This is a genomic window from Kitasatospora sp. NPDC054939, assembly GCF_053610105.1.
On sequence record NZ_JBSGXP010000051.1, the window covers coordinates 1 to 50,718 of the forward strand.

General features: G+C 74.7%; 41 protein-coding genes. 21 read left to right on the forward strand and 20 right to left on the reverse strand.

Translation table 11 applies throughout. The annotated features are described in order from the left end of the window. Positions 1-160: 160 nt before the first annotated feature. Both ACWGB8_RS16750 and ACWGB8_RS16755 read right to left on the reverse strand, forming a co-directional pair. Complete coding sequence (locus ACWGB8_RS16750; RefSeq protein ID WP_452214228.1) at positions 161-2,593, reverse strand: endonuclease/exonuclease/phosphatase family protein; 2,433 nt, start codon at positions 2,591-2,593, stop codon at positions 161-163. A gap of 593 nt (positions 2,594-3,186) precedes the next feature. Continuing rightward, a complete protein-coding gene (locus tag ACWGB8_RS16755) occupies positions 3,187-4,317 on the reverse strand; it encodes a HoxN/HupN/NixA family nickel/cobalt transporter (protein ID WP_452214229.1) in 1,131 nt (376 codons plus the stop codon). Between the two features lie 219 nt (positions 4,318-4,536). On the opposite strand from ACWGB8_RS16755, the gene ACWGB8_RS16760 reads away from it, so the two are divergent. Genes ACWGB8_RS16760 through ACWGB8_RS16770 form a run of 3 tightly spaced genes read left to right on the forward strand, consistent with a single transcriptional unit; the run spans position 4,537 to position 7,272 of the window. Beyond that, positions 4,537-6,405 carry a CocE/NonD family hydrolase gene (locus ACWGB8_RS16760; protein ID WP_452214230.1) on the forward strand — a complete coding sequence of 623 codons (1,869 nt, stop codon included), beginning with the start codon at positions 4,537-4,539 and terminating at the stop codon, positions 6,403-6,405. 43 nt (positions 6,406-6,448) lie between these two features. Beyond that, positions 6,449-6,922, forward strand: a complete 474-nt coding sequence (locus tag ACWGB8_RS16765) for a hypothetical protein (protein WP_452214231.1) — start codon at positions 6,449-6,451, stop codon at positions 6,920-6,922. Further along, on the forward strand, positions 6,919-7,272 hold the full coding sequence (locus ACWGB8_RS16770; protein WP_452214232.1) for a hypothetical protein: 354 nt from the start codon (positions 6,919-6,921) through the stop codon (positions 7,270-7,272). Before ACWGB8_RS16765 ends, ACWGB8_RS16770 begins: the two co-directional genes overlap by 4 nt. Before the next feature lie 55 nt (positions 7,273-7,327). Here the strand turns inward: ACWGB8_RS16770 and ACWGB8_RS16775 are convergent, their stop codons facing one another. Together ACWGB8_RS16775 and ACWGB8_RS16780 are read right to left on the reverse strand one after the other, a co-directional pair. Continuing rightward, the gene (locus tag ACWGB8_RS16775; protein WP_452214233.1) at positions 7,328-8,872 is read right to left on the reverse strand and encodes a putative Ig domain-containing protein; all 1,545 of its coding nucleotides are present in this window, start codon (positions 8,870-8,872) and stop codon (positions 7,328-7,330) included. Between the two features lie 259 nt (positions 8,873-9,131). After that, the gene (locus tag ACWGB8_RS16780) at positions 9,132-10,073 is read right to left on the reverse strand and encodes a hypothetical protein (protein WP_452214234.1); all 942 of its coding nucleotides are present in this window, start codon (positions 10,071-10,073) and stop codon (positions 9,132-9,134) included. A gap of 214 nt (positions 10,074-10,287) precedes the next feature. Between ACWGB8_RS16780 and ACWGB8_RS16785 the strand changes: the two genes are divergently transcribed. Continuing rightward, the gene (locus tag ACWGB8_RS16785) at positions 10,288-11,409 is read left to right on the forward strand and encodes an alpha/beta hydrolase (RefSeq protein WP_452214235.1); all 1,122 of its coding nucleotides are present in this window, start codon (positions 10,288-10,290) and stop codon (positions 11,407-11,409) included. 79 nt (positions 11,410-11,488) lie between these two features. Then, positions 11,489-13,864, forward strand: a complete 2,376-nt coding sequence (locus ACWGB8_RS16790; RefSeq protein ID WP_452214236.1) for a glycosyltransferase family 39 protein — start codon at positions 11,489-11,491, stop codon at positions 13,862-13,864. An 89-nt stretch (positions 13,865-13,953) separates the two neighbouring features. On the opposite strand, the gene ACWGB8_RS16795 is transcribed toward ACWGB8_RS16790, so the two are convergent. Then, positions 13,954-15,555, reverse strand: a complete 1,602-nt coding sequence (locus ACWGB8_RS16795) for an alpha/beta hydrolase (protein ID WP_452214237.1) — start codon at positions 15,553-15,555, stop codon at positions 13,954-13,956. Positions 15,556-15,664: 109 nt separating this feature from the next. Continuing rightward, complete coding sequence (gene moaA, locus ACWGB8_RS16800; RefSeq protein WP_452214238.1) at positions 15,665-16,660, reverse strand: GTP 3',8-cyclase MoaA; 996 nt, start codon at positions 16,658-16,660, stop codon at positions 15,665-15,667. Positions 16,661-16,801: 141 nt separating this feature from the next. On the opposite strand from moaA, the gene ACWGB8_RS16805 reads away from it, so the two are divergent. The 5 genes from ACWGB8_RS16805 (at position 16,802) to ACWGB8_RS16825 (ending at position 21,859) form a co-directional block, all read left to right on the forward strand. Beyond that, positions 16,802-17,404 (forward strand): nucleotidyltransferase family protein, encoded by a 603-nt coding sequence (locus tag ACWGB8_RS16805; RefSeq protein WP_452214239.1) that lies wholly within the window; start codon positions 16,802-16,804, stop codon positions 17,402-17,404. Positions 17,405-17,558: 154 nt separating this feature from the next. Continuing rightward, complete coding sequence (locus tag ACWGB8_RS16810) at positions 17,559-18,461, forward strand: hypothetical protein (RefSeq protein WP_452214240.1); 903 nt, start codon at positions 17,559-17,561, stop codon at positions 18,459-18,461. A 168-nt stretch (positions 18,462-18,629) separates the two neighbouring features. Beyond that, positions 18,630-19,595, forward strand: a complete 966-nt coding sequence (locus ACWGB8_RS16815; RefSeq protein ID WP_452214241.1) for a hypothetical protein — start codon at positions 18,630-18,632, stop codon at positions 19,593-19,595. Positions 19,596-19,766: 171 nt separating this feature from the next. Beyond that, on the forward strand, positions 19,767-20,630 hold the full coding sequence (locus ACWGB8_RS16820) for a (2Fe-2S)-binding protein (protein WP_452214242.1): 864 nt from the start codon (positions 19,767-19,769) through the stop codon (positions 20,628-20,630). A gap of 200 nt (positions 20,631-20,830) precedes the next feature. Further along, positions 20,831-21,859, forward strand: a complete 1,029-nt coding sequence (locus ACWGB8_RS16825) for a DUF2637 domain-containing protein (RefSeq protein WP_452214243.1) — start codon at positions 20,831-20,833, stop codon at positions 21,857-21,859. Positions 21,860-22,017: 158 nt separating this feature from the next. Here the strand turns inward: ACWGB8_RS16825 and ACWGB8_RS16830 are convergent, their stop codons facing one another. Together ACWGB8_RS16830 and ACWGB8_RS16835 are read right to left on the reverse strand one after the other, a co-directional pair. Next, positions 22,018-24,321 carry a SpoIIE family protein phosphatase gene (locus tag ACWGB8_RS16830; protein WP_452214244.1) on the reverse strand — a complete coding sequence of 768 codons (2,304 nt, stop codon included), beginning with the start codon at positions 24,319-24,321 and terminating at the stop codon, positions 22,018-22,020. 307 nt (positions 24,322-24,628) lie between these two features. Then, positions 24,629-25,126 carry an ATP-binding protein gene (locus tag ACWGB8_RS16835; protein WP_452214245.1) on the reverse strand — a complete coding sequence of 166 codons (498 nt, stop codon included), beginning with the start codon at positions 25,124-25,126 and terminating at the stop codon, positions 24,629-24,631. Between the two features lie 594 nt (positions 25,127-25,720). Here ACWGB8_RS16835 and ureA point away from each other — a divergent pair. From ureA to ACWGB8_RS16850, 3 genes are read left to right on the forward strand one after another with little or no spacing between them, the layout of a single operon-like run. Continuing rightward, positions 25,721-26,431, forward strand: coding sequence for an urease subunit gamma (ureA, locus tag ACWGB8_RS16840; protein ID WP_452214246.1), 711 nt, complete (start codon positions 25,721-25,723; stop codon positions 26,429-26,431). Then, positions 26,428-28,149 carry an urease subunit alpha gene (locus ACWGB8_RS16845; RefSeq protein WP_452214247.1) on the forward strand — a complete coding sequence of 574 codons (1,722 nt, stop codon included), beginning with the start codon at positions 26,428-26,430 and terminating at the stop codon, positions 28,147-28,149. The genes ureA and ACWGB8_RS16845 overlap by 4 nt, the downstream gene beginning before the upstream one ends. Positions 28,150-28,182: 33 nt before the next feature. After that, complete coding sequence (locus ACWGB8_RS16850) at positions 28,183-29,232, forward strand: agmatine deiminase family protein (RefSeq protein WP_452214248.1); 1,050 nt, start codon at positions 28,183-28,185, stop codon at positions 29,230-29,232. A 181-nt stretch (positions 29,233-29,413) separates the two neighbouring features. On the opposite strand, the gene ACWGB8_RS16855 is transcribed toward ACWGB8_RS16850, so the two are convergent. Next, positions 29,414-29,965 carry a hypothetical protein gene (locus tag ACWGB8_RS16855; protein ID WP_452214249.1) on the reverse strand — a complete coding sequence of 184 codons (552 nt, stop codon included), beginning with the start codon at positions 29,963-29,965 and terminating at the stop codon, positions 29,414-29,416. Positions 29,966-30,111: 146 nt separating this feature from the next. Here ACWGB8_RS16855 and ACWGB8_RS16860 point away from each other — a divergent pair, with 146 nt between their 5' ends. The 3 genes from ACWGB8_RS16860 (at position 30,112) to ACWGB8_RS16870 (ending at position 32,032) form a co-directional block, all read left to right on the forward strand. Further along, positions 30,112-30,963, forward strand: coding sequence for a helix-turn-helix domain-containing protein (locus tag ACWGB8_RS16860; RefSeq protein ID WP_452214250.1), 852 nt, complete (start codon positions 30,112-30,114; stop codon positions 30,961-30,963). A 13-nt stretch (positions 30,964-30,976) separates the two neighbouring features. Then, on the forward strand, positions 30,977-31,540 hold the full coding sequence (locus ACWGB8_RS16865) for a class IV adenylate cyclase (protein WP_452214251.1): 564 nt from the start codon (positions 30,977-30,979) through the stop codon (positions 31,538-31,540). A 198-nt stretch (positions 31,541-31,738) separates the two neighbouring features. Next, positions 31,739-32,032: a hypothetical protein gene (locus tag ACWGB8_RS16870; protein ID WP_452214252.1), complete on the forward strand. Its 294-nt coding sequence runs from the start codon at positions 31,739-31,741 to the stop codon at positions 32,030-32,032. Here ACWGB8_RS16870 and ACWGB8_RS16875 read toward each other — a convergent pair. Beyond that, complete coding sequence (locus tag ACWGB8_RS16875) at positions 32,013-32,237, reverse strand: hypothetical protein (RefSeq protein ID WP_452214253.1); 225 nt, start codon at positions 32,235-32,237, stop codon at positions 32,013-32,015. The genes ACWGB8_RS16870 and ACWGB8_RS16875 overlap by 20 nt on opposite strands. Before the next feature lie 129 nt (positions 32,238-32,366). On the opposite strand from ACWGB8_RS16875, the gene ACWGB8_RS16880 reads away from it, so the two are divergent. Further along, a complete protein-coding gene (locus ACWGB8_RS16880; RefSeq protein WP_452214254.1) occupies positions 32,367-32,993 on the forward strand; it encodes a TetR/AcrR family transcriptional regulator in 627 nt (208 codons plus the stop codon). 13 nt (positions 32,994-33,006) lie between these two features. On the opposite strand, the gene ACWGB8_RS16885 is transcribed toward ACWGB8_RS16880, so the two are convergent. The 4 genes from ACWGB8_RS16885 to ACWGB8_RS16900 all read right to left on the reverse strand — a co-directional run bounded on the left by ACWGB8_RS16885 (position 33,007) and on the right by ACWGB8_RS16900 (position 38,422). After that, the gene (locus ACWGB8_RS16885; protein WP_452214255.1) at positions 33,007-34,596 is read right to left on the reverse strand and encodes a protein phosphatase 2C domain-containing protein; all 1,590 of its coding nucleotides are present in this window, start codon (positions 34,594-34,596) and stop codon (positions 33,007-33,009) included. Positions 34,597-34,875: 279 nt separating this feature from the next. Continuing rightward, positions 34,876-35,586, reverse strand: a complete 711-nt coding sequence (locus tag ACWGB8_RS16890; RefSeq protein ID WP_452214256.1) for a hypothetical protein — start codon at positions 35,584-35,586, stop codon at positions 34,876-34,878. Between the two features lie 101 nt (positions 35,587-35,687). Next, on the reverse strand, positions 35,688-36,323 hold the full coding sequence (locus ACWGB8_RS16895; protein WP_452214257.1) for a PadR family transcriptional regulator: 636 nt from the start codon (positions 36,321-36,323) through the stop codon (positions 35,688-35,690). 44 nt (positions 36,324-36,367) lie between these two features. Then, positions 36,368-38,422 carry an oxidoreductase gene (locus ACWGB8_RS16900; protein WP_452214258.1) on the reverse strand — a complete coding sequence of 685 codons (2,055 nt, stop codon included), beginning with the start codon at positions 38,420-38,422 and terminating at the stop codon, positions 36,368-36,370. 608 nt (positions 38,423-39,030) lie between these two features. On the opposite strand from ACWGB8_RS16900, the gene ACWGB8_RS16905 reads away from it, so the two are divergent. After that, positions 39,031-40,959 (forward strand): stealth conserved region 3 domain-containing protein, encoded by a 1,929-nt coding sequence (locus ACWGB8_RS16905; RefSeq protein ID WP_452214259.1) that lies wholly within the window; start codon positions 39,031-39,033, stop codon positions 40,957-40,959. Between the two features lie 88 nt (positions 40,960-41,047). On the opposite strand, the gene ACWGB8_RS16910 is transcribed toward ACWGB8_RS16905, so the two are convergent. After that, positions 41,048-41,623, reverse strand: a complete 576-nt coding sequence (locus ACWGB8_RS16910; RefSeq protein WP_452214260.1) for a TerD family protein — start codon at positions 41,621-41,623, stop codon at positions 41,048-41,050. A gap of 179 nt (positions 41,624-41,802) precedes the next feature. Here ACWGB8_RS16910 and ACWGB8_RS16915 point away from each other — a divergent pair, with 179 nt between their 5' ends. Then, a complete protein-coding gene (locus ACWGB8_RS16915) occupies positions 41,803-42,096 on the forward strand; it encodes a hypothetical protein (RefSeq protein ID WP_452214261.1) in 294 nt (97 codons plus the stop codon). Between the two features lie 30 nt (positions 42,097-42,126). Here ACWGB8_RS16915 and ACWGB8_RS16920 read toward each other — a convergent pair whose 3' ends face one another. Continuing rightward, positions 42,127-43,683, reverse strand: a complete 1,557-nt coding sequence (locus ACWGB8_RS16920) for a glycerol-3-phosphate dehydrogenase/oxidase (protein WP_452214262.1) — start codon at positions 43,681-43,683, stop codon at positions 42,127-42,129. Then, positions 43,680-44,291 carry a TetR/AcrR family transcriptional regulator gene (locus ACWGB8_RS16925; RefSeq protein ID WP_452214263.1) on the reverse strand — a complete coding sequence of 204 codons (612 nt, stop codon included), beginning with the start codon at positions 44,289-44,291 and terminating at the stop codon, positions 43,680-43,682. The genes ACWGB8_RS16920 and ACWGB8_RS16925 overlap by 4 nt, the downstream gene beginning before the upstream one ends. A gap of 95 nt (positions 44,292-44,386) precedes the next feature. Between ACWGB8_RS16925 and ACWGB8_RS16930 the strand changes: the two genes are divergently transcribed. Further along, positions 44,387-45,955, forward strand: a complete 1,569-nt coding sequence (locus ACWGB8_RS16930; RefSeq protein WP_452214268.1) for an FAD-binding oxidoreductase — start codon at positions 44,387-44,389, stop codon at positions 45,953-45,955. Further along, a complete protein-coding gene (locus tag ACWGB8_RS16935; RefSeq protein WP_452214264.1) occupies positions 45,952-46,884 on the forward strand; it encodes a diacylglycerol kinase in 933 nt (310 codons plus the stop codon). The genes ACWGB8_RS16930 and ACWGB8_RS16935 overlap by 4 nt, the downstream gene beginning before the upstream one ends. A gap of 13 nt (positions 46,885-46,897) precedes the next feature. Here ACWGB8_RS16935 and ACWGB8_RS16940 read toward each other — a convergent pair whose 3' ends face one another. The 3 genes from ACWGB8_RS16940 to ACWGB8_RS16950 form a co-directional block, all read right to left on the reverse strand. After that, positions 46,898-48,259, reverse strand: a complete 1,362-nt coding sequence (locus ACWGB8_RS16940; protein ID WP_452214265.1) for a DUF2252 domain-containing protein — start codon at positions 48,257-48,259, stop codon at positions 46,898-46,900. Positions 48,260-48,427: 168 nt separating this feature from the next. Continuing rightward, positions 48,428-49,996 carry a multicopper oxidase family protein gene (locus tag ACWGB8_RS16945; protein ID WP_452214266.1) on the reverse strand — a complete coding sequence of 523 codons (1,569 nt, stop codon included), beginning with the start codon at positions 49,994-49,996 and terminating at the stop codon, positions 48,428-48,430. Continuing rightward, positions 49,993-50,514 carry a hypothetical protein gene (locus ACWGB8_RS16950; RefSeq protein ID WP_452214267.1) on the reverse strand — a complete coding sequence of 174 codons (522 nt, stop codon included), beginning with the start codon at positions 50,512-50,514 and terminating at the stop codon, positions 49,993-49,995. The genes ACWGB8_RS16945 and ACWGB8_RS16950 overlap by 4 nt, the downstream gene beginning before the upstream one ends. Positions 50,515-50,718 lie beyond the last annotated feature (204 nt).

Here is a 50,718-nt window from a genome sequence, read left to right on the forward strand (position 1 = left end):
CCGGAATCCCGGGCGCACCCCCTCGGTTCGTGCGCACTGCGTCGCGCCGCCATTCGTCACGGACGCGCCGCCATTCGTCACGGTCGCGCCGCCGTGCCGTACGGTCGCGTGCCGTGCCGCACGATCGACTCGCAACGCCGCACGGTCGCGCCGCACCGCCTCACGGCTTGATGCGGACCACCTGCGGGTCGTGGTCGCTCGCCTGCTTGGCGAACTCGGCGTTGATGTGCACGATGTCGTACTTGGCCCAGCCGACCTCGGGGCTGACCAGGATGTGGTCCAGCACCTGCGAGTTGCCCTGGAAGACGTACGAGTACTGCTCCTTCTCGGGCAGCTCGTTGACCAGCGAGCGCAGCACGCCGTCCTTGGTGAGCGCGTCGAGGGCGGGCGAGAACTGGTAGTCGTTGAAGTCGCCGAGCGAGACGATCTTCGCCTCCGGGTCGGCGGCGAGCAGCTTCGCCACGAACGCCTGCTCCACCCGGGCCTGCTGGACGCGCTGCACCTCGGAGCTGCGCACCGGAGCCTGGAAGCGGCCCTCGACCGGCTGGTCGCCGCCCTTGCTGTTGAAGTGGTTGGCGACGACGAAGACCTTCTTGCCACGGAAGGCGAACTGGCCGATCAGCGGCTTGCGGCTGTTCGCCCAGGCCGGGTCGGCCGGGTCGATGCGGCCGGGCGAGGCGGTCAGTGCGGCCGCGGCGCCGGTGCCGGTGACGTCCACCGCGCCGGTGGCGGTGCCGCCGGGGATGTCGGTGAAGGAGACCCGCAGCGGGTTGAAGAGGAACACCTGGCGGATGTTGCCGCCGGGCTCGCCGCCGTCCTTGCCGTTCTCCGGGTCGATGCCGCGCCAGTCGTAGGCCGGGCCGCCGGCCGCCTTGATCGCGGCGATGAACTTGGCGACGGTGGCGGAGGCGTCCACGGTGCCGTCGTTCTTGGCGCCGTTGTTGTCCTGGATCTCCTCCAGGGCCAGGATGTCGGGCGAGCGCAGGTTGGTGACGACGGCCTGGGCCAGCTCGGCGAACTTGGCGTCCGGGTCGCTCGGGTCGAGGTTCTCCACGTTGTACGTGGCGATCGACAGCTCGCGCTCGCCGGCCTGCACGGTGACCTCGCGCTGCAGGTGGTTGTCCTGCAGCGCGCCCATCTGCTCGGCGACCAGGGTGTAGCCGCCGAAGGAGTTGAAGTCGAGCGGGCCGGTGGTGGTGCCGGTCAGCACGTCGCCGACGTTGGCCGACGGGAACGGCTGCTGGGAGAGCGGGGCGAGCTGCTGGATCTTCAGCCGGCCGACGTTGGGCTCCTCGTACGACTGGTACAGCAGGCCGCCGCGCTTGCTCTTCTGGTCCTGCCGGTCGGCGGCGACCCAGAGCTCGTTGTGCTCGTTGGTCGCCTGCACCACGCGGACGTCCTTGACCTGGACGTTCATGCCCTCCAGCGACTCGTAGAAGTCGAGGGTGTACTTCTCCGGGTCGAGGGTGAGGCCCTCGATGGTGGTGGCGCCGGCCGGGGCCTTCTGGGTGTAGGTGCCCGGGATGTTGCGGGTGTCGACGACGACCGGGGCGGGCACCGGGTTGCCCGCCGACACCACGGTGACCAGCGGGTTGGTCAGCTGGGTGAGCGACTGCGAGCCGCCGTTGAAGTTCGGGTAGTACTCGGCCACCTTGCCGGTGACCAGCACCGAGTCGCCCACCTTGACGGTCGGGGTGGCGCCGCCGGTGTAGACGAACAGGCCCTCGCTGGTGGCCGGGTCGGCGTCGGCGTTCGGGTCCTGGATCCAGAAGCCCTTGGAGCCGTAGCCGCGCACGCCGGTGACGATGCCGGGGACGCCGGTGACGGTCTTGCCGGTGTGCGGCGAGAGGCGGGTGCTGCCCTGGACGTCGTGGATCCGCAGGGCGCCGGGCTCGGTCGGGCCGGGCGGGTTGGTGCCCTCCGGGTACTCGCCCTTGCTGTTGGTCGGCGTCGGGTCGCCGGCGGCCAGGTCGGCGGCGTTGTCGTCGGTGTCGGCGAGGTTGGCGCGGCGGGCCACGGAGGCGGTGTTGGAGGCGCCGGCGGCCGGGCCCGAGCCCTCGCGGACGACGGCGGTGCCGTAGCCGACCAGGTCGCGCACCCGCGCGTCGGCGGCGCAGTCGGCGGCGGTCTTGCAGGTCAGCGGGTCGGTGCCGCGGACCAGGGCGACGGTGCCGCTGGCGCCGGAGAGGGCGAGCGTGCCGGTGGCGTCCGGAGTGGGCAGCGCGACGGTGCCGCCGGCGCCGGGGGCGGCGGCGACCAGGTAGCGCCCGCCGGGGGCGATCGAGCCGGTCAGCGGGGTGACACCCCACTGGGTGTTGGCGCCGGGCGTGCCGGATATGTACTGCACGCTCCAGCCGTCCAGGCCGAAGGCGGCGCCGCCCTTGTTGGCCAGCTCGATGAAGTCGTTCTTCAGGGTGGCGCCGGAGTTGCCGCCACCGCCGTAGACCTCGGCGAGCACCGCGTCGGCGGAGGGCGCGGCGACGGCGCCGGGCAGCGGGACGAGCACCAGGGAGGCGGCCAGACCGGCCGGGAGGAGGGTCGCACGCAGCAGGGCCCGACGGCTGCGGGGGCGCGGAGCGGTGGAGGTGGTCACCGGGCAGGACTCCTTGGTCCGCCGCAGCACGGAGCGGCCACGGCATTCGGGGGCGGCACGATCGCCCGGCTGACGTGGGGTCGCCGGGCCGTGAGGGTGGGTCAGGCAGGCGCTCGCGGCGCACTACCCGCGTAGAAATCGGCACAGGGAGCCGTCCGCCCCCCGCAGCGAGAAAGATACGCGCGTAGAAAATGACGCGACAAGCCCTCGCCGGTTAACTTTCGGTACCGCTTGTCGGGGCCCCGGCAAAACTGTGACCTGCGGCACCGCGGGCTCCTCCCGTCACTCCCCCACCGCCGCCGCCGACCTGACGGAACGCCGCCGATCCGACGCCCGACCGACGGGCCGTCGGACGGCCGGGGGCGCGCCGGCGGGGCGGCCGGGGACGACGGACGGCCGGCCCCGGGGGCGCCGGAGGGAGACCGGGGGCGCGCCGGAGGACCGAGGAGCCCGAAGGCGCACGGGCGCACAGGTGCACGAAGGGCGGACGGCAGGGGCGGACGGCCCCGTGCCGCGCGCCCCCCGACACGACGAGGGCCGGCCCGGGAGCGCCACCGCTCCCCGACCGGCCCCGTGCCGGACACCCCGCCGGGCTACTCCGACTTCGCCAGCCCCGCGGGCTTGGCGGCCAGACCCGCCGACCACTTCTCCTCGACCCGGCCGAGCTTCCAGTAGCCGACCGCCGCCGCCCAGGTCAGCACGAACAGCGCGACGATCGCGTACCCGACGTACTCCAGGTCGATCCCGCCGATCCAGGCGATCGGCCCGCTGCTGATCTCCAGCTTCTCGCCGAGCAGCCCGATCAGCTCGATCGAGCCGATCACCAGCGCCACCACGACGGACAGGCCGGTGACGGTCAGGTTGTAGTACACCTTGCGGACCGGCTTGGACAGCGCCCAGTCGTAGGCGAAGTTCATGAACGAGCCGTCGATGGTGTCCAGCAGGCTCATGCCCGCCGCGAACAGCACCGGCAGCACCAGCAGCGCGTACCAGGGCAGCTGGAAGGCCGCCGCACCGCCGGCCAGCACCAGCAGCGACACCTCGGTCGCGGTGTCGAAGCCCAGGCCGAACAGCAGGCCCACCGGGTACATGTGCCACGGCTTGGTGACGGCCCTGGTGACCCGGCCCAGGATGCGGTTCAGGAAGCCGCGCTTGTCCAGCTGCGCCTCCAGCTCGGCCTCGTCGAACTCGCCCTGGCGCATCCGGCGGAACACCTTGAGGATGCCGTTGAAGGCGCCCAGGTTGATCAGGCCGATCAGCACCAGGAACACCCCGGAGACGGTGACCCCGATGATCCCGGTGGCGACCTGCAGGCCGGAGTCCTCCGACTCCACCTGCCCGGCCAGCGACTGGATGCCGAAGGCGAGCAGCGCGCAGAGGCCGAAGACGATGGAGGAGTGGCCGAGCGAGAACCAGAAGCCGACCGACAGCGGCCGCTTGCCCTGGCCCATCAGCTTGCGGGTGGTGTTGTCGATCGCGGCGATGTGGTCCGCGTCGAAGGCGTGCCGCATCCCGAGGGTGTACGCGGTGAGACCCATGCCGGCGCCGAAGACCTGGCCGCCGACGTCGTAGTGCTCGGGTGCCACCACCGCGAGCAGGGTGAACCAACCGACCACGTGCAGCGCGAGAATGAAGCCACCCATTCCGGCCAGGCGGATCCACTCGTCGCGGGTGAGCCTGTCACGCCATCTGGCGGCCCGGGGGGCCTCGGCTGGGCTGGACATCGTGGTGTCCTTTCGGTTCGGAGCGCTGAGCCGGGCCATCCTTCCGCTGACGTGCACGTACTTGCAACCCATGTGCAAGTACAAATCCGCAGCTCCCGGCGGGCGAGCCCACGGCCGGCCGACCGATTCGCACCGCTTCAGCAGGGCTCGTCATGAAATCACCGGCGAACTCCCCTACTGTCGGAATGCCGACCCCATCCCGACCCGCCGGGAGCCGCCATGTCGCCGCAGCCTCCGCCGCCCCCACTGCCCCACCGCACCACCCGCGAGGACCTGCGCCTCCCGCTCCCCGACGGAACCGAGCTGTACGCCCGCCTCTGGCGCCCTGCCGCCGACGAACCCGTGCCCGTCGTCCTGGAGTACTCCGCGGGCCGGCTCACCGACCGGACCGCCGCCCAGGACGCCCGCCGCCACCCCTGGCTCGCCGGCCACGGACTCGCCTGCGCCCGGGTCGACCTGCGCGGCCACGGCAACTCCGGCGGCACCGCACCCGACCCCGAACAGGAGCTCGCCGACGGCGCCGCAGTCCTCGCCCACCTCGCCGCCCGGCCCTGGTGCAACGGCCGGGTCGGCCTGCTCGGCCACGGCCGGGCCGGCGCCACCGCCCTGCGGCTCGCCGCCCGGGCCCCCGACACCGTCCGGGCCGTGGTCACCGCCTGCCCCACCCCGCCCGGCCACCGCCAGGGCGGCGCCGTCCTCGCCGACGAACCGCACACCCGCGCGCTCGACCGGCTCACCGCCGCGGCCCTGCCGCCCGACCCCCGCTACCTCGGCGACGCCTGGCGCACCCGCTGGCTGGAACGCCTCGACGCCCTGGAACCCGAGCCCTGGGAGCCCGCACACGGGGAGACCGCGCCCGGCGTCCCCACCCTCGCCGTCGCCGGCTGGGGCGACCCCTCCTGCACCGCCGTCCTCGCCCTGCTGGAGCAGCCCCGCACCCGCGCCCTCCTCGGGCCCTGGCCGCACGGCCTGCCGGACGAGGCCCTCCCCGAGGCACTCCGCTGGTTCGACCACTGGCTGCGCGACCTGGACACCGGTGTCCTCGGCGAACCCGTGCTGCGCGCCCGGCTCGGCATCCGCTGGATCGCCGAGGACCACTGGCCGCCCACCGACGTCCGCCCCGTCCGGTACGGCCTCGACGGGCCGCTGCGCACCGCCGGCACCGCCTCCGACGACCGCTGGGTCCACGTCCGCTCGCCCCAGCACACCGGGCTCAACGCGGGCTCCCCCGTCCCGCACGGCCGCGCCGCCGACCAGCCCCCCGACCAGCGCGAGGAGGACGGCCGCTCGGTCTGCTTCGACTCCGCGCCGCTGCCCGAGGCGCTGGAGGTCCTCGGCCCGCCCGTCCTGCGGCTCACCCTCGCCGCCCCGGCCGGCCCGGTCGTCGCCCGGCTCTGCGACGTCGGCCCGGACGGCACCTCCACCCTGGTCACCCGCGGCGTCCTGGACCCGGCCGCCGCGACCGGCGCCGTCCTCGACCTCGCCGCGACCGCCCACACCTTCCCGCCCGGCCACCGGCTGCGGCTCGCCCTCTCCTCCGCCTACTGGCCGCGGATCTGGCCCGCCCCCGAGGCCGCCGGACACGACCTCGACCCCTCGGGCAGCGCGCTCGTCCTCCCCGTCCGCCACCTCGCCGCCGACGCCGGCACCGCCCCGTACGAACCCGCGGCCCCCGCCCTGCCCGAGCCCCCCGCGGTCCGCACCACCGAACCGCTCACCACCCGGCCGGAACGCGTCACCGTCCACGACATCGGCCGCCACGAGTGGCGCACCGAGCTCTCCCCCGCCACCGACGGCACCCGCACCCACCCCGACGGCCTGGTCCACGACGAGCACACCGTGACGGCCTACCGGGTCCTCACCGGCCAGCCGCTCAGCGCCGAGGCCCGCAGCGACCGCACCGTCCGCCTGGAACGCCCCGACATCGGCTGGGACATCACCGTCCGAATCCGCACCGAGGTCCGCTGCACCCCCACCCACCTCCTCGCCGAAACCCACCTCACCGCCCTCGAAGCCGGCACCCCCGTCCTCACCCGCACCTGGCACCACCGCCTCCCCCGCGGTGCCGCCGAGGACGCCGCTCCCTGAATCATGCCGAGGCGCGGTCGACATCCGAGCTAGTGTGGATGTCATGACTGCGGCCTACGAGGACGTCCCCTTCAGCGAGCTGCTCCACCGGCCCGCCGCCACCACCCGGAGACTCGACGCGGTCCGCGCCCTGCGGCTGCGCAGACGCGATGCCGGCGACCTCGCCCTGATGCGCGTCGATCTGCTCGAACAGGACGCCACGGTCGTCGACTTCACCGCACGGCTGCTGACCGGGCTGGTGCGCACCGAGAACACGGACGCCCTGCGTGCCGCCCTCCCCGAGGCCCTGCCCTGGGTCGTGTTCCTCCCGGCCGAGGACGTGGACGCGCTGCTCACGGAGCTCGTCACCACCACGCGCGGCGCAGCGGCCCTCGACAACCTCGCGCCGATCGCCACCCTGCTCACCCAGTGGCGGCACACCGCCGAAGTCCACGCCGACCCCGTCCTGCACGCCCTGGTCACCCGCGAGCCCGACGGCGATCTCGGACCGGCCGCCGCCCCGGAGGACCTGGATTGAGCCCCAAGCGCGGCGACCGGGCCGCTCCGCCGCCCGTCGGCGGCGAGTACGACCTGCGCTTCGCGGGCAGCGAAGCCGCGGAGGGCTGGGAGCAGCTGGGCCGACAGGCCGCGGCCAATCTGCGGCGCGCGTTCGAGGCCATCCGCGCCTCGCCGCGCTCGGCCCAGAACCCCGCCCGGCACCACCGCCTCAAGGGGTCTCTCGGCACCGGCACCTTCAAGGGCCACCCGCTGGAGCGATGGCAGTACGAGGTCACCGGGGGCGGGCGGATCTGGTACCTGATCGACGACGAGCGCCGCACGGCCTGGATCACCCACGCGGGCCCCGGCCATCCCAAGGCGACCGAGTGAACGTCGACGGCCGCCCGGTGGGTCGGGCGGCCGTCGGGGTGGTGCGAGGGGGAGGTCAGCTGGTGGCGATCGAGGTGTCGTCGATCACGAAGCTGGTCTGCAGGGAGGAGTCCTCGGTGCCGTTGAACTTCAGGGTGACGCTCTTGCCCTGGTAGGACGAGAGGTCGAAGGTCCGCAGCTGGTAGCCGGCGGCGGAGTCCGCGTTCGAGTAGGTCTTCAGCGCGGTGCCGTTGACGGTGACGGTCAGCTTGTCGTAGGCGGTGGAGCCGGACTCGTTGGTGTCGATGTGCAGCCAGAAGGAGAGGGTCGCCTTGCAGCCCGCCGGGATGGTGACGGTCTGGGTCAGGCTGTCGGTGCGGGTCGAGCCGTAGCCGTTCAGCCAGGCCTTCCACGAACCGCTCTTCGCGGCCTGCGAGGAGCCGTTGTCCACGACGCCGCTGGTGGTCGTCCAGGGGGCGGCGGAGCCGGTCTCGAAGCCCGCGTTGCCGAGCAGCTGCGCCGGGGTGCAGGTGGTGCCGCCGCCGACCGTCCAGCCGAAGGAGGCGGTGCCGGTGCGGCCGGACGCGTCCCGGGCGGTGACGGTGACGGTGGAGCCGCCGGCGGTGGTGGCGGTGCCGCTGATGAGGCCGGTGGCGGCGTTGATCGACAGGCCGGCCGGGAGGCCGGTGGCCGACCAGGTGAGCGGGGCGGTGCCGCCGGTGGCCTGGAGCTGGAGGCCGACCGCGCCGTTGAGCGGGGTGGTCTGGGCGCCCGGGTCGGTGACCGTGACGGTGCCGCTGCCGGCGGGCTTGGTGAGCAGGCAGCCGGCGAGGTTGAGGTCGATGGCCCGGGCGGACGTCAGGCAGGTGGTGAACCAGTAGGTCTGCTGGCCGTAACTCTGGCCCTTGTAGGCCTTGGTGGTGCCGTCGGCGGCCACCTCGCACGGGTTGTTGAGGGTGCACATCGCGCCGTCGTCGCTGCCGGTGTTGTTGATGCCGACCACCTTGCGGGTGGCCGCGTCGACGATCGGTGAGCCGGAACTGCCGTGGGGGGTGGTGCAGTTCGAGCCGTAGCGGATGGAGTCGCGCCAGGTCCACTGGTCCTCGCGCAGGGTGTCGACGAACCCGTTGACCGAGCAGTTCCACACCTGCTTCCAGTACGAGGAGGGTATGAACATCGCCGATCCGTCGGCCGGCCTGGTGTCGCTGATGGTCAACGCCGTTGCCGCGTACTTGGACTTGAGCGAGGCGAAGGTGTCGGTGAGCTGGTAGAGCGCGACGTCGGTGCCGGTCATCGTCGCGTACAGCACCTTGTCCGCCTGGACGCTGCCGAGCGAGGAGCCGGTGGGGCCGAGCAGGGTGCCGCTGCGGCTGGCGTTCGCGTTGACGACGACCTGTCCGGCGGACGGCATGGTGGGCAGGCAGTGCCCGTTGGTGAGCATCAGCGCCCGGTCGGTGTCCGCGGAGGACGGGTAGCGCACCAGGGAGGCCGAGCAGTTGCTCAGCGCGATGGTGGAGGTCAGATCGCCGGCCTGGACCGCCTGGGCGGGGGCGGCGGCCACGGTCAGCGCACCGGCGACGATCGCGCCGGCGCCGGCCACGGCGACAACTCTCTTGAGCATGGCTCTCCTTGTGGGGGATCGCGGGGTGCCCGATCGGTTGCGGACACCCGCGCCGCACGAAGCTGCCATGCGCACTTCAACAAGGTCAACGGTCCGGACAGAACTCGGCACCCGACGCCCCCTGCCGTGCCGGACCCCTCAGGCCCGCACGGCGCCCGGACACGGCACCCGGGTGCGGCGTCCGCGGACCTCCCCGCACGGGCCCCGGACAGCACGGAGCCGGCCGCCCGGGACTGCGGGCGGCCGGCTCCGAACGGGCTCACGGCTGGGGGAAGTTCCCCTCCGGGACGTCCTCGGTCTTGGCGTTGCCGCCGGCCGTGGCCTGCAGCGTGATCGACCAGGAGGTCCGGGTGCGGCCGGTGGTGAACTCCATGGTGTCCTCGAACTTGCTGAAGTCGCAGTTCTGGGTGAAGGCCTTCAGGGTCGGGTCCCAGTCGACGCCGCCGGAGAAGAACACCTCGTAGGTGCCGTCCTCGACGCCGTTGATGGTGGCCTTCTTGCCCTTGCCGATGTAGACGGAGTGCACCGACTTGCCGCCCTTGGCGAGCGAGACCACGGCGTCCGAGGAGCCGCCGTTGTCGATGTTGAGGGTGCCCTCGCCGTTGAGGCGGCCCTTGCGGACCATGGTGCCGTTGCCGAGGGTGCGGGTCTGCAGCTCGCCCGTCTTCGGCACGGTGAATGTGGTGGCGTAGCCGGCGTCGGTCATCTGCTGGAGGGCCGCCGGGACGGCCTTGAGGCCCTCCGACTGGCCGACCTTGGCGAGCGCCGGCGGGGTGGCGCAGAGGCCCTTGCGACGGATGTCGCTGCGGACCGACTCCAGATCGCCGGCCAACTGGTCGAGCGCGGTGACGAGCTGGCGGCGGGCCGTGGCGACGGCGGCGGGCTCGCGGGCCGCGGTGAGGCCGGTGCTCGCGGACTTGGCCGCGGTGGAGGCCTCCTGAAGGGCCGTGGAGAAGGCGTCCAGGCCGGCCGACGGGGTGAGCTTCGCCAGCGCGGCGTCGACCGGGGTGATCCACTTGGCGAGCACCGGACCGTACGGGGTCGGGGTGGGCGTCGGCGTCGGGCTGGGGGCGGCGCTGGTGGTCACGCCGTCGGGGGCGGGCAGTGTCGAGCCCCCCTTGCCGGTGCCTGCGCCGCTGGAGCAGGCGGCGAGTACGACGGCGGCGGCCGCCGCCGCGCCGATCCGGACGATGGACTTCATGGCGCCCCCCAATGGCTTGGCGCCCGGTAGCGCGCCGGGCTCCGCGTTTCGCTGCCGCGCCCGGCACCGCCCGAATCCCGTCGCGGCACCGTGCACTTCCGGGCAACATGATCCCGATTCAACGGGAGCCCGGTCAACCGGGCGTGCGGAAGGGCGTGTGAGGGGCGTATAAGGGGCGCGCGGAAGATACCGGTGAGTCAACTACGATCGGCAGGTGCTCAGGCTCACCGGACTACCGCTCCAGATCATCGCCTCCGTCCTCGCGATCGGCACCTTCGCCGCCACCATGTGGCTGTGGCCGAGACTCGGCGGCCGCAGTTGGAAGGCGTGGCTCGGCCGCATCGGGGCGTTCCTCGCGACCCAGCTCTCGGTGCTGGTCGCCATGGGCCTGATCGCCAACGGCTACTTCGGCTTCTACAGCTCCTGGACCGACCTGCTCGGCACCAACGGCAAGCTCGGCACGGTCGTCGACCACCAGCCGAACGCCGCCGGAGTGGCCGTCACCGGCGAGGAGAAGATGTACTCCGCGCAGGGTTCGGCGCCGGAGCGCTCCGGGAAGATCGAGAAGATCGCGCTCAAGGGGGCGCAGTCGGGGCTCAGCAGCGAGGCGTACGTCTACCTGCCGCCGCAGTACTTCCAGACCGGCAACGAGGGCCGGCAGTTCCCGATGGCGCTGGTGCTGGCGGGCTACCCGGGCTCGGCCGAGAAGCTGGTCACGCTGATGCAGTACCCGGCCTCCGCGCTGCAGGCGATCGAGCAGCAGAAGCTGCCGCCCACCGTGCTGGTGATGATGCGTCCGACGATCGTCGGCAACCGCGACACCGAGTGCATGGACGTGCCGGGCGGCCCCCAGGTGGAGACCTTCTTCACCGCCGACCTGCCGAAGGCCATCGCCGGGACGTACCGGGTGGGCACCGACCCGGCCAGCCGCGCGGTGATCGGCAACTCGACCGGCGGCTACTGCGCCCTCAAGTTCGCGCTGCGCAAGCCGGACTCGTACCGGGCTGCGGTCTCGCTCTCGTCCTACTACGCGGCGCCGACCGACCAGACCACCGGTGACCTGTTCGGCGGCAGCCGGGAGTTGGAGCAGGAGAACGACCTGCTGTGGCGGCTGCGGAACAAGCCCGCCGAGCCGGTCGCCCTGCTGCTGGCCACCAGCTACGACGAGCACAACTACGACGCCACCCAGGAGATGGTGAAGGCGTTCCGGGCCCCGACGAAGCTGTCGACCATCACCCTGGACACCGGCGGCCACAACTTCCACACCTGGACCAGGGAGATCCCGCCCGCCCTGGAGTGGCTGGGCCGTCACCTGGTCGTGCCGCCGAGCGCCTGACCCACCGTACGGGGACATTTGGAGACCGCTCACAGGCGGATCTCACGGTGCTCTCAGCCGCGCGGCCGAGCGTACCCCCATGACCACGACCAGCTACTCCCCTCCGCCCGGCGAGCCCCGACCGGGCGGCCCCACCCGGCCCCCGGCCGGCCCGTCGAACGGGGCCGAACCGCCGCTCGCGGCGGAGCCGTGGGCCGAGGCCGCGAACTTCCCGCCGCCGCAGCCGCCCGGGCGGTCGGACCGGGAGCCGCTGTTCCCGCCGCTGCCGCCGCCGCCCGCCGGGCCGAAGGGCCCGTCCTCCTGGGCGGGCCGGCTGCGCACCCTGCCGGCCCGCACCTGGCGGGGCCGGCCGGACGACCCGCACTGGGTGCGCCCGGCCCTGCTGGGGCTGCTGGCCGCGACGGCCGTCCTCTACCTGTGGGGGCTCAGCGCCTCCGGCTGGGCCAACTCCTTCTACTCGGCCGCCGTGCAGGCGGGCAGCGAGGACTGGAAGGCGTTCTTCTACGGCTCCTCCGACGCGGCGAGCTTCATCACCGTCGACAAGCCGCCGCTGGCACTCTGGCCGATGGCGCTGTCCGCCCGGGTCTTCGGGCTCTCCTCCTGGTCGGTGCTCGCCCCCGAGGCGCTCATGGGCGTGGCCACGGTCGGGGTGCTGTACGCGGCGGTGCGCCGCCGCTTCTCGCCGCTGGGCGGGCTGCTCGCGGGCGCGGCGCTGGCGCTGACCCCGGTGGCGGCGCTGATGTTCCGCTTCAACAACCCGGACGCGCTGCTGGTGCTGCTGCTGACGCTGGCCGCGTACGGCCTGCTGCGGGCGACCGAGGCGGCGAGCACCCGGTGGCTGCTCTTCACCGGCGCGATGTTCGGGCTGGCCTTCCTGACCAAGACGCTCCAGGCGTTCCTGGTGCTGCCCGCGTTCGCCCTGGTCTACGCGGTGGTCGCGCCGACCGGGGTGTGGCGCCGGCTGCGGCAGCTGCTGCTGGCGGGACTGGCGATGCTGGTGGCGGGCGGCTGGTGGGTGGCGGTCGTCGAGCTGGTGCCGGCCTCGGCCCGGCCGTACATCGGCGGCTCGCAGGACAACAGCTTCCTCTCCCTCACCTTCGGCTACAACGGCCTCGGCCGGCTCAACGGCAACGAGACCGGCAGCGTCGGCGGGCGGGGCGGCGCGATGCAGCTGCCGGCCGGCGCGGAGGCCCCGGTCGGCGGCACGGTGCGCGCGGGCGGCGGCGGGGGCTGGGGCGAGACCGGCCTGACCCGGATGTTCGACGGCAACATCGGCGGGCAGATCGCCTGGCTGGTGCCGGCGGCGCTGCTCCTGCTGGTGGTCGCGCTCTGGGCGACCCGCCGTCACCCCCGCACCGACACCGCCCGCGCGGCGTTCCTGGTCTGGGGCGGCTGGCTGCTCTGCACTGGCCTGACCTTCAGCTTCATGGCGGGCATCTTCCACGAGTACTACACGGTGGCGCTGGCCCCGGCCGTCGCGGCGCTGGTCGGCATGGGCGCGGACGGCCTCTGGCGGGTGCGCCACCGGCTGCCGTACGCGGCGGTGCTGGCGGTGGTGCTGGGCGTGACGGCGGTCTGGGCGTTCGTCCTGCTCGGGCGCAGCGCGGACTTCCTGCCGTGGCTGCGCTGGGCGGTGCTGGTCGGCGGGCTGGTCGCGGCGGCGGTGCTGCTGCTGGGCGGCGTCCCGGCGGTGCGGCTGCCGGCCCGGTTCGCGGTGGTGGCCGGGCTGGCGGGTACGGCGGCGGCGCTGGGCGGTCCGGCGGCGTACGCGGTGGACACCGTGGGCACGCCGCACACCGGGTCGATCGTGACGGCCGGTCCGGCGGTGGCGGGCGGCGGCTTCGGTCCGGGCGGCGGGGTCCGGCGGTTCGCCGGGCCGCGCGGCGAGGGCTTCCCCGGCGGGCAGGGCGCCCCGGACGGCCAGGGCGGGCAGGGCTTCCCGGGCGGGCAGGGCCGGGGTCCCGACGGGCAGGCTCCGGGCGGTTCCGCAGCCGGCGGCCGGGGACCGGGCGGGCAGGTCGGCCAGGCCGGTCGGGCACCCGGGAACGGCGGCGGACCGGGCGGCGGGCTGCTGAACGGCCCGCAGGTGAGCACCGAGGTCGCGGCCCTGCTGAAGCAGGACGCCGACCGCTACACCTGGGCCGCCGCCACCCTCGGCTCGCAGAACGCCGCGAGCTACCAGCTCGCCACCCGCGTCCCGGTGATGGCCCTCGGCGGCTTCAACAGCACCGACCCCTCGCTCACCCTGGCCGGCTTCCGGCAGTACGTGGCGGAGGGCCGCATCCACTGGTTCCTCGGCGGCGGCTCGGCCCGGGGCGGCGGCATGGAGGGCGGCGACGGCCGCTCCCAGGGGACCCTGTCCGCGCAGATCGAGGCCTGGGTGACCGCCAACTTCACCGCCCGGACGGTCGGTTCCGCCACCGTCTACGACCTGACGCAGCCGCTCTCCTCCTGATCGGCGGGTCCTGCCGACCCGCCGGCAACCCCGAAGGGGCGCCCCGCAGTCGCGGTGCGCCCCTTCGGGGTTGCCGGTCGCCGGCCCGGTCAGTCGGCGGCGTCGGTGGCGCAGCGCGTCCCGGCGGCGGGCACGGTGCCGTCGACCAGGTAGGCGTGCACGGCGGTGCGGATGCAGGCGCTGCGGCCGTACGCGACGTGGCCCTCGCCGTCGCGGGTGAGCAGCACGGCCTTGCCGAGCCCGGCGGTGAGCTTCTCGGCACCGGCGTAGGGGGTGGCCGGGTCGCCGGTGGAGCCGACGACCAGGATCGGCGCGGTGCCGGTGTACTTGACGGTGTGCGGCTTCTCGGTGGAGCGGTACGGCCAGCTGCGGCAGTCGGGGTCGAAGATCGCCCGGAGCGGGGAGTGCTTGGTGATCAGCGGGGCCTTGGCGGCGAGTTCGGCGCGCAGGGCGGCGAGTTCGGCCTCCCCGGTGGCCTGGGCCTCGTCGGCGCAGTGAATGACGGTGTAGGCGTCCTTCCAGGCGCTGTACCCGCCCTTGCCGTCGCGGCCGTTGGCGCCGTCGGCGAGCTGGAGCAGGTAGTCGCCGTTGCCCTTCTCCATGGCGAGGGTCAGGATCGCGCGCAGGTCGGCGTAGGCGCCCTCGCCGCTGTAGAGGACGTCCAGGACGCCGTTCCAGGCGCCGTGGGTGGTGAGCTTGCGTCCGCTCTTGGTGGTGAGCCGCCGGTCCTTGACGCCGTCGAGGAAGTCGGCGAGCTTCTGCGGGGCGGTCGCCGGGTCCTTGCCGAGCGGGCACTGCTTCTGCTCGGCGCAGTCCTCGGCGAAGAGCCGGAACGAGCGCTCGAACCCGGCGTACTGCTCGACGTTGTGCCTCAGGAGGTCGGTGGAGCGGTCGACGGCGCCGTCGAGGGCGAGCCGGCCGACCCTGTCGGGGAACTCCTCGGCGTAGAGGCTGCCGAGGTAGGTGCCGTACGACAGGCCGAGGTAGTGCAGGGTGCGGTCGCCGAGGGCGCCGCGCAGCACGTCCATGTCGCGCACGGTGCTGCGGCTGCCGACGAAGGGCAGCAGGGCGGCGTACTTCGCCCCGCAGGCGTCCGCGAGGGTCTTGCCGTGGGCGTCGCCCGGGGTGTCGGTGTTGAGCCACTCGTCGCGGGCGGTGTCGTCGAGGCAGTTGACCGGGCTGGTCGCCCCGACGCCGCGCGGGTCGAAGCCGACCACGTCGAAGCGGTCGTGGAGCGGGCCGTCGTAGTCGGCGTGGCCGCGCTTGACGAGGGAGTTGCCGGAGCCGCCGGGGCCGCCGGGGTTGACCAGCAGCGAGCCGATCCGCTGGTCCTGCTTCGCGGCGGGGTGGCGGGTGACGGCGACGTCGAGGGTGGCGCCGGCCGGGGCGGCGTAGTCGAGCGGCACCTTGAGGGTGGCGCACTGGACCACGGACTCGTCGGCCTTGGCGGTCTGCGGGTCGTCGGGGCAGGCGGCCCAGGCGAGTTGCTGGGTGTAGAAGGGCCGGAGGGCCGGGTCGGCCTCGCCGGTGGGCTTCGGTGCGGGGGCGGGCGTGGCGGTCGGGGTGGCCGCGGCGGTCGGCGCGGGAGGGGTGCTGGGCGTCGCGGTGGGGCCCGCCGCGGTGTCGCCGCCGCCGGAGCAGCCGGCCAGCAGGGCGGCGGCCAGGACGGCGGGGACGGCGCGGTGGGACAACCATGCGATGGTCGGATTCACCGCACACGAATATCACCGGATGATCGTTCCGGTCACCTCGGATTCCCGGCACCGCTCCCGGACCGGGCCGGCGGCCGTACCGGCCCGCTCAGCCGCCGATCGCCGACATCGGCCGGTCGGGCCGGACGAACTCCGCGGAGCCGATGTCGTGCCCCGGCCCCTTGCGGGCGATGGTGGCGCGCCAGGCGGCCTCGATCCGGTCGTCGTCGGCGCCGCCGCGCAGCAGCGCGCGCAGATCCGACTCCTCGGTGGCGAACAGGCAGTTGCGCAGCTGGCCGTCGGCGGTGAGCCGGACCCGGTCGCAGCCGCCGCAGAACGGGCGGGTGACGGAGGCGATGACGCCGACCACGGTGTCGGTGCCGGCGATGCGCCACTCCTCCGCGGGCGCGTTGCCGTGCCGTCCGACCGGGACGAGCTCCCAGCGCGAGCCGAGCACGGCGAGCATCTCGTCGGCGGTGACCATCCGGGTGCGGTCCCAGGCGCCCTGCGCGTCCAGCGGCATGGACTCGATGAACCGCATCCGGTAGCCGTGGCCGGCCGCGAAGTCGACCAGGTCGAGGATCTCGTCGTCGTTGACGCCGCGCACCGGCACGGCGTTGACCTTGACCGGGTCGAGGCCGGCGGCGCGGGCGGCGGCGAGGCCGGCGAACACGTCGGCGATCCGGTCGCGCCGGGTGATCTCGGCGTACCGCTCGGGGCGCAGGGTGTCCAGGCTGACGTTGACCCGGTGCAGTCCGGCGGCCTTGAGCGCGGGGGCGGTGCGGGCCAGTCCGATGCCGTTGGTGGTGAGCGAGACCTCGGGGCCGAGGGCGGTGATCCGGCCGATCAGGTCGGGCAGTCCGCGCCGCAGCAGCGGTTCGCCGCCGGTGAGCCGGACCGAGGTGGTGCCGAGCCGTTGCACGGCGATCCGCACCAGCCGCACCACCTCGTCATCGCCCAGCACCTCGGCCTTGGGGAGCCAGTTCAGGCCCTCGGCCGGCATGCAGTAGGTGCAGCGCAGGTTGCAGCGGTCGGTGAGCGAAACCCGCAGGTCGGTGTGGACCCTGCCGAAGCGGTCGACCAGTGGGCGCGGTGCGGTGTTCATCGACCCAGTACAGGGGCACGGGGGCGGGGAGATCCAGCGGCCGAACCGCCGGGGACCGACGGCGGCCCGGCGGTTCTCCTTGTGTGTTCGCACAAGGAGCCGGGGCTGCGCCGGGGTGGGCGGAGGCGGCAGGCTGGGCGCATGGAGACGACGGACGGGCCGGTGACCGCCCTGGTGCTGGCCGCCGGGGGCGGTCGGCGGTTGGGGGGGCGGCCGAAGGCGCTGCTGCCGTTCCGCGGCCGGCCGCTGGTCGAGCACGCGGTGCGGGTGGTCCGGGCGGGCGGCTGCGCGGAGGTGGCCGTGGTGCTGGGCGCGGCCCGCGAGCGGGTGCGTGCGGAGGCCGAGCTGCCCGGCTGCCGGCTGGTGGACAACCCGGACTGGGCGGAGGGCATGGGCTCCTCGCTGCGGGCCGGGCTGGCGGCGCTGCCCGCGGGGTCGGCGGCGGTGCTGGTGATGCTGGTGGACACCCCGGGGGTGTCGCCGGCCGCGGTGGCCCGGCTGCTGGCCGCGCACCGGGCGGGCGCCGGGCTGGCGGCGGCGGCGTACGGCGGCCTGCGCGGGCACCCGGTGCTGATCGGGGCGCGGCACTTCGCGGAGGCCGCCGCCGGGGCCACCGGCGACTCCGGCGCGCGGACACTGCTGGGGGCGCACGCCGCCGAACTCACGCTTGTGGAGTGCGCCGACGTGGCCGTCCCGGACGACCTGGACACCCCCGCCGACCTCGCCCGATGGACCGCGGGGTGAGCGCGGCGTGACCGTCCCCGGTCAGCACGGGTGCACCCCTCCCTCCGGGGGGTGGTGCGCGCTCCTCCCGCACGGTGAGAATTCGAACGCATACCCCTGATCTGTCCCTGAGGATTGCCCCATTCCGCGCCGCGACCCCTACGGATCGGGGAGCATGGGTCACGTCCTTTCCAGCCGACCCGAACGGACGGTGCTCGCGATGTCCGGACTGCCCGACGACTACACCGGACGCGACGACTGCACCGGACCGGACGAGCACCTGCCCGGTCCGGGCGGCGGTGCCCGCGCGATCCGCTGTCCGGCCTGCCGGCGCGAGCACCTGTACGAGCCCCCGTCGCTGCCGTGTCCGTGCGGCGCCTCGCTGAAGGTCCCGCTGCTGCGCGGCGGGGTGCCGGTGCAGGTGCGCTTCCGCTCCTGGGAGGACTCCTGGCTGAGCATGCGCTGCCCGCACTGCGGCCGGTCCGACCAGTGGCCGCAGCCCGAGTTCACCTGCAACTGCGGCGCCACCGTCCGCCTCCCGGTGGACCGCACCACCCGGCTCAGCGGCAGCCCGGTCGGCGGGCCGCTCGGCGCCACCGGCCCGCAGGGTGGCCGCCCCTACCCGGCGCACCCGCAGGGCGCCGCCGCCCCGGTCGCGCCGGCCGGTCCGACCGCGGCGCGCCGCCACCGGGCGCCGTTCCGCCCGCACCCCGTCCGCACCTCGCAGGACGCGGTGTTCACCGCCGCCCGCTACCTGGAGTGGCTGGGCTTCGACGACCTGGAGCTGACGGAGGCCCAGGAGCGCGACGGCATCACCCTGTTGGGCAGCCGGATGGTCGCCCAGGTGGACACCTGGACCGAGCCGGCCGACGTGAAGTCGGTCGAGTGCCTCTGGCTGCAGACCCTGCACGCGGAGGAGATGGCCGCCGCGATGTTCACTCTTGCGGGGTATTCCCACCAGGCCACCGTCCGCGGCGAACAACTGCTGGTCGCGCTGTTCAGCCTGGACCTCGCAGGGGTCCCGCAGCCCGCCAACGGAGCCGCCGAGGCGCTCATGGAGACCGGCTGGACATCCTGACCGGACGCCCGCGGCACCCTGCACACACCCCGGTGCCGACCGTCCGCCGCCGATAAAACCTGCGTTCGTGATCTGGTGCACAAGCTCGCCCCCGTGTTGAATTGCCGCCACAGCGTCGGCCGGTGGGGTGGGCCTGCGCCTGCCGGACACGCACACAAGGAGGTGGCGTTGTCGGAGCACGGACGGGCCCCGGGGGGCCGCAGCGAGCGGGGGCAGCCGCCCCCGGAGCCGGGGGACACCGTGTGGCGGCTGCGGTCCCGGGCATGCTGGCAGGAAGCCGCGGAGCTGTTGCGGCCCGCTGCCGAGACCGACCCTTCCGCGGCCCTCGCCAGAGCCGAACTCCTCATCGAGCAGTGCCTGTTCACCGCCGCGCACTGGACCCAGGCGGAGCAGGCGCTACGACTGGCCGAGGCCGTGGTGGCCACCACCGAGCAGCGCGCCGCGGCCTCCTGCGCCCGCGGCTTCCTGGCGTACGTGGCCAGCATGCTCGGCCCGCGCGATCGGCTGGACGAGGCCCAGGCCGCGCTCGGCCGGACCTCCGCGCTGCTGCCGCCGGACGCGCCCGGCCGCCCGCTGCTGGACTTCCGGCGCGGACTGGTCGCCGAGAACCTGCTGCGCGACCGGACGGCCGCCTGGATCGCCTACCGCCGGGCGCACGAGGGCGCGGGCGAGCGCGGCGACGAACTGCTCCGCTCGTACACCTGGCGGCACCTGGCGGCGCTGGCGCTCGCCTCCGGGGACCACGCCCGGGCCCGGGAGGGGTTCGACGCCTCGCTGCGGCTGCGCGAACAGCTCGGCTTCACGGTCGGGGTGGCACCCGCCCTGGCGGCCCTGGCCGAGGTGTCCGAACCGGACGAGGCCGCCGGGCTGCGCGCCGAGGCCGCCCGGCTGGTGCAGGCGCTCGGGGGCGTACCGGTCTGGCTGTCGCGGCAGCTGAGTGCGCTGCACGCGCCGGGCGCCCAGAGCGCGGCGGGGGCGCCGGGGGCGATCCCGGGAAGGCGGTCCGCATCGAGCGCCCCGGCGCCCGCCGTGCCGCTCGCGCCCGCCTCCACGCACGCGCCCCCGGCTCCGTCCGCCCCGCGCACTCCTCCGAACGGCCGCACCGACGCGGGACCTGCGGGAAACATCAGCTAAGGTAAGCCTTACCTGGCCGGGGGGAGCAGCGCCCCGGCCAGGTCGTGCTTGCCGTTTCCGGGCCCGCCGGGCCCTGCCGGCCGCGCACGGCCGGGCGGGCGCCACCGCTCCGGCGCGGCGCGGGCGAGTGGTCCCGGGTCGGCCCCGGCCGACCCGATTGGGCCCGCCCCCATGACCGTGAGCAGCATCCGGCCCGCGCACCGCGACGCCGAGGAGCCCGCCGCCGGGGAGCTCGCCGACGCCGGCTCCGGCGCGCCCGCCCCCGCCGCCCCCGGGGCCGCCTCCTACGAGCGGCTCGGCGAGCTCTTCCCCGCCCTGCGCATCCACTCCGGCCCTCCGCGCCGCGGCGAGGGCTGGCTCGCCGGGGCCGACCTGGTGGCCGATCCCGCCGCGCTGCGCGAGCTGATCGACCACGACGCCCGCCAGGGCCTGGCCCACTACGGGCGCCCGCTGCGGCCGGACGTCGCGGCCGGCTTCGGGCTGCACCGGTTCTGCTGGCCGGCCGCGCTGCTGTTCACCCTGCCCTGGTTCCTGGAGCGCCGGGTGCCGCTGCTGACCCCCGCGGACCTCTCGATGCGCCGGCACACCGGCGAGCTGACCGTCCGTCCGACCGTGTTCGCCTGCCTGCCGGACGACCCGGCCGCCGGACTGCCCGGCGCCCGCCCAGTGGCCGACGAGGACGAGCTGCGGGCGCTGCTGCGCTCGGCGCTGACCGACTTCCTGACGCCGCTGCTGACCGCGTTCCGCCCGCAGGTGCGGCGCGGGCCCAGCACGCTCTGGGCGATGGCGACGGACTCCCTGGTCGAGGGCCTCGGCCACGTCGCCGCACTGCTGGGCGACGAGCAGCGGGCGCGCACCGAGCTGGAGGCGCTGCTGGCGCCCGGCTGCGCGCCGCTCACCGCGGGCACCGGCTACGGTCCCGAGGCCCCGGGCACGCCGGGCGCGGCGGACCGGGCCCGGGCGAGCTGCTGCCTGGTGTACACCGTCCGGTCGGAGGACGCGTGCGGCGGCTGCCCCCGCGTCACGCGCGGTTGACCGAATTCCGCGCGGATCATAGCGCCACAGGCCCGGAATGACGGGAAATTCCCCTCGGAAATCAATAATACAATGGGATTGTCTCCACGTCAGAAATCCCTCTACTCAGCGCATTGACAGCGAATCAGCCATTCCCCGGCCGAGCATCCGCCATGATGGTCCCGCCATCACGACGCAGGAAAGCGAGGCTGGTCCAAGGTATGAAACTGTCCGACATACCGCTCGGGTGGGCCGTCACCGGCGTTGCGGTGCTGCTGGTCAGCGCCGTACTGGTGGCACTGGCCCGGAGCCGGGGATCCGCCGCCGCGGGCGGCTCGGATTCCTGGGAGCGGTCCGAGGAACGGCGCCGGCGCAAGGAATCCCTGTACGGCGCCGCCTCGTACACGCTGCTGTTCTGCTGCGCCGGGGTCGCGGCGGCGCTCTCCTTCCACGGCCTGGTCGGCTTCGGGGTGCAGAACCTGGGCCTCTCCGGGGGCTGGGAGTACCTGGTGCCGTTCGGGCTCGACGGGGCGGCGATGTTCTGCTCCGTGCTCGCCGTCCGCGAGGCCAGCCACGGCGACGCCGCCCTCGGCTCCCGGCTGCTGGTCTGGATCTTCGCCGGCGCCTCCGCCTGGTTCAACTGGGTGCACGCCCCGCGCGGCTTCGGCCACGCCGGCGCCCCGCAGTTCTTCGCCGGGATGTCGCTCTCCGCGGCCGTGCTGTTCGACCGGGCGCTCAAGCAGACCCGCCGGGCCGCGCTGCGCGAGCAGGGGCTGGTCCCCCGGCCGCTGCCGCAGATCCGCATCGTGCGCTGGCTGCGCGCCCCCCGGGAGACGTACAACGCCTGGTCGCTGATGCTGCTGGAGGGCGTCCGCAGCCTGGACGAGGCCGTCGAGGAGGTCCGCGACGACAAGCGGGAGAAGGTCGCCGAGCGGGAGCGCCGCCGGCTGGCCGGGCGCCGCGAGCGGGCCGAGATCCGCGCCATCAACCGGACCAACAGCGTGTGGCGCCAGCGCGGGACGTCCCGGCCGCCGCAGCTGGGCTCCGGATCGGAGTCCGCGATAGCCGTCGAGGCGGCGGGCGCGGGCCAGGACGACGAGCCCGCCGAGGGCACGGTGGTCCAGCCCGGGCTGCCGGCCCGGCCGGAGCGGCGCACGATCGACCTCACCCTGGAGGAGGAGACCGTGGCGCTCCCCCGGCTGGACTCCCTGGAGCGCAAGCTGAAGGACCTGGAGCAGCAGTTCGGCTGATCCCCGCCGACCGCCCGGACCGCCCCTCCGCCCGGACCGCCCGACCGCAGCGGCGGTCCGGGCGGTCGCCGCGCCCCGGCCCGCCGCCGGTCGCCCGGGGCGGGGCGGCCCGGGGCGGCGCGGGAGACCTGGAAGACCCGGGAGACCCGGATCCGGCCTCAGGCGGCCACGGGCGTCGCGGTGAGCTCGAACCACATCCGCTTGCCGGTGCCCCGCGGCTCCACGCCCCAGCCGTCCGCCAGCGCCTCCACCAGCATCAGCCCGCGGCCGGAGGACGCCTGCTCCCCCGGGGTGCGGCGGGTCGGCCAGAGGTCCGACTCGTCCTCCACCTCGACCCGCAGCCGGGCCCGGCCGTCGGCCGCCTCCCGGTAGAGCCGGGCGGTGAACATGGCGTCCCGGTCGGTGTGCCGGATGGCGTTGGTGACCAGCTCGGAGGCGAGCAGCTCCGCGGTGTCGACCAGTTCGGCGACCCCCCAGCGGCGCAGCGCGTCCCGCAGCTCGGCGCGGACCTCGGCGATCCGGGCGAGGTCCGCCTGCCCCACCCGGCGGCGCAGCTGCTGGGCGGCCAGGCCGCCCGCCGGGCCGTCCCAGCGCAGGAGCAGCAGCGCTATGTCGTCCTCGCGCTCGCCCAGGTCGGCCGCCTGGGAGGCGATCCGGTCGGCGAGGTCCTCCAGCGGGTCGCGGGGCGATTCGCCGACCGCCGGGAGGAGGCCGCCGAGCGCGTGGGTGAGCCGGCCGATGCCCTCGTCGAGGTCCATGCCGCGGGCCTCGACCAGGCCGTCGGTGCAGAGCAGCACGGTCTCGCCCGGGTCGAGGCTGAACCGGGTGACCCGGTACTCCTCGTCCGGGGCGATGCCCAGCGGCAGCCCGCCCGCGACCGGGACGACGGTGACGCTGCCGTCCGAGCGCCGGACCACGGGGTCGAGGTGGCCCGCCCGGACCGCGTACACCACGCCGTAGTCGACGTTCACCTCGGCGTAGGTGCAGGTCGCGAAGTGGTCGGTGTCCAGGTCGGCCAGGAAGCGGGAGGCCCGGGCCATCACGGCGGCCGGCGGGTGGCCCTCGGCCGCGTAGGCGCGCAGGGCGATCCGCAGCTGGCCCATGATGCCCGCCGCGTGCACGTCGTGGCCCTGCACGTCGCCGATCACCAGGCCGACGTGCCCGCCGGGCAGCGGGACGACGTCGTACCAGTCGCCGCCGATCTGCAGGCCGGAGCCGGCCGCCAGGTAGCGGACGGCGGTGGTCACCCCGGGCACCGACGGCACGGTGCGCGGCAGCATCACCCGCTGCAGGCCGGCCGCCAGCTCGTGCTCCGCGTCGTGCAGCCGGGCGCGGGCCAGCGACTGGGCGACCAGCCCGCCGAGCGTGGTCAGCAGGGTGCGCTCGTCGGCGTCCAGCTCGCGGTCGTCGTCGAAGCTGACCACGCAGACGCCGATCGGCCGGCCGCTGGCGACCAGCGGCAGGAACGCCCAGGAGCTGCGGCCGGTGCGCCGGGCGGTCTCCCAGGTCTCGGGGTAGCGCTCCAGGTACTCCTGCTGGCTGGCGACGAAGACCGGGGTGCGGTGCTTGAGCGCCTCGCTGGCCGGGTGGTTGACGGGCAGCACCGAGCGGTCGTAGACGGACAGCTCCTGCTGCCGGTAGCCGCTGGCCCCCAGGATCTGCACCCGGCCCGCCTCGAAGGCGGCCAGCGCCAGGCCGTCCGGCGGCAGCCCGGGCAGCGGCAGCTCGGTGAAGACCCTGGCCACGTCGCGGACGGTGACCGCCTCGGACAGCGCCCGGGCGGCCTCCTTGATGAAGCGCGAGCGCTCCTCGCGCAGCAGGGCCATCCGGTCGGCGCGGTCGCGCTTGTGCAGCTCGACGGTGGCGTCCCAGACGAAGCCGACCATCCGGGAGGCCCGGCCGAAGGCGTCGGCCAGCACCCGGCCGCGGAAGCGCACCGCGCGGGTCGTGCCGTTGATGCCGACCGTGCGGTAGTACGCGCCGCACTGGCCCAGCTCGGCGACGGCCCGCTCCACCCGGCGTTTGACCACCGGGGCGTCCTCGGGGTGGAGCAGCGCCAGGAAGGAGGCCGAGGTGCGGTCGAAGCGGCCGCGGTCGAGCCGGTCCAGTCCGAGGATGGCGCAGGCCCGCTGGTCGCCCTCCAGGACGTCCCGGCGGATGTCCCAGTCGAAGGAGCCGATGCCGTTGGCCGCCATGGCGGGCTCCAGCCAGTCCGGCGTGGAGTCGCCGGAGACGGCGGGCAGGCCGCCCGAGAGTGTCGGCGCCAGCCGCCCGGCGGCCACCCCGGGTGCCGTCCGCAGCGCGTGCCGGCGGACCGCCTGGGCGGGCGGACGGACGCGGCCGCGCGCGGTCGCGGGCTGGGCCGGTGCGGGCGCGTCGGCGGGCCCGGTCACCCCGGGCGCGTCGGCCGCGGGCGGGCCGGGCGGAAGCGCCGGCCCCGGCGACTCGGGCTCAGTGGGCATGCTGCTCCTGCCGCTGCCGTGGCGGACCGCGCCGTCCGGGCGGGCCGCGAGGCGGTGTGGTGGGTGGTGCTGGTTCGGACGGTGCCCGGGCGCTGGTCGGTCGAGGTTGGCCTCCCCGCCGCTTCGCGCACATGGGCACAGATTTCCACCATCCTCCTCCAATGTTCGGCCGAGCGGCAATGGGAACGGGCCGGGAATCTTCCGGGCCACTCTCCGTACGCCCTTCCGCACAGGTGTCGTTCGATGGCGAACGACGGCATTCCCGGGAGCTTCGGGTGCCTCCGACCCGAGGAGGCGGCGCAACCGCTCAGGAATGGGCCAGCTCGAACCAGGTGACCTTGCCGTCGCCGCGCAGCTGCACGCCCCAGTCGTCCGCCAGCGCCTCGACCAGCATCAGCCCGCGGCCGGACGTGGCGTACTCCGCGTCCGGGTCGCGGCGGCGCCCCGGGAGCCTGGCCGCACCGTCCTTGACCTCGATCCGCAGCCGCTGGTCGGCGGAGAGCGTGGCGTCGAAGACCGCGCCGTCCGAGGTGTGCAGCAGGGCGTTGGTGACCAGCTCGGAGGAGAGCAGCTCCGCCGTGTCGGCCAGCTCCGGCACCCCCCAGTGGCTCAGCGCCGACCGGAGCCGGTGGCGGACCGCCCCCACCCCCACGAGGTCGGCCGCATCGAGTGCCAGGTGCAGCCTGCGGTTCAGCGCGCACCCCGGCGCCGGGGTGCCGGACGCCGTCGCGCCCCCCTGGGGCCTCGGCCGGTATGCGTCCCCCGAACTCGTCCGCTGCCGCGGGAATCGCGACTGACCGTCCATCAAGACCTGCCCCCGCCCTCGGATACGGGCACCCGGTACCGGATCCCCCGCCGGCCGGGCAGCCCCTCGTTCTGACCACCCATCCTCATGCCCAGTTGACGGCGTTTGCAACAGTGTGCGTGCGATCACCTGGGGTGAAGGAGGCACGCGGAGCCGCGCGTGATCCAACTCACCGCTCCGGACAGGTTTGCGACGCGCAGGACGGTTTTCGAGGGCCGTGCGTACGCGGCCGTGCGCCCCGCGCTCCGTCCGGCCGCCCGGCGCGCCGCCGCCACCGCGCGCCGCGGCTCCCGCCCGCAGCCGTGCCCGCCCACGGGTGTCCGCGCCCGCGCCCGCCCCCACCCATGGCCGCGTCCGGCGCGCCGGAGCGGCCCGGAGCAGGAAGGCTGGACAGGGCGACTCCGTCCGGGTTCAATGGCCAGCAACGTTTGAACGGCGTTCTAACTTCGGAACCGCCCACCGCCCACCGCACCGTCCACCCGTCCTACGCGCCCCACCCGTCCCACCACCGGAACACCCAGGAACACCCCCGTCCCACCCGTGCGCCGACCCGGCCCGGACCGCCAACCCACCGGCGACCGCGAGCGAGGAACCATGCGACTGACCCCCACCGAACGGGACCGGCTGCTGATCTTCACAGCAGCCGAGCTGGCCCGCGCCCGCCGGGCCCGGGGCGTACGCCTCAACATCCCCGAGGCCACCGCGCTGATCGCGGACACCGTCTGCGAGGCCGCCCGCGACGGCCGCCGCCTCGCCGAGGCCATCGAGGCCGGCCGCTCCGTGCTCACCGCCGCCGACGTGCTGCCCGGCGTGCCGGACGTCGTCACGGTCGTCCAGGTGGAGGCCGTGTTCGACGACGGCACCCGGCTCGCCGTCGTCAACGACCCGTTCAAGGGGGCCGGCTCGCTCGGCGACGACGCCCCCGGCGGCGCCCTGATCGGCGACGGCGCGGGCTACGACCCCGTCGAGGAGACCCTCGTCCTGCCCGTCCACAACACCTCCGGCGTGCCGATCTCCGTCACCTCTCACTTCCACTTCTTCGAGGCCAACCCGCGGCTCGCCTTCGACCGCGCCGCCGCCTACGGCACCCACCTCGCCGTACCCGCCGGCTCCTCGGTCCGCTTCGACCCCGGCGCCACCGTCGAGGTCGGCCTCGTCCCGATCGGCGGCGCGCGGGTCGCCATCGGCTTCGCCGGGCTCGTGGACGGCCCTCTCGACGCGCCCGGGGCGAAGGAGGCCGCCCTGGAGAAGGCCCGCGCGACCGGCTACCTCACCAACTTCGACGACGCGGAGGTGGAATCGTGACCGCCATCACCCCCCATGACTACATCTCCGTACACGGCCCGCGCGCCGGCGACCGCATCCGGCTCGGCGACTCCGGCCTGATCGTCCGCGTCGAAGCCGACTCGCAGGCACCCGGCGACGAGTTCCTGGCCGGCTTCGGCAAGACCGCCCGCGACGGCCTGCACCTCAAGCCCGCCGCCGTCCGCGACACCTGCGACGTGGTGATCAGCAACGTCCTGGTGATCGACGCGGTCCAGGGCATCCGCAAGACCTCGATCGGCCTGATCAACGGCCGGATCGCCTCGATCGGACGCGCCGGCAACCCCGACACCCTCGACGGCGTCGACGTCGTCGTCGGCACCGGCACCACCATCGTCTCCGGCGAAGGCATGATCGCCACCGCCGGCGCCATCGACACCCACGTCCACCTGCTGTCGCCGCGGATCATGGAGGCCTCGCTCGCCTCCGGCGTCACCACGATCATCGGCCAGGAGTTCGGCCCGGTCTGGGGCGTCGGCGTCAACTCCCCCTGGGCGCTGCGCCACGCCTTCAACGCCTTCGACGCCTGGCCCGTCAACATCGGCTTCCTCGGCCGCGGTTCGTCCTCCGACCCGGCCCCCCTCGTCGAGGCCCTCGCCGAGGGCGGCGCCTCCGGCTTCAAGGTCCACGAGGACATGGGCGCCCACACCCGCGCCCTCGACACCGCCCTGCGCGTCGCCGAGGAGTACGACGTCCAGGTCGCCCTCCACACCGACGGCCTCAACGAGTGCCTCTCCGTCGAGGACACCCTCAAGGTGCTGGACGGCCGGACCATCCACGCCTTCCACATCGAGGGCTGCGGCGGCGGACACGTCCCCAACGTGCTCAAGATGGCCGGCGTCCCCAACGTCATCGGCTCCTCCACCAACCCCACCCTGCCGTTCGGCCGCGACGCCCTCGGCGAGCACTTCGGCATGATCGTCTCCGCGCACGACCTCAAGGTCGACCTGCCCGGCGACGCCGCCATGGCCCGCGACCGCATCCGCGCCGGCACCATGGGGGCCGAGGACGTCCTGCACGACCTCGGCGCCATCGGCATCACCTCCTCCGACGCCCAGGGCATGGGCCGCGCCGGCGAGACCGTACGCCGCACCTTCGCCATGGCCGGCAAGATGAAGGCCGAACTCGGTCCCCTCGACGGCACCGGTTCCTACGGCACCGCCGAGGGCGGCGACGACAACGAACGCGTCCTGCGCTACATCGCCAAGCTCACCATCAACCCCGCCATCGCCCACGGCCTCGCCCACGAGGTCGGCTCCATCGAGATCGGCAAACTCGCCGACATCGTGCTGTGGCGCCCCGACCACTTCGGCGCCAAACCGCAGCTCGTCCTCAAGGCCGGCTTCCCCGCCTACGGCGTCGTCGGCGACCCCAACGCCTCCACCGACCGCTGCGAACCCCTCGTCCTGGGGCCCCAATTCGGCGCCCACGGGGCCACCGCCGCCGACATCTCGGTCGCCTTCGTCGCCCAGGCCGCCGCCGACGGCGCCTACCTCGACCGCCCCGCCGACGGCCTCCCCACCCGCCGCCGCCGCGTCGGCGTCCGCGGCACCCGCGGCATCGGCCCGCGCGACATGGTCCGCAACGCCCGGATCGGCGACGTCGACGTCACCGAAACCGGCCTGGTCTCGCTCGACGGCGAACCGCTGCGCTCCGAACCCGCCGACAGCGTCTCGCTCAGCCGCCTCTACTTCCTCTGAACACCCTTCCCTGCTGCATAGGACTCCACCCACATGACCACCCCTGCCGTCACCCCCGCCCAGCTCGGCTTCACCATGCCCGCCGAATGGGCCCCGCACGACCGCACCTGGATGGCCTTCCCCACCACCAACCCCACCTTCGACACCCCGGAGAACCTGCACGCCGGCCGCGAGGCCTGGGCCGCCGTCGCGAACACCATCGTCCGGTACGAGCCCGTCACCCTGGTCGTCAACACCGGCGAGACCGCCGAGGCCCGCAAGTACGTCTCCGAGCAGATCGAGATCGTCGAGCGCCCGCTCGACGACGCCTGGATGCGCGACATCGGCCCGACCTTCCTGACCGACGGCAACGGCGCCGTCGCCGCCGCCGACTGGATCTTCAACGGCTGGGGCGCCCAGTCCTGGGCCCGCTGGGACGACGACCAGCACATCGCCGAGCACATCAGCGAACTGACGGGCGCCCGGCGCTTCGCCTCCCGCCTGATCAACGAGGGCGGCGGCATCCACGTCGACGGCGAGGGCACCGTCCTGGTCACCGACACCGTCCAGCTCGGCGAGGGCCGCAACTCCGACTGGACCCGCGAAGAGGTCGAGGCCGAACTGCACGCCCACCTCGGCACCACCAAGGCCGTCTGGCTGCCCCGCGGACTCACCCGCGACTACGACGAGTTCGGCACCCGGGGCCACATCGACATCGTCGCCTCCTTCGTCCGCCCCGGTGTCGTCGTCGCACACGTCCAGCCCGACCCCGCGCACCCCGACCACGCCGTCTGCCAGGAGCTCGTCGCCATCCTGCGCGCCTCCACCGACGCCCGGGGCCGACAGCTGGAGGTCGTCGAACTCCCCGCCCCCACCGTCCTGCTGGACGAGGACGGCGAGCCGGTCGACTATTCCTACATCAACCACTACGTCTGCAACGGCGCCGTCGTCCTCTGCGCCTTCGACGACCCCCGCGACGCCGAGGCCAAGGCCGTCCTGGAGCAGGCCTACCCCGGCCGCACCGTCGAACTCGTCGACGCCCGCGGCATCTTCGCCAACGGCGGCGGCATCCACTGCATCACCCAGCAGCAGCCCAGCGCCTGATGTTCTTGCAGGTCACCGCCCTTGACCTGCGGGGATGACCTAGCGGCTTCGCGGATCACGGCAGTGGCCGGCAGGAACTCACAGTAGCCCCGCAAGGCCATCTCCCATGCCCTCCCAGTGGATCATGGAAGTTCGAAACGATGGGCGCCAGGCAACACGCCTGGCGCCCATCAACCGCCAATCATTGGGCAGCGGTCGGCGCGGCATCGGCAGGCTGGTACCCGCCGCACCCGGCCAGGGTCACCTGACGGCCCACCCACGCCTGCGCAGCCCCCTCGCTGCCGAACACGAGGCAACCGGGGCCCTGCCGAACCAAGTCTCCGGACTCGACGTTCCGCACGCCCCACCCCCCTGCACAGCCCCCGTCCGTGGGCACCTTCTCCGGCCGGTACATGTCTGCAACCCGCTGCGCCGGCGACTGCCACTGCCCCCGCCACGCTCGAACCTGAACGCGCCGCCCGTCAGTGAGGATCACCTCGACGTCCAGGCGCCCGTGGAAGTCCAGTTGCCACTCCACCGCTTCGGTGCGGCCGACGCCCACCAGCAGGCGCATGGCCTCGCGGTAGTTGGGCCGGAGAGACATGTCTCGCAGGGTCTGCCACAGCGTGGTGAGCGCCCTCTCGATCGGCTCGGTCACCGGGTCGAGGAACCCGTCGACGGCGACCGTCAGCTCCTCCGGCTCGGCGATGGGTCCGCCGGGCGAACCGGGGGCGGTCAGGTGGGTGTGCGTCATCAGTCCTCCGTCGGGTCGCAGCGTGCGGTCGGGTCCCCCTGGACACGCTCCGGCACTCCAACAGCATCGACTGAGTGGACGTCAATCCCCATCCCCTGGCGGTAATCTCACTGTGAGATGACTTCGGGAGGCAGGAGGCGGCGACCATGGGAACCGCGCTCGAACCGATCAGGCTTCCGGACCTCGCATGGCAGAACGAGGAAGTTCGCGATGCGCTGCGACGCCGGGACCTCGCCGCGGTGATGCGGTACGTCCAGCACCACAGCGGGGCCAGCCAGGCGGGGATCGCCGCGCAGACCGGGATGACCCAGGGCAGGGTGAACGAGATCATCAACGGACGGCGGGAAGTCCACCGCCTGGACGTGTTCGAGCGGATCGCCGACGGCCTCGGTCTCCCCGACGACGCACGCCGCGCCCTCGGCCTCGCCCGCCGATCCGACGGGCGCCGGCACCCCGGTGATGCGTTCGACCTCGCTGCCATCCCCGAGATCATCCGCGTCTACAGCGACCAAGCGTCGGCCACCGCAGAGATCCAGCGGGCCGCCCGGTCCGCCGCCGAGCTGGACGTCCTCGCCGTCCGCGGCCTCGGCCTGCTCGCCCTCAGCGACTCCCTGCTGCGCCGGGATCTCGACCGCGACGGCGATCCCGCACCGCACCTGCGCGTGCTGCTGCTCGACCCGGACTCGCCGGCCGCCGCACGCCGGGCCGCTGAGATCGGGGAGTCTGTCGAGTCTCTGGCCGGCGGGATCCGGCTGGCCGAGGCACGTCTGAGAGAGCTGTCGGCGGAAGGCCGGGTCGAGGTCTACCGGTACCGCACGCTGCCGGTGTGGCGGATCATCAGGCTCGACCGGACTCTGTACGTCGGGTGCTTCGATGCAGATTGGGAGGGCCACGAATCGGCCACGTACAAGGTGCTGCCGACGCCCGCCGGCCCGCTCTACCGGGGCTGGCGGCGGCAGTTCGAGGCGATCATGGACGGCGCCGAGCGCGTGATCTGACGGAGGGACGACGATGCCGATCGAGGCCGAGCTGAAAGCCCACGTGCGGGACCCCGAGGGCGTCCTCACCAAGCTGGAGGCCCAGCACGGCGCGGGCCGCGCCGAGGTCTACCGTGACACCTACTACGACGCCCCGGACGGCAGCCTCATGGCCGCCGACCGTGAGTTGCGCATCCGCACCGTGCACAGCCCCGGCGCCACCCGCACGGTGCTCACGTACAAGGGGCCCCGTGTGGACGAGTCCGGGTCGAAGCCGGAGTCTGAAACCGAACTCAACGACCCGGACGCCGGACACGCGATCATGCGCGGCCTCGGCTACGTCCCGTGCATCGCGTTCGAGAAGCGCTGCCGCAACTACCGCTTCAGCCGCGAGGGGCGCGCGCTGCTCGCCACCCTCGTGCGCGTCCCGGAGCTGGGCGACGCGACGTTCATCGAGGTGGAGACCGCCGCCGAGGACGACGACCTCGGGCCCGCGCTCGACGTGGTGCGCGCCGTCCTGGCCGACCTCAACATCGGCGAGGACGACCTGACCAACGAGCTGTACACCGACGCCGTCGCCGCGGCGCGCCCGAACTGACCCCACGCACGGGAAACCGCCCCCGGCCCGGGCGTCCGGGCGGGGGCGGCGTCCAGTGCATCATCACCCTTCAGCAGCACGGCGCCTGACGTCACCTCACCCCACTCGCGCGGACCCGTCGCGCCCCGCGACGGGTCCGCGGTCGTGCGGCGGTTTCGGTACGCTGCGGGCGCGGACGGCGGCGGGTGGAGGGGTGGCATGGGGCGGCGGGACTACGAGGACGACCCGGAGGCCCCGGCGCCCAACAGCCTGGTGCCGGCGGCGAGCGTGGTGGAGCTGAGCGGGGCGGTGGAGGGCGAGGTCGTCGCCAGGCCGGCCGGGCGGGCCGATCCGGACGGACTGCGGCGGCGCCTGGCCCGCTACTGGGAGATCGAGGGCCTGGGCGAGCCCCCGGTGGACCTGGTCGCGGCGGCGCGGATCGCACGCGAGTGGGAGGACCGGCCGCGTGGGTCGTGGTGGCCCCGGGAGTGGCTCAGGGGCGGTGGCGGGTGAGGTCGTCGGTGGTGAGGCCGTGGGTGCTGTGCATGGCGACGGAGGTGCAGGAGGAGCGCACGGCGTGCAGGTGGGCCTGCCGGGCGCGTTCGGCGAGGATGCCGTCGACGTTCTCGGTGGGGCCGTCGGCACGGCGGTGCAGGTGGACGGCGAGGGCGGCCACCACCAGGGCGAGCCCGGCGAACAGGGCGAGCAGGACGGCCATCCGGCCACCTCCTCGGGTCGGGGACGGGACCACTCGGTTCGTACCCGCAGGGCTTCCCCGTGAACCGCTCCGTGGCTCGCCGGACACGGCCAGTATCGTGGGGGCCTCGGCAACGGAGGAGATCAGCAGATGGCGCAGGCCCGTCAGCGCCGCCCGGCGCGACCCCGTGAGGAGGTCTTCGCGACGGCGCGGGCCGCGATCGCGGAGCACGGGCTCGCCAAACTGACCATGGCCGGGCTCGGCAAGCAGTTGCAGATGAGCGCCGGGCACCTGCTGTACTACTTCGGCAGCAAGGACCAGTTGCTGCTGGAGACCCTGCGCTGGTCCGAGGAGCAGTTGGGCACCCGCCGCCGCGAGGCCCTGGCCGACGGCGGGCGCGACGTGTGGCAGCGGCTCGCCGACTACACCGGCCTCTACCTGCCGGTCGGCGCCGGCGACCCGCGCTGGATCCTCTGGGTCGAGGTGTGGGGCCGCTCCCCCGCCAGCGAGGAGCTCCGGCGGGGGCAGTTGGAGATCGAGGCGCCCTGGCAGGCCGACCTGGTCGCGCTGATCGAGGACGGCACCGCGGCCGGGCTGTTCGCCCCGGACGGCACGGGCACGGACGCGCCCGGACCGGCCGCCGAGCGGGCCGCGCAGATCCGGGCGCTGCTGGACGGACTGGCCGTGCCGGTGGCGATCGGGCTGCCGGGTGCCCGGCGGGACGAGGCCCTGGCCCGGGCGGAGGCGGTCTGCCGGGTGCTGCTGGGCGGGCGCTGAACCGTCCCGCGGGTCACTCGGTCCAGAGCGCGGCGGCCGTGCGGTCGTCCGCGTAGCCCTTGGCCCGGACCTGGACCTGCCGCAGGAAGTCGACCGTGCCCGGGGGGTGCGGGTGCGCCCAGTGGTCGGCGAGGAAGCGGGCGACCGCCGGTTCGTCGGCGACCGGGTCGGCCAGGCCGGGGGTGCAGAGCAGCAGGACGTCGCCCGGGGTCGCCGGGACGAGCCGGAAGCGGAACGGGCGCGGTTCCGGCACCGGGGTGCCGGGCAGCGGCGGCTGGCCGTCGGGGTGGTGGAGCAGCCGGGCCGCGTACGCGTCGATCCAGTGCCCGGAGCGCAGCAGGTACAGCCCGCCGGGCCCGACGCCGAAAGCGGCCCGGTGGCCGGCCGCCGGGTCGAGGGAGAGCAGCAGGCAGTGAAGGGAGGCGGCCTCGGGCGCGGAGCCGCCGTCCGGGTCCTCCGGGCCGGCCGGGGCGAGGGCGCGCAGGGGGGCCGCCGCGCCGGTGGCGAGCCGCTGGAGGCCGTACCGGAGGCGGTCGCGGGCGCCGTCGCGCAGGTCGGCGGCGAGTTCGGCCCGGCTGCGGCCGATGGCGGCGGCGAGCTGGCGGCAGGATTCGGCGGCGGCGGTGGCCACGGCGGCGGGTGCCGGGGCGTCCGCCGTGCCTTCGGCGGTGCGGTCGTAGCCGGCGAGGGCGGCCAGCAGCAGGCCGTCCGGGCCGTCGCCGAAGCGGGTCACCAGCAGCGCGTCGCGCCGGGGTTCGCCCCGGTAGCGGGCGCTGTCGCCGCGGACGGAGGCGGCCCGGAGGGTGGCGGCGCCGTACTGGGCGCCCTCCAGCACGGTGTCGGGGACGGCCCCGCCGAGCGAGGCCGGGTCCGCCTCGGGGACGGTGGTGGGCTCGGGGCCGTAGGTGGGCGGCCGCTCGCCGACGTGCGGCATCGCGGGGGTGGAGGTGGACACCGGGGCCGGGACGGGCGGGCGGACGGCCGCGGGGCGGTGGGCCGGCGGCGCGGCGGGGGCGGGGGCCTCCGGGGCGGCCTGCGCGACGGGGGCCGGAGCTGCGGCCTCGGGCATGGGCGCGGGCTCGACCGCGGCTTCCGGCTCGACCGGCTCGACCGGGGCGGCGGGCGCGGCCTGCTCCTCGGCGCGGGCGGCCCAGCCCGGGGCCTCGAACTTGCGGGTGTGGTCCGGCTCCGCCGCGGGGGTCCCGGCGGGCTCGTCGATGAGCTCGGGGTCCGGTGCGCCGTCCGGTTCGCCGGCGGGTTCACGGGTGCGCTGCGGGGCGATGACCCCGACGGCGGTGTCGAACCAGTCGTCGATGCTGTCCCGCTCCAGGAGGCCCTGCTCGGCCACGGGCGCCCCCGGCGCAGCGTCCACGCCACTGACCCCGGCCGTGTCACCGGCCGCGTCACCGCCCCCGGCGGCCTCCGGTCCTGCCGCGCGCTGGCGGCCGATGAGGCCGGCCGCGGTGTCGAACCAGTCGTCGACGGTGCCCTCGCCCGCCGGGGTGTCCGGGATGTCGCGCAGGGCGCCGGCCGGCCCTTCGTAGACCGTGTCCCACCAGCCGTCTTCCGGTCGGTGGCCGACGGGTGTGCCCTGCTTGCTCATCTGGCGGCTCCTGCTCCGTGGTGTCGCCGCCCCCGGCGGGGCCGGACTCGACGTCATTGTCCCCAAGTGCAACGACGCTGTCCGGGTTTCGGCGACAACCGGTCACCGATCGGATGATCCCGGACGTATCGCCGTGCACCCGTCATCCCGCCGCGGGCCCACCCCGACCGCACGTCCCCGCCGCACTCCCCGTCCCGGAGGACGCGGAGTGCGGCGGCGTGCAGCAGTGTGCGGCGGAGTGCGGCGGGCGTGCAGCGGAGGACGGCGGCGGACGGCGGGTCAGCCGGGGTTGCCGACCTCGGCGGCGGTGCTCCCGGCCTGGGTGCCGAGCACGCGTTCGACCTTGGCGACGGCGGTGTTGTAGTACTTCTTGGCGGCGTCGGGGCTGTCCTCGCCGCTCTGGAAGAACAGGTACGCCATGCCGACCGGGCCGAAGCGTTCGAGCCCGAGGTAGCCGTTGAACGGGACGCCGAAGAAGGTGGTGTCGAGTTGGACGGCGGGGGCCTCGGGACGGTCGCCCAGGGTGACGGGTTTGACGGTGAATTCGGTACCGAACTCCTCACCGACGGTGAACGAGGTGCAGTTGTCGAACGCGGCCGACGCCTCGTTGAAGTCGGTCGTCAGCTGGTCGGAGTCCTCGGTCATCAGGGCCTGCGAGATCGACGGGTTGTCGTCGGGGCCGACGAACTCCACGGCCTCCCAGGTGTCGGAGGCGGGCGGGCTCTGCTGCAGGTCCTTGATCAGGTTCACCAGGTCCTCGCACCCGCTGATGGGCGGGTCCTCCTCGGCGGCGCCGGGGTCGGGGGGCACCACGGTGAACTCGGAGCCGAGGTCGTCCACGGTGAGCAGGGCGGCCTTGAGCTGGGCGTCGGTGGGCAGGGCGACGGGGGCGGCGGCCGCGCCCGACGTCAGGCCGGCACCGCCGAAGGCGAGAGCGGTGGCGGTGGCGAGTGCCAGGAGCGGCTTGAGGAGCGGTCGCGGCGAAGGCACGGGGTACCCCCGTTCCGGGGTCGGCTGGGGAACGGACTGGACGGGCTGGAGGGACTGGAGGGGATGCTCCAAGTCTCCCACCGGGCCGTGCGCCCCGCAGTTCAGGCCGGGTCGGGGCCGGTGGCGGCGCCGTCCCGTCCCGCGGCGGCAGCGCCGTCGCCCGCACCGTCCGCCGCCCCCGCCGGTTCGAGCGGTGCGCCCGCCAGCTCGGCGGAGGCCTCCGTCAGGGTCTCGGTGAGCCATTGGACCCAGAAGGTCTCCAGGCCGATGCCGGCCCGCAGCACGGCGTGCTGGAGCCGGTTCTCCTCGGCCGCCCGCTCGGCCGGGAAGTCCCGCCGTTCGATCTCCTGGTACTGCGCCAACTGGGCGCGGTGGAGGGCGAGTCGGCGTTCAAGTTCGGTCTCCAGTCCGGCCGGTCCGACCACCGCTGCGGCGCGCAGGCGCAGCAGCAGCGGTTCGCGGACCGGCTTGGGGTCCTGGCTCTCGGCGACCCAGTCGACGAGGGCGGCCCGGCCTGCGGGCAGGACTTCGTACTGCTTCTTCTGGCCGCGGACCGGGCCGGCCTGGGGCAGTGCCCGGATGAGTCCGGACGTCTCCAGCCGGCCCAGTTCGCGGTAGATCTGCTGGTGGGTGGCGGACCAGAAGTAGCCGATGGACCTGTCGAACCGCCGGGTCAGCTCCAGCCCCGAGGACGGCTTCTCCAGCAGGGCGGTGAGGATGGCGTGCGGCAGCGACATGGGCCCGATCCTAGGGTGTGTCCACGGCCCCCGGCTCCGAGCGATCAGAGCGAGGCGGCGAGCTCGGTGCCCTGCTTGATGGCGCGCTTGGCGTCGAGTTCGGCGGCGACGTCGGCGCCGCCGATGAGGTGGGCGGTGATGCCGTGCTCGCTCAGGGCGTCGAGGAGGTCGCGGCGCGGCTCCTGCCCGGTGCAGAGGACGACGGTGTCGACGGGCAGGACCTGCCGCTCGCCGTCGAGCAGGATGTGCAGGCCGGCGTCGTCGATCCGCTCGTAGCTGACGCCGGGGACCATCACCACGCCGCGGTGCTTGAGTTCGGTGCGGTGGATCCAGCCGGTGGTCTTGCCGAGGCCGGCGCCGACCTTGGTGGTCTTGCGCTGCAGCAGGTGGACGCTGCGCGGGGGCTTGGGGCGCTCGGGGCGGGTGAGGCCGCCGCGCTCGCGGTACTCGCCGTCGATGCCCCACTTGGCGCGGAAGACGGCCGGGTCGAGGCTGGCGTCGTCGCCCTGGTCGGTGAGGTACTCGGCGACGTCGAAACCGATGCCGCCGGCGCCGAGGACGGCCACCCGCTCGCCGACGTGGGCGCCGTCGCGCAGCACGTCGAGGTAGGTGACGACGCTGGGGTGGTCGATGCCCTCCAGGTCGGCGGGGATGCGCGGGGTGACGCCGGTGGCGAGCACCACCTCGTCGAAGCCCTCGGCGGCGAGGCCGGCCGCGTCGATCATGGCGCCGAGGCGCTGCTCGATGCCCAACTCCTCGATGCGGTGGCGGAAGTAGCGCAGCGTCTCGTTGAACTCCTCCTTGCCGGGCACCTGGCGGGCGACGTTGAGCTGTCCGCCGACGACGTCGGCCGCGTCGAACAGGGTGACGGCGTGGCCGCGTTCGGCGGCGGAGACGGCGCAGGCGAGGCCGGCCGGGCCGGCGCCGACGATGCCGATGCGCTTGCGCAGCCGGGTCGGGGCGAGGACGAGTTCGGTCTCGTGGCAGGCGCGGGGGTTGACCAGGCAGGAGGTGATGAGGCCGCTGAAGGTGTGGTCGAGGCAGGCCTGGTTGCAGCCGATGCAGGTGTTGATGGCCTGGGCGCGGCCGGCGGCGGCCTTGGCGACGAAGTCGGGGTCGGCGAGCATCGGGCGGGCGAGCGAGACCATGTCGGCGCTGCCGTCGGCGAGCAGCTGCTCGGCGAGTTCGGGGGTGTTGATGCGGTTGACGGCGACCAGCGGGACGCCGACCGTGCCCATCAGCTTCTTGGTGACCCAGGCGTAGGCGCCGCGGGGCACGGAGGTGGCGATGGTGGGGATGCGGGCCTCGTGCCAGCCGATGCCGGTGTTGATGATGCTGGCGCCGGCCGCCTCGACGGCGCGGGCGAGTTCGATCACCTCGGGGAGGGTGGAGCCGCCGGGGATCAGGTCGAGCATGGAGAGGCGGTAGACGATGATGAAGTCCGTGCCGACCCGCTCGCGGACGCGGCGGACGATCTCGACGGGGAAGCGCATCCGGTTCTCGTAGCTGCCGCCCCACTCGTCGTCGCGGTGGTTGGTGGCGCCGGCGATGAACTCGTTGATGAGGTAGCCCTCGGAGCCCATGATCTCGACGCCGTCGTAGCCGGCGGCCTTGGCGAGTTCGGCGCAGCGGACGAAGTCCTCGACGGTCTGCTCGACCTGCTCGGTGGTGAGCGCGTTGGGGACGTAAGGGCTGATCGGGGCCTGCAGGGCGCTGGGGGCGACCAGGTCGGGGTGGTAGGCGTAGCGGCCGAAGTGCAGGATCTGCAGGGCGATCCGGCCGCCGGCGGCGTGCACGGCGTCGGTGATGACGCGGTGTTCGGCGGCCTCTTCCTCGGTGGTGAGCTTGGCGCCGCCGCCCCAGGGCCGGCCGGCCTCGTTGGGGGCGATGCCGCCGGTGACGATCAGGCCGACGCCGCCGCGGGCGCGCTCGGCGTAGAAGGCGGCCATCCGCTCGAAGCCGTCGGGGGCCTCTTCCAGGCCGACGTGCATGGAGCCCATGAGCACCCGGTTGGGGAGGGTGGTGAAGCCCAGGTCGAGCGGGCTCAGCAGGTGGGGGTACTCGGTGGCCCGGTCGGTCCCGGTCGTCGTCTGCGACATCTGCGGCGGCTCCTCGCGCGGTGGCGGGCCCCGGCGCCCGACCTTTGTTACCGAACGGTAGGACATCTCCGCGCCGGACTGCAACCAGTTGCACAAACGGTCCGCGGGGACGCGGGTCACACCCCGCGGGCCACGGCTCCGGGAACCGGCGCGACGGACTCCCGGAATCGGCGCAGGCGGACTCCCGGAACCGGCGGCACGGGGCCCGCGGTCCGGCGACACGACCCCCGGAACCGGCGGCGCAGGGCCCGTGATCAGTACCGGCGAGTACGGAACATCCGACACATCCGCCATTCCAACCCGGAGCCGACCGAAATCCGCACGGCGGCGGACCCGGCCCGCCACCGAGGTCACGCGATCGTTATCGGAATCGCGCCGGAATCCGTTCTGGAACGCGTACGATCACATGCTGCGCGCCGGTGACCACCGGCTCTGTCCAGCGGATTCCTCCCGACCCGTGGGGATTCAGGAATTTCCCAGCCTGTTCCCAGCCACCACCCATCGGGGCGTGACAGGCTGACCGGAGCCACCTTTCGGTCCGTACACCATCCCCCGAATTCCGGTGAACGGCCGTCAATTTCACATCCCCCCCTCGGAGACATCCCCCCGTGTCGATCCGCCGCCACCTCCTGCCCGCCGCGCGCCGCCCGTTCGACGTGCTGACGCGCCGCCGGGCACCCGCGCCCCCGTTGCCGGAGGCCGCCGCCCAGTCCGGCGCGCCCGCGGAGCAGCCGCCCTCGGCCGACCCCCAGCGGGCGGCGCTGGAAAAGCTCGCCGCCGCCCGCCGTGAACGCGAGGAGCAGGTGCTCGCCGCGCGGGCGGGGGCGGTCCGGCACGGCGAGCACCTGGCCGAGCCGCGTGCGGACCTGCTGCCCGGCCCCCGCCGGGACGAGAATCTCGCCGAGGTCAGCGACGCGCTGCGGGCGGCCGGGATCGGGCACGGCCTGGTGCCGGACGGCCGCCCCCGCCACCGGCTGGCGATCGGCCCGGGTGAGCGGCCCGCGGTGCTGGCGGCCCTGGCCACGGCGTTCGCCGGGCAGCCCGTCTACGCCGACCTGCTCGAACACGGGCGCACCCTGGGCACCGTGCTGGTGGAGCAGTTGCCGTCCGCCGTCGCCGCGGTGGAGGTCCCGGCGGGCGGGGAGTGCGGGGCCGCGGGCACCGGGGGCCCGGAGGGGACCGGGGCCGCGGAGGGCCCAGCGGCAGACGGCACAGCCGCAGATGGCCCCGCCGCCGACCGCGCAGCTGCCGGGGAGGCCGGGCCGCCGCCCGCGGACCGGGTCAAGGGCGTCCGGATCTACCGTCCGGCCCTGGTCGGCACCATGCTGTACGGGCCGGAGACCGGTTGCGACGTGGAGTTCTGGGACTCCGCCGCGCCCTCCGCCGGGGCGATCGCCTCCATCGACGAGACGCCGTTCGGCTGGTGGGTGCCCTCGCTGGCGGCCACCGCCACCACGCGCATCGCGGGCCGCAGCTACCCGCTGGTGGACGCCTTCGCCACCGCGCTCCCCGACCAGGTCGACTTCCTGGTGGACGCGGTGATCACCTGGGTGGACGACGCCGACCCCGCCTGGCGCCGCCGCAGGGCCCTGGCCCGGGCCGCCCTCACCGGGTCGGCAGGGGCGGACGGCTCGGCAGGGGCGAACAGGACGGACGGCGCGGCCGCGCGGGGCGTCTCCGGCGACGCCGACCAGCGCTTCCGCAGCCGCGACGAACTCCGGTACTGCCTGCGCTCGATCGCCGCGTACGCGCCGTGGATCCGCCGGGTGTTCCTGGTCACCGACGACCAGGTGCCGCACTGGCTGGCCGACGGGGTGCCGGGGCTGACGGTCGTGTCGCACCGCGAGCTGTTCGCCGGCAGCGGCGCCGGGCCGGTCTTCAACTCGCACGCCATCGAGACCCGGCTGCACCTGATCCCCGGTCTGGCCGAGCACTTCCTGTACTTCAACGACGACATGTTCCTGGGCCGGCCGCTCTCCCCGCAGGCGTTCTTCCTCGGCAACGGGCTGCCGCGCTACTTCCCCGACGGCCGGGTGATCCCGCCGGGCGCGGCGCACGACGGCGACTCGGTGTACGTGGCGGCGCAGAAGAACACCCGCGCGGCGCTGGCCTCGGCCGTCGGCCGGACCTATCCGCGCACCCTCAAGCACACGCCCTACCCGCTGCGGCGCAGCGTGCTCGCGGAGGCCGCCGAGCGCTTCTCCGGCGTGCTCGCCGGTACGGTGCGCTCGCCGTTCCGCTCGGCGGCGGACCTGGCGCCGATCACCCTGGCGACGCACTACGCCGACGCCACCGCCCGCGCGGTGGAGGGGCACCTGTACGACGGCTACTTCGCCACCGACAGCCGGGAGGACCTCGCCGGGCTGCCGGAGCTCGACGCGGCCCGCTGGGCGGACGTGTTCTGCCTCGCCGACGGGGTGCGGGACGGCATCCCGGCCGAGGAGCAGGAGCGCATCGTCACCGAGTTCCTGAACGGCTACTTCCCGGCGCCCTCGCCGTGGGAGCGCCCCGCCGCGGCAGCCGCCCGGGCGGCCTGAACCGGCGCGGCGCCCGGACGGGCACCGCCGCCGGCCGGAACCCCGGTCGGCGGCGGTGCCGCGGGTCCGCACTCGGACGGACGGCGGATCAGACGTTGACGCCGTAGTCGGTGGCGATGCCGCGCAGGCCGGAGGCGTACCCCTGGCCGATGGCGCGGAACTTCCACTCCGCGCCGTGCCGGTAGAGCTCGCCGAAGACCATCGCGGTCTCCGAGGAGGCGTCCTCGCTCAGGTCGTAGCGGGCGATCTCCCGGCCGTTGGCCTGGTCGACGACCCGGATGAAGGCGTTGCGGACCTGCCCGAAGTTCTGCAGCCGGGCGTCCGCGTCGTAGATGGACACCGGGAACACCACCTTGGCGACGTCGCCGGGCACGGTGGCCAGGTCGACCTTGATCTGCTCGTCGTCGCCGTCGCCCCCGCCGGTGAGGTTGTCGCCGCTGTGCTCGACCGAACCCTCGGGGCTGCGCAGGTTGTTGAAGAAGACGAAGTGCTGGTCGGAGATGACCCGGCCGACGGCGTTGCAGAGCAGCGCACTCGCGTCCAGGTCGTAGTCGGCACCCGTGGTGGTGCGCACGTCCCAGCCGAGGCCGATGATGACGGCGGTCAGACCGGGCGCCTCCTTGGTCAGCGAGACGTTGCCGCCCTTGGCCAGCGAAACTCCCACGATTCCCTCCTCAGGTCGCTCTCCCTCGCGGAATCCTCGGCAAGAATCTACAGCACTGTAGAGATCACGAGAATCCGCCGGGCACGATCGCCGGGCGTGCACCGACCCCCCGACCTAGACTGACGGTCGGGGGGTCGACCGGCGGTCCGGGGGGTCGGTGCACGCCCGGGAGGTTCCCCATGCGCCAGCGGCACAGCTTCCACCTCGACCAGGCCGGCCATTCCGTCACCGTGAACGTCCGCTCCGGCTGGATCACCGAGACGGAGCTGCTGGTGGACGGCAAGGAGTGCGCCTTCCACCGGGTGCACGGGCACGGCGTCTACCCGCTCACACTGGCCGCCGAGCTGGCCGAGGAGCCGCCGAAGCCGATCAGCGTCCGGCTGGAGCGGGAGACCGACCGGGACGGCGCGCTCGCCTGCGCGCTCGAACTGGCGGGCGCGGTACGGCCGATGCCGGAGACCACCGGGCACTGACACCCGGCGCCCGGTTCTCCGCGCCTTCGCTCAGCCCTCGGCGCGCACCTCGGCGAGGACCTCCTCGACCGCCGGCCGGGCCCGCTCGGCGTCCGCGGCCACCAGGCCGATCCTGGTCCGCCGGTCCAGGACGTCCGAGGCGTCCAACGCGCCCTCGTGGCGCAGCGCGTGGGCGATCTCGGCCCGGGTGACGTCGATGCCCTCGGCCACCGGGGCGGTCGGGCCCGCGGCCAGTACCCGCGCGGACTCGCCCCCGTACCGGGCCGCCAGCGCGACCGGCGCCGCGCCGGGCACCGGGCGGCTGTCGCGGTGCGCGGGCGCGCCGACCAGCGGCAGCCGGTCCGTCCAGCAGGCGCGCGCCTCCAGGCCGCGGAGCTTCACCGCGGTGTCGACGGCGTCCTCGGCCATCGCCCGGTAGGTGGTGAGCTTGCCGCCGACCACGGTGATCACGCCGGACGGGGACTCCAGCACCGCGTGCTGCCGGGAGAGGTCGGCGGTGGCGCCGTCCCCGGTGTCGATCAGCGGGCGCAGTCCGGCGACCGCGCCGAGCACGTCCGCCCGGGTGAGGGCGGTCCGCAGGGCGGTGTTGACGGTGTCGAGCAGGAAGTCGATCTCGTGCTCGGCGGGGGTCGGCTCGTCCGGGATCGGGCCGGGCGCGTCCTCGTCGGTGAGGCCGACGGCGATCCGGCCGAGCTGCTGGGGCAGCGCGAAGACGAAGCGGCTGGTGGAGCCGGGGACGGGCACGGTGAGGGCGGCGACCGGGTGGCCGAGGGCGGCGGCGGACACGATCAGGTGGGTGCCGCGGCTGGGCCGCAGGGTGATCGAGGGGTCGACCTCACCCGCCCAGACGCCGGTGGCGTTGACCACGGCGCGGGCGGTGACGGTCAGCGACTGCCCGGTGAGGGTGTCGGTCAGCCGGGCCGAGCCGCCGGTGACCTGCTCGGCGCGGACCCGGGTGAGCACGCTCGCACCGTACTGCGCGGCGGTGCGCGCGACCGCGACCACCAGCCGTGCGTCGTCGACGAGTTGGCCGTCGTGCGCGACCAGGGCGCCGCGCAGGCCGGCGTCCTTCAGGCCGGGTACGAGGTAGCGGGCCCGGCCGGCGTCGACCCGGCGCATCCGGGGCAGCACGGCGGACGGCGTGCCGGCGCCGACCCGCAGCGCGTCGCCGGCCAGGAACCCGGCGCGGATCAGGGCAGCCTGCCCGGGGCGCAGCAACCCCGGCAGCAGCGGGACCAGTTGGGGCAGCGCGCGGACCAGGTGCGGCGCGGTGCGGGTCATCAGCACGCCGCGTTCGCGGGCGCTCTCGCGGGCCACCCCGATCCGTCCGGAGGCGAGGTAGCGCAGTCCGCCGTGGACCAGCTTGGAGCTCCAGCGGCTGGTGCCGAAGGCGAGGTCGCGGGAGTCGACGAGCACCGTGCGCAGCCCGCGGGAGGCCGCGTCGAGGGCGACGCCGGCGCCGGTGACCCCGCCGCCGATGACCAGCAGGTCGAGCTCGGCGGCGTCGGCGAGGGCGTCGAGTTCGAGGGCCCGGCGGCGGGCGTCGAGGCGGGCGGTCCCGGCGTACGGGCCGGTGGGTGTCTTCACGGCGCGAGGTATCCGTTCAGGGCTCTGGCCAGTTCGCGCCGCCAGGCCGCCTCGGGCAGCAGTGCGGCGACCATGCGGTGCGACTGGACGGTGGACTGGGCGATCAGCAGGACCATCGCGGCGAGTTCGGTGGGTTCGCCGGGCCGGATCGAACCGTGCTGCTGGCCCTGGACGATGCCGGCGCGCAGGGCGTCGAGCAGGCCGCGCTGGCTGGCGCCGAGCCGTTCGACGACGTACCGGAAGAGCAGGTCGGAGTCGGCGGAGTGGAGCAGCGCGCCGAGCACCGGGTGGTCGCGCAGCAGGACGGCGGCCTCGACCACGCCCTCGACGAAGGCCGCGCGGTCCTCGCCCTGCAGTTCGACGCGCGCCCGGGTGTCGCCGATCTCGCGGGTGAGCAGCGCCCCGATCACCGCGCGGACGTCCGGCCAGCGCCGGTAGACGGTCGGCCGGCTGACCCCGGCACGGCGCGCGATCTCGGCCAACTGCACGCGTCCGGGGCCGAGTTGCACGATCAGGTCGGCGGCGGCGTCGAGGATCGCGTCGTCGGTGGAGCGCTCGCGGACGGGGCGCTCTGCGGAGGGGCCCAGCGGGGCGTTACTGCTTGACATGATGTGTAACACTGTAACGCATGGCTTCCGAAACCGCCCCCGGCACTCCCGCGGCCCCGCAGCCCCCGGCCGGCGCCGCCCTGCCGCTCCCCCCGATGAAGTGGGACGCCTGGGGCGACCCGGCACTCGCCAGGGAACTGTCCGACGGCATCAAGGGCCTGCTGGCCGCCGCCCTCGGCGTCACCGGCCCCGGCACCCCCGGCCCGGCCGCCGACGAGGTCGTGCTGCACCCCTCGGCCCTCTCCGCCGAGGACCTCAAGGCGCTGGCCGCCGTCGTCGGCGAGGAGCACGTCTCCGCCGCCGACGCCGACCGCCTCCCCCGGGCCGGCGGCAAGTCCACCCCCGACCTGCTCCGCCGCCGCAGCCGCGACCCGCAGGACGCCCCCGACGCGGTCGTCCTGCCCGGCAGCGAGGAGGAGATCGCCGCCCTGCTCGCCGTCTGCACCGAGCGCCGCATCGCCGTGGTGCCGTTCGGTGGCGGGACCAGCGTGGTGGGCGGTCTCGACCCGGTCCGCGGGGCCTTCCCCGCCGTCGTCTCGCTCGACCTGCGCCGCTTCGACGGGCTGCTCGAGCTCGACGAGGAGTCCGGCACCGCCCTGCTCGGCGCCGGCCTCACCGGACCCGCCGCCGAAGCCCTGCTCGGCGAACGCGGCTGGGAACTCGGCCACTACCCGCAGAGTTTCCGGTTCGCCACCATCGGCGGTTTCGCGGCCACCCGCTCCTCCGGCCAGGACTCGGCCGGCCACGGCCGCTTCGACGCCATGGTGCTCGGCCTGCGCGCGGTCACCCCCACCGGCGTCCTCGACCTCGGCCGCGCCCCCGCCTCGGCCGCCGGGCCCGACCTGCGGGAGCTGTTCCTCGGCTCCGAGGGCACCCTCGGCGTCATCACCGCCGTCCGCCTGCGGGTCCACCCCGCCCCCGCCGCCAAGGCGTACGAGGCGTGGAGCTTCCCCGACTTCACCACCGGGGCCGCCGCCCTGCGCGCCGTCGCCCAGCAGGGCACCGGGGCCACCGTCATCCGGCTCTCCGACGAGGCCGAGACCGCCGTCAACCTCGCCACCACCGCGAAGATCGGCGGCGCGGCGGAGATCAGCGGCTGCCTCTCCGTCACCGTCGTCGAGGGCGACGCCGACCAGGTCGCCGCCCGGCAGCAGTCCACCCGCGCGGCCCTGCTCGCGGCCGGCGGCACCTCGCTCGGCGACGGCCCGGCCCGCGCCTGGGAGCACGGCCGCTTCGACGCGCCCTACCTGCGGGACGCCCTGCTCACCGCCGGGGCGCTCTGCGAGACCCTCGAAACCGCCACCAGCTGGCGGCAGTTGGGCGCCCTCCGGTTCGCCGTCACCGCCGCCCTGGTGGAGGCCCTGCCCGGCGCCCTGGTGATGTGCCACATCTCGCACATCTACCCCACCGGCGCCTCGCTCTACTTCACCGTCGTCGCCGCGATGGGCCCCGACCCGCTCGCCCAGTGGGGCACCGCCAAGCAGGCCGCCGGCGACGCCATCCTCGCCCACGGCGGCACCATCACCCACCACCACGCCGTCGGCACCGACCACCGGCCGTGGATGGAGCGCGAGGTCGGCCCCACCGGGGTGCGGATCCTGCGCGCCGTCAAGGCCGAACTGGACCCGGCGGGCATCCTCAACCCCGGCAAGCTGATCCCGTGAGACGGGTCACGGTCCTCACCAACCCGACCGCCGGCGTCGGCCACGGCGCCGGCGCCGCCCGCCGGGCCGTCGCCCGGCTGCGGGAACTCGGCGTGCAGGTCGACGAGCGCACCGGGCGGGACGCCGCGGACGCCCTGCGGATCGCCCGGGAGGCCGTCACCGCGGCCGCCGACGGCACGGGCGGCTCCGCCGGACCGGACGGCGGCGGGCCGGACGCCCTGGTCGTGGTCGGCGGCGACGGCATGATCAACCTCGCGCTGCAGGCCCTGGCCGGCACCGCCCTGCCGCTCGGCATCGTCCCCGCCGGCACCGGCAACGACCACGCCCGCTCCTTCGGCCTGCCGCTGCGGGCCCCCGAGGCGGCGGCCGACGTCATCGCCGCCGGCGCCGTGCGGACCGTCGACCTCGGCCGGATCACCGCCGACGACGGCACCGTCCGGCACTTCGGCTCGGTGCTGGCCACCGGCTTCGACTCGCTGGTCAGCGACCGCGCCAACCGCCTGCGGTGGCCGCGCGGCCGGATGCGCTACAACCTGGCCATCCTGGTCGAGTTCGCCAATCTGCGCCCGCTGCCGTACCGGCTCGTCCTGGACGGCGGCACGGTCGTCGAGCAGGACCTCACCCTCGCCGCGATCGGCAACACCCGCAGCTACGGCGGCGGCATGCACATCTGCCCGGACGCCGACTTCACCGACGGACTCCTCGACGTCACCCTGGTGCCCGCGATGCGGCGCGTGAAGGTCGCCCGCTTCTTCCCCACCGTCTTCAAGGGCACCCACGTCGAGCGCCCCGAGGTGGCCACCCACCGGGTCACCTCGCTGCGCATCGAGTCCTCGGGCATGAACGCCTACGCCGACGGCGAGTTCATCGCCGCGCTCCCGATCGAGGTCACCGTCGCCCCCGCCGCCCTCCGCCTGCTCGCTCCCTGAGCGGACCGCGCCGTCAGACGCCGCGTTCGGCCCTGACGGTGCCGTCGGCGATGGCGGCGAGGAGGGCGCGGTGGTCGGTGGCGTTGCGGTCGGCGTAGGCCATGGCGTAGTCGGCGAGGGCTTCGGCGAAGAGGTCGGAGCGGCCGAGGTAGCCGGCGATGGCGAGGCGGTCGCCGGAGCGGGCGTGGGCGCGGGCGAGGGTCCGGCCGCAGAGTCCGGCGTAGCCGCGCAGGACGCCGGGCGGCATCTCGGCGATGTCCGCGGATCCCTTCATGTCGCGCAGCTGGCGGCCGTAGAAGTGCCGGCCGGCCGGGCCGGTCGTCCAGCCGAGGAAGATGTCGCTGGCGGCCTGCATCAGGCGCTGCCCGGTGACCACCCGGTGGCCGCCGTGGACGAGCGGCGCCTCCGCCTCGGGGTCGGCCGCCGCGGGCAGGTGGTCCTCCAGGACGGACCGTCCGGCCTCCTTGACCTGGAGGAACAGCGGATCGCCGGAATCGCGGCCCTCCAGCAGGATGATGAAGCAGCGGGTGCCGACGCTGCCGACGCCGACGACCTTCCGGGCGGCGTCCACGAAGTGGTGGCGGTCGAGCAGCACCCGGCGGTCCTCGGGGAGGGTCGCCCGGTAGTCGCTGAAGATCTTGCCGATCCGGCGCAGCTCCTGCGCGGGCAGCGGCTCGATGAGCGGCGGGTCCTCGATGATCCGCCGCCGGCCGTCGCGGAGCTCGGTGAGCTTGCCGAACGCCTGCATGTTGGTGCGCCGGCGGGCCCGGGCGAGATTGGCCTCGATGCGCTTGCGGCGCTTGGCCCGGCGGACCATCGGGAGCAGTTCGGCGGTGTCGATCCGGACGTACCAGACGTCGAGTTCACCGAGCCCGGCGTACTCGCGCATGGCCTCGGCGTAGCCGTGGGAGGCGGCGAGGGCGGCCCGGCGGGCCTGCTCCTCGTCGTGGCCGTTGTCGCGGGCGGCGACGGCGACGCTGGCGGTGAGCCGTTTGAGGTCCCATTCGAACGGGCCGGGGAAGGTCTCGTCGAAGTCGTTGAGGTCGAAGAGCAGCGCGCGTTCCGGCGAGGCGAACAGGCCGTAGTTCAACAGGTGGGCGTCGCCGCAGAGTTGGACGGTCAGCCCGGTGTTGGGGGCGGCACCGAGGTCGGCGGCCATGACGGCGGCCGCGCCGCGCAGGAAGGCGAACCGCGATTCGGCCATCCGCCCGTAGCGAATCGGCAGGAGTTCGGCGACCCGGTCGGCGCCCTGCTGTTCCAGGACGGCGATCGGGTCGGGGCGGTCGGCGGAGGGGATCCAGCGCCCGTGGTCGGAGCGCGGCACCCGTTCGCGGGCGGCCCGGCCGCGCCGGCGGCGTTCGTCGGGGGTCGTCATGGCGGCTGCTCCTCACGGCTGGCTGCGCTCGGCTGCTCCTGAGCTGCTCCTCCTGACGGCGACGCTAGGCGAGGGCGGCCGCTCCGGCACGTCGGGCCGCGGGGCGGGGGCGGCCGGGGCGGCGGCGAACGGGCCGCCGCTACGCCGAACGGGTGAGGCCGGGGCTGCTCAGCGCACCGTGAAGTCGGCCATCATCGAGCTGTCCTCGTGCTCCAGGTTGTGGCAGTGCAGCATGTACGTGCCCGGGTAGTCCGTGAACCGCACCACCACCTCCATCGTCTCGGCCGGCCGCAGGTCGACGGTGTCCTTCCAGCCGGCGTCGTACGGGCCGGGCGCGCCGCCGTTGCGGGAGAGCACCCGGAAGTGGTTCAGGTGGAGGTGCACCGGGTGGTGGACGTCGGTGGTGAACCGCCAGATCTCGGTGCTCCCGAGCGCGGCTTCGGCCACCACCCGGCCCGGCTCGTACGGCAGGCCGTTGATCGCCCAGCCGAACTCGCGGTTGCGCCGGAACGAGAAGGTGCGGACGGCGACGGCGGCGTCCGGGTCGAGCCGCTCGTGGACGGAGAGCCGCTCGGGCACCGCCGTGTCGTCCTTCACCGGGCTCCCGGAGACGTCGAAGCACATCACCTCCGTGGTGCGCTCGCTGCCGTAGCGGTTCATCAGCCGGACCCGGGTGCCGGCCGGGTAGCGGGCGAAGTCGACGACCAGGTCGAACCGTTCGGCCGGTGCGACGTCCAGGGTGTCGTGGGCGAGCGGGGCCTCCAGCAGACCGCCGTCGCCGCCGATCTGGACGAGGGCGCCGCCGCCGGGCGGCTGCGGGTCCAGCTCCAGCCGGAAGATCCGGGTGTTGGCCGCGTTGAGCAGCCGCAGCCGGTAGCGGGCGCGGTCCACCTCCTTGACCGGCCAGGGCGCGCCGTTGACCAGGACGACGTCGCCGAGGACGCCGTTGAGGTAGTCGGGGGTGACGCCCGGGTCGGGGTCGGCCGCGGGGTAGCGGAAGGAGCCGTCCTCGTCGAAGGAGCGGTCGGCGAGCATCAGCGGGAGGTCCCGCTCGCCGCGCGGCAGCGGGAGGCGGTCCTCATCCTCGTCGCCGATCAGGTGGAAGCCGGCCAGGCCCTGCCAGACCACGCGGCCGGTGAAGCCCATCCGGTGGTCGTGGTACCAGAGGGTGGCGGCGCGCTGCTGCCCGGGGTAGGTGTAGTCGCGCTCGCCGACCGCCGCTCCCGCGGTGCCGGCGGCGCCGTGCCGGGCGTGGTCCGCGGGCTCCGCGAGGGCGCTGCCGACCGGGTGCAGCAGGTCCATCGGGTAGCCGTCGCTGCCGGCCGGGGTGTGGCCGCCGTGCAGGTGGACGGAGACCGGCGCCGGCAGTTCGTTGCGGTGCCGGACGACCACCGGGCGGCCCGAGCGGGCCTGCAGGGTGGGGCCGGGGAAGCTGCCGCCGTACGTCCACGCCTCGGTGGTCAGGCCGGGGAGGATGGTGAGCCGGGCGACCTGCTGGGTGATCGCGTAGTGGTCGGCCACGGCGTCCGAGGCCACCGGGCCGAGTACCGGCGGCACCGGCAGCGACACCAGGAACGGCTCCGGCAGGCCGACCCGGCTGCTCAGCAGCCGCCCGGGGCGGGCCTCCGCCAGCAGGCGGGCGGCGACCGGGCCGCCGACCGCGAGCACCGCACCGGCGCCGGCCGCGGCGGCGCCCAGCTGCAGGAACCGCCGCCGGGTGGGCCGGGCACCGGTCACCTGGCCACCTCCCGCGGGCCGGTCGGGCGCGGCAGCCGGTCCGCGGCCGGTCCGCCGACGCCGGCGGTCGCACGCCGGGCGGGCAGCGGTTCGCGCCAGGCGCCGACGGCGGCGAGCAGCACCCCGGCGACCAGCAGCACGCCGAGCACCACGTGGACGCCCACCGCCCGGCCGTACCCGGCCGCGCTCTGTCCCACCGCGGCGAGCAGCAGGACCGCCGACAGCGCCGCCGGCCACCGCGGGCCGCGCCCGGTCCGGCGCAGCACGACGGCCGCGGCCAGCTGGACGGCGGCCCCGGCCAGCACGGCGCGGGCGGTCGAGCCGTGGGCGGCGAAGGAGTCGTAGTGGCCGTTGAGGAAGCTGCCGGCGAGGGTGGTCTGCACGAGCGCGAGCAGGGCGAGCAGCCCCGCGCCCGTCCGGAACAGCCGCAGCGGCCAGCGGGGGGCGGGTCCCCGGTCGGGGCGGGCGGGCTCGGCGCCGTGCGGGTCGGCACCGGTCGGCGGGTCGGCACTGGTCATGGGCGGGCGGCTCCCTGTCCGCGGGGGCTGAAGGGGGTGGGGGCTGGCCAGGCCGGGGTACGGCGACGGGCTGAGCGGGGACGGGGCGCGAGCCTAACCGGCACCGCCCGCCCCGGGCCCGGCTGCGCCCCGCCGATCGGGGACGACCACCCCATCGGTGGAGCCGGGAGGCGGGACGCACTGCGCCGGACGGGCGACGCGCGG

Coding starts and splice junctions, on each gene's coding strand:
- ACWGB8_RS16900 (WP_452214258.1), bottom strand. CDS start 38,422: ATGTCGCAGACGACGACCGGGACCGACCGGGCCACCGAGTACCCCCAC.
- ACWGB8_RS16870 (WP_452214252.1), top strand. CDS start 31,739: ATGGGGCGGCGGGACTACGAGGACGACCCGGAGGCCCCGGCGCCCAAC.
- ACWGB8_RS16835 (WP_452214245.1), bottom strand. CDS start 25,126: ATGGACGGTCAGTCGCGATTCCCGCGGCAGCGGACGAGTTCGGGGGAC.
- ACWGB8_RS16885 (WP_452214255.1), bottom strand. CDS start 34,596: ATGAGCAAGCAGGGCACACCCGTCGGCCACCGACCGGAAGACGGCTGG.
- ACWGB8_RS16755 (WP_452214229.1), bottom strand. CDS start 4,317: ATGTCCAGCCCAGCCGAGGCCCCCCGGGCCGCCAGATGGCGTGACAGG.
- ACWGB8_RS16865 (WP_452214251.1), top strand. CDS start 30,977: ATGCCGATCGAGGCCGAGCTGAAAGCCCACGTGCGGGACCCCGAGGGC.
- ACWGB8_RS16930 (WP_452214268.1), top strand. CDS start 44,387: ATGAAGTGGGACGCCTGGGGCGACCCGGCACTCGCCAGGGAACTGTCC.
- ACWGB8_RS16940 (WP_452214265.1), bottom strand. CDS start 48,259: ATGACGACCCCCGACGAACGCCGCCGGCGCGGCCGGGCCGCCCGCGAA.
- ACWGB8_RS16805 (WP_452214239.1), top strand. CDS start 16,802: ATGGAGACGACGGACGGGCCGGTGACCGCCCTGGTGCTGGCCGCCGGG.
- ACWGB8_RS16915 (WP_452214261.1), top strand. CDS start 41,803: ATGCGCCAGCGGCACAGCTTCCACCTCGACCAGGCCGGCCATTCCGTC.
- ACWGB8_RS16860 (WP_452214250.1), top strand. CDS start 30,112: ATGGGAACCGCGCTCGAACCGATCAGGCTTCCGGACCTCGCATGGCAG.
- ACWGB8_RS16830 (WP_452214244.1), bottom strand. CDS start 24,321: ATGCCCACTGAGCCCGAGTCGCCGGGGCCGGCGCTTCCGCCCGGCCCG.
- ACWGB8_RS16780 (WP_452214234.1), bottom strand. CDS start 10,073: ATGAAGTCCATCGTCCGGATCGGCGCGGCGGCGGCCGCCGCCGTCGTA.
- ACWGB8_RS16855 (WP_452214249.1), bottom strand. CDS start 29,965: ATGACGCACACCCACCTGACCGCCCCCGGTTCGCCCGGCGGACCCATC.
- ACWGB8_RS16880 (WP_452214254.1), top strand. CDS start 32,367: ATGGCGCAGGCCCGTCAGCGCCGCCCGGCGCGACCCCGTGAGGAGGTC.
- ACWGB8_RS16925 (WP_452214263.1), bottom strand. CDS start 44,291: ATGTCAAGCAGTAACGCCCCGCTGGGCCCCTCCGCAGAGCGCCCCGTC.
- ACWGB8_RS16810 (WP_452214240.1), top strand. CDS start 17,559: ATGGGTCACGTCCTTTCCAGCCGACCCGAACGGACGGTGCTCGCGATG.
- ACWGB8_RS16895 (WP_452214257.1), bottom strand. CDS start 36,323: ATGTCGCTGCCGCACGCCATCCTCACCGCCCTGCTGGAGAAGCCGTCC.
- ACWGB8_RS16825 (WP_452214243.1), top strand. CDS start 20,831: ATGAAACTGTCCGACATACCGCTCGGGTGGGCCGTCACCGGCGTTGCG.
- ACWGB8_RS16775 (WP_452214233.1), bottom strand. CDS start 8,872: ATGCTCAAGAGAGTTGTCGCCGTGGCCGGCGCCGGCGCGATCGTCGCC.
- ACWGB8_RS16950 (WP_452214267.1), bottom strand. CDS start 50,514: ATGACCAGTGCCGACCCGCCGACCGGTGCCGACCCGCACGGCGCCGAG.
- ureA (WP_452214246.1), top strand. CDS start 25,721: ATGCGACTGACCCCCACCGAACGGGACCGGCTGCTGATCTTCACAGCA.
- moaA (WP_452214238.1), bottom strand. CDS start 16,660: ATGAACACCGCACCGCGCCCACTGGTCGACCGCTTCGGCAGGGTCCAC.
- ACWGB8_RS16820 (WP_452214242.1), top strand. CDS start 19,767: ATGACCGTGAGCAGCATCCGGCCCGCGCACCGCGACGCCGAGGAGCCC.
- ACWGB8_RS16850 (WP_452214248.1), top strand. CDS start 28,183: ATGACCACCCCTGCCGTCACCCCCGCCCAGCTCGGCTTCACCATGCCC.
- ACWGB8_RS16875 (WP_452214253.1), bottom strand. CDS start 32,237: ATGGCCGTCCTGCTCGCCCTGTTCGCCGGGCTCGCCCTGGTGGTGGCC.
- ACWGB8_RS16760 (WP_452214230.1), top strand. CDS start 4,537: ATGTCGCCGCAGCCTCCGCCGCCCCCACTGCCCCACCGCACCACCCGC.
- ACWGB8_RS16790 (WP_452214236.1), top strand. CDS start 11,489: ATGACCACGACCAGCTACTCCCCTCCGCCCGGCGAGCCCCGACCGGGC.
- ACWGB8_RS16765 (WP_452214231.1), top strand. CDS start 6,449: ATGACTGCGGCCTACGAGGACGTCCCCTTCAGCGAGCTGCTCCACCGG.